The 54,209-nt window shown below is 68.3% G+C and carries 44 protein-coding genes; 22 read left to right on the plus strand and 22 right to left on the minus strand.

Going from position 1 to position 54,209, the window contains the following annotated elements; translation table 11 throughout:
- The coding region (locus tag E3O54_RS14945; RefSeq protein ID WP_304990780.1) for an SbcC/MukB-like Walker B domain-containing protein at positions 1 to 1,672 on the plus strand (1,672 nt) is incomplete at its 5' end.
- Positions 1,673 to 1,708: 36 nt separating this feature from the next.
- Here the strand turns inward: E3O54_RS14945 and E3O54_RS14950 are convergent.
- Positions 1,709 to 2,485 (minus strand): HNH endonuclease family protein, encoded by a 777-nt coding sequence (locus E3O54_RS14950; RefSeq protein WP_104099136.1) that lies wholly within the window; start codon positions 2,483 to 2,485, stop codon positions 1,709 to 1,711.
- 49 nt (positions 2,486 to 2,534) lie between these two features.
- On the opposite strand from E3O54_RS14950, the gene E3O54_RS14955 reads away from it, so the two are divergent.
- Entirely contained in the window at positions 2,535 to 2,897 is a 363-nt protein-coding gene (locus tag E3O54_RS14955; protein ID WP_104099135.1) for a DUF2834 domain-containing protein, read from the plus strand.
- A gap of 131 nt (positions 2,898 to 3,028) precedes the next feature.
- On the opposite strand, the gene E3O54_RS17230 is transcribed toward E3O54_RS14955, so the two are convergent.
- Positions 3,029 to 3,484, minus strand: coding sequence for a cupin domain-containing protein (locus E3O54_RS17230; RefSeq protein WP_104099666.1), 456 nt, complete (start codon positions 3,482 to 3,484; stop codon positions 3,029 to 3,031).
- Between the two features lie 232 nt (positions 3,485 to 3,716).
- Between E3O54_RS17230 and E3O54_RS14965 the strand changes: the two genes are divergently transcribed.
- On the plus strand, positions 3,717 to 4,829 hold the full coding sequence (locus E3O54_RS14965) for a TerC family protein (protein ID WP_134401938.1): 1,113 nt from the start codon (positions 3,717 to 3,719) through the stop codon (positions 4,827 to 4,829).
- On the plus strand, positions 4,826 to 5,182 hold the full coding sequence (locus E3O54_RS14970; protein WP_370248020.1) for a MarR family transcriptional regulator: 357 nt from the start codon (positions 4,826 to 4,828) through the stop codon (positions 5,180 to 5,182). Before E3O54_RS14965 ends, E3O54_RS14970 begins: the two co-directional genes overlap by 4 nt.
- A gap of 13 nt (positions 5,183 to 5,195) precedes the next feature.
- Here the strand turns inward: E3O54_RS14970 and E3O54_RS14975 are convergent, their stop codons facing one another.
- Complete coding sequence (locus E3O54_RS14975; protein WP_134401939.1) at positions 5,196 to 5,888, minus strand: Pr6Pr family membrane protein; 693 nt, start codon at positions 5,886 to 5,888, stop codon at positions 5,196 to 5,198.
- Between the two features lie 168 nt (positions 5,889 to 6,056).
- Between E3O54_RS14975 and E3O54_RS14980 the strand changes: the two genes are divergently transcribed.
- On the plus strand, positions 6,057 to 7,085 hold the full coding sequence (locus E3O54_RS14980; RefSeq protein ID WP_104099663.1) for a TerC/Alx family metal homeostasis membrane protein: 1,029 nt from the start codon (positions 6,057 to 6,059) through the stop codon (positions 7,083 to 7,085).
- Between the two features lie 60 nt (positions 7,086 to 7,145).
- On the opposite strand, the gene E3O54_RS14985 is transcribed toward E3O54_RS14980, so the two are convergent.
- Genes E3O54_RS14985 through E3O54_RS14995 form a run of 3 tightly spaced genes read right to left on the minus strand, consistent with a single transcriptional unit; the run spans position 7,146 to position 9,441 of the window.
- A complete protein-coding gene (locus E3O54_RS14985) occupies positions 7,146 to 7,961 on the minus strand; it encodes an amino acid ABC transporter ATP-binding protein (protein WP_134401940.1) in 816 nt (271 codons plus the stop codon).
- The gene (locus tag E3O54_RS14990; RefSeq protein WP_104099661.1) at positions 7,948 to 8,616 is read right to left on the minus strand and encodes an amino acid ABC transporter permease; all 669 of its coding nucleotides are present in this window, start codon (positions 8,614 to 8,616) and stop codon (positions 7,948 to 7,950) included. Before E3O54_RS14990 ends, E3O54_RS14985 begins: the two co-directional genes overlap by 14 nt.
- Before the next feature lie 12 nt (positions 8,617 to 8,628).
- A complete protein-coding gene (locus E3O54_RS14995) occupies positions 8,629 to 9,441 on the minus strand; it encodes an amino acid ABC transporter substrate-binding protein (RefSeq protein ID WP_134401941.1) in 813 nt (270 codons plus the stop codon).
- 258 nt (positions 9,442 to 9,699) lie between these two features.
- Here E3O54_RS14995 and E3O54_RS15000 point away from each other — a divergent pair, with 258 nt between their 5' ends.
- The gene (locus tag E3O54_RS15000; protein WP_134342012.1) at positions 9,700 to 10,710 is read left to right on the plus strand and encodes an ADP-ribosylglycohydrolase family protein; all 1,011 of its coding nucleotides are present in this window, start codon (positions 9,700 to 9,702) and stop codon (positions 10,708 to 10,710) included.
- A gap of 32 nt (positions 10,711 to 10,742) precedes the next feature.
- Here E3O54_RS15000 and E3O54_RS15005 read toward each other — a convergent pair whose 3' ends face one another.
- Positions 10,743 to 12,908, minus strand: a complete 2,166-nt coding sequence (locus E3O54_RS15005; protein WP_134401942.1) for a RecQ family ATP-dependent DNA helicase — start codon at positions 12,906 to 12,908, stop codon at positions 10,743 to 10,745.
- Between the two features lie 135 nt (positions 12,909 to 13,043).
- Positions 13,044 to 13,523, minus strand: coding sequence for a PPOX class F420-dependent oxidoreductase (locus E3O54_RS15010; protein ID WP_134401943.1), 480 nt, complete (start codon positions 13,521 to 13,523; stop codon positions 13,044 to 13,046).
- An 81-nt stretch (positions 13,524 to 13,604) separates the two neighbouring features.
- On the opposite strand from E3O54_RS15010, the gene E3O54_RS15015 reads away from it, so the two are divergent.
- On the plus strand, positions 13,605 to 14,327 hold the full coding sequence (locus E3O54_RS15015) for a hypothetical protein (RefSeq protein WP_134401944.1): 723 nt from the start codon (positions 13,605 to 13,607) through the stop codon (positions 14,325 to 14,327).
- A 60-nt stretch (positions 14,328 to 14,387) separates the two neighbouring features.
- Here E3O54_RS15015 and E3O54_RS15020 read toward each other — a convergent pair whose 3' ends face one another.
- The 4 genes from E3O54_RS15020 to E3O54_RS15035 are packed head-to-tail and all read right to left on the minus strand — an operon-like array spanning position 14,388 to position 19,547.
- Complete coding sequence (locus E3O54_RS15020; protein WP_134401945.1) at positions 14,388 to 15,179, minus strand: DUF6671 family protein; 792 nt, start codon at positions 15,177 to 15,179, stop codon at positions 14,388 to 14,390.
- Positions 15,180 to 15,226: 47 nt separating this feature from the next.
- Positions 15,227 to 15,544 carry a DUF190 domain-containing protein gene (locus E3O54_RS15025; RefSeq protein WP_104099654.1) on the minus strand — a complete coding sequence of 106 codons (318 nt, stop codon included), beginning with the start codon at positions 15,542 to 15,544 and terminating at the stop codon, positions 15,227 to 15,229.
- Positions 15,541 to 18,024, minus strand: coding sequence for a DUF2309 domain-containing protein (locus E3O54_RS15030; protein WP_134401946.1), 2,484 nt, complete (start codon positions 18,022 to 18,024; stop codon positions 15,541 to 15,543). Before E3O54_RS15030 ends, E3O54_RS15025 begins: the two co-directional genes overlap by 4 nt.
- Entirely contained in the window at positions 18,021 to 19,547 is a 1,527-nt protein-coding gene (locus tag E3O54_RS15035) for a proton-conducting transporter membrane subunit (protein WP_134401947.1), read from the minus strand. Before E3O54_RS15035 ends, E3O54_RS15030 begins: the two co-directional genes overlap by 4 nt.
- A 106-nt stretch (positions 19,548 to 19,653) precedes the next feature.
- Between E3O54_RS15035 and E3O54_RS15040 the strand changes: the two genes are divergently transcribed.
- Complete coding sequence (locus E3O54_RS15040) at positions 19,654 to 19,962, plus strand: winged helix-turn-helix domain-containing protein (protein ID WP_104099651.1); 309 nt, start codon at positions 19,654 to 19,656, stop codon at positions 19,960 to 19,962.
- A gap of 28 nt (positions 19,963 to 19,990) precedes the next feature.
- Here E3O54_RS15040 and E3O54_RS15045 read toward each other — a convergent pair whose 3' ends face one another.
- Positions 19,991 to 23,170 (minus strand): beta-phosphoglucomutase family hydrolase, encoded by a 3,180-nt coding sequence (locus tag E3O54_RS15045; protein WP_134401948.1) that lies wholly within the window; start codon positions 23,168 to 23,170, stop codon positions 19,991 to 19,993.
- Between the two features lie 86 nt (positions 23,171 to 23,256).
- On the opposite strand from E3O54_RS15045, the gene E3O54_RS15050 reads away from it, so the two are divergent.
- On the plus strand, positions 23,257 to 24,531 hold the full coding sequence (locus E3O54_RS15050) for a M18 family aminopeptidase (protein WP_134342019.1): 1,275 nt from the start codon (positions 23,257 to 23,259) through the stop codon (positions 24,529 to 24,531).
- Positions 24,532 to 24,586: 55 nt separating this feature from the next.
- On the opposite strand, the gene E3O54_RS15055 is transcribed toward E3O54_RS15050, so the two are convergent.
- From E3O54_RS15055 to E3O54_RS15065, 3 genes are all read right to left on the minus strand, one after another.
- Positions 24,587 to 24,790 carry a hypothetical protein gene (locus E3O54_RS15055; RefSeq protein ID WP_104099648.1) on the minus strand — a complete coding sequence of 68 codons (204 nt, stop codon included), beginning with the start codon at positions 24,788 to 24,790 and terminating at the stop codon, positions 24,587 to 24,589.
- A gap of 71 nt (positions 24,791 to 24,861) precedes the next feature.
- Positions 24,862 to 25,593, minus strand: coding sequence for an SGNH/GDSL hydrolase family protein (locus E3O54_RS15060; protein WP_134342020.1), 732 nt, complete (start codon positions 25,591 to 25,593; stop codon positions 24,862 to 24,864).
- 9 nt (positions 25,594 to 25,602) lie between these two features.
- The gene (locus E3O54_RS15065; protein WP_134401949.1) at positions 25,603 to 26,505 is read right to left on the minus strand and encodes an oxygenase MpaB family protein; all 903 of its coding nucleotides are present in this window, start codon (positions 26,503 to 26,505) and stop codon (positions 25,603 to 25,605) included.
- Positions 26,506 to 26,580: 75 nt separating this feature from the next.
- Between E3O54_RS15065 and E3O54_RS15070 the strand changes: the two genes are divergently transcribed.
- Complete coding sequence (locus E3O54_RS15070) at positions 26,581 to 28,044, plus strand: cryptochrome/photolyase family protein (protein WP_104099645.1); 1,464 nt, start codon at positions 26,581 to 26,583, stop codon at positions 28,042 to 28,044.
- Between the two features lie 413 nt (positions 28,045 to 28,457).
- On the opposite strand, the gene E3O54_RS15075 is transcribed toward E3O54_RS15070, so the two are convergent.
- Positions 28,458 to 28,748, minus strand: coding sequence for a hypothetical protein (locus E3O54_RS15075; protein WP_104099644.1), 291 nt, complete (start codon positions 28,746 to 28,748; stop codon positions 28,458 to 28,460).
- Between the two features lie 190 nt (positions 28,749 to 28,938).
- Between E3O54_RS15075 and E3O54_RS15080 the strand changes: the two genes are divergently transcribed.
- Together E3O54_RS15080 and E3O54_RS15085 are read left to right on the plus strand one after the other, a co-directional pair.
- On the plus strand, positions 28,939 to 29,916 hold the full coding sequence (locus tag E3O54_RS15080) for a Pvc16 family protein (protein ID WP_134401950.1): 978 nt from the start codon (positions 28,939 to 28,941) through the stop codon (positions 29,914 to 29,916).
- A gap of 219 nt (positions 29,917 to 30,135) precedes the next feature.
- Positions 30,136 to 30,426 (plus strand): hypothetical protein, encoded by a 291-nt coding sequence (locus tag E3O54_RS15085; protein ID WP_134401951.1) that lies wholly within the window; start codon positions 30,136 to 30,138, stop codon positions 30,424 to 30,426.
- On the opposite strand, the gene E3O54_RS15090 is transcribed toward E3O54_RS15085, so the two are convergent.
- Positions 30,398 to 31,261, minus strand: coding sequence for a DUF429 domain-containing protein (locus E3O54_RS15090; protein ID WP_134401952.1), 864 nt, complete (start codon positions 31,259 to 31,261; stop codon positions 30,398 to 30,400). The genes E3O54_RS15085 and E3O54_RS15090 overlap by 29 nt on opposite strands.
- A gap of 9 nt (positions 31,262 to 31,270) precedes the next feature.
- Here E3O54_RS15090 and E3O54_RS15095 point away from each other — a divergent pair, with 9 nt between their 5' ends.
- Positions 31,271 to 32,842 (plus strand): sugar porter family MFS transporter, encoded by a 1,572-nt coding sequence (locus E3O54_RS15095; protein WP_255570370.1) that lies wholly within the window; start codon positions 31,271 to 31,273, stop codon positions 32,840 to 32,842.
- On the opposite strand, the gene E3O54_RS17410 is transcribed toward E3O54_RS15095, so the two are convergent.
- Both E3O54_RS17410 and E3O54_RS15105 read right to left on the minus strand, forming a co-directional pair.
- A complete protein-coding gene (locus E3O54_RS17410) occupies positions 32,835 to 33,545 on the minus strand; it encodes an RNase H family protein (RefSeq protein ID WP_134401953.1) in 711 nt (236 codons plus the stop codon). The two genes, E3O54_RS15095 and E3O54_RS17410, sit on opposite strands and share 8 nt — an antisense overlap.
- Before the next feature lie 253 nt (positions 33,546 to 33,798).
- Positions 33,799 to 34,980, minus strand: coding sequence for a MarP family serine protease (locus E3O54_RS15105; RefSeq protein WP_134401954.1), 1,182 nt, complete (start codon positions 34,978 to 34,980; stop codon positions 33,799 to 33,801).
- A gap of 162 nt (positions 34,981 to 35,142) precedes the next feature.
- Here E3O54_RS15105 and E3O54_RS15110 point away from each other — a divergent pair, with 162 nt between their 5' ends.
- A complete protein-coding gene (locus E3O54_RS15110) occupies positions 35,143 to 36,339 on the plus strand; it encodes a DUF4192 domain-containing protein (RefSeq protein ID WP_134375053.1) in 1,197 nt (398 codons plus the stop codon).
- A gap of 67 nt (positions 36,340 to 36,406) precedes the next feature.
- Here the strand turns inward: E3O54_RS15110 and E3O54_RS15115 are convergent, their stop codons facing one another.
- Both E3O54_RS15115 and E3O54_RS15120 read right to left on the minus strand, forming a co-directional pair.
- Positions 36,407 to 37,912 carry an aspartate aminotransferase family protein gene (locus E3O54_RS15115; RefSeq protein WP_134401955.1) on the minus strand — a complete coding sequence of 502 codons (1,506 nt, stop codon included), beginning with the start codon at positions 37,910 to 37,912 and terminating at the stop codon, positions 36,407 to 36,409.
- A 4-nt stretch (positions 37,913 to 37,916) separates the two neighbouring features.
- Complete coding sequence (locus tag E3O54_RS15120) at positions 37,917 to 38,396, minus strand: Lrp/AsnC family transcriptional regulator (protein ID WP_104099637.1); 480 nt, start codon at positions 38,394 to 38,396, stop codon at positions 37,917 to 37,919.
- 596 nt (positions 38,397 to 38,992) lie between these two features.
- Here E3O54_RS15120 and E3O54_RS15125 point away from each other — a divergent pair.
- From E3O54_RS15125 to E3O54_RS16450, 8 genes are all read left to right on the plus strand, one after another.
- Positions 38,993 to 40,081, plus strand: coding sequence for an FHA domain-containing protein (locus tag E3O54_RS15125; protein ID WP_166790068.1), 1,089 nt, complete (start codon positions 38,993 to 38,995; stop codon positions 40,079 to 40,081).
- 28 nt (positions 40,082 to 40,109) lie between these two features.
- Positions 40,110 to 40,916 carry a PP2C family serine/threonine-protein phosphatase gene (locus E3O54_RS15130; protein ID WP_104099634.1) on the plus strand — a complete coding sequence of 269 codons (807 nt, stop codon included), beginning with the start codon at positions 40,110 to 40,112 and terminating at the stop codon, positions 40,914 to 40,916.
- A gap of 118 nt (positions 40,917 to 41,034) precedes the next feature.
- Positions 41,035 to 42,489: a serine/threonine-protein kinase gene (locus E3O54_RS15135; RefSeq protein WP_134343316.1), complete on the plus strand. Its 1,455-nt coding sequence runs from the start codon at positions 41,035 to 41,037 to the stop codon at positions 42,487 to 42,489.
- Complete coding sequence (locus E3O54_RS15140; RefSeq protein ID WP_104099632.1) at positions 42,486 to 48,431, plus strand: Ig-like domain-containing protein; 5,946 nt, start codon at positions 42,486 to 42,488, stop codon at positions 48,429 to 48,431. The genes E3O54_RS15135 and E3O54_RS15140 overlap by 4 nt, the downstream gene beginning before the upstream one ends.
- A gap of 21 nt (positions 48,432 to 48,452) precedes the next feature.
- Positions 48,453 to 49,424, plus strand: a complete 972-nt coding sequence (locus E3O54_RS15145; RefSeq protein ID WP_104099631.1) for a MoxR family ATPase — start codon at positions 48,453 to 48,455, stop codon at positions 49,422 to 49,424.
- A complete protein-coding gene (locus E3O54_RS15150) occupies positions 49,421 to 50,794 on the plus strand; it encodes a DUF58 domain-containing protein (protein ID WP_233191182.1) in 1,374 nt (457 codons plus the stop codon). The genes E3O54_RS15145 and E3O54_RS15150 overlap by 4 nt, the downstream gene beginning before the upstream one ends.
- Entirely contained in the window at positions 50,791 to 53,205 is a 2,415-nt protein-coding gene (locus E3O54_RS15155; RefSeq protein ID WP_233191180.1) for a transglutaminase-like domain-containing protein, read from the plus strand. The genes E3O54_RS15150 and E3O54_RS15155 overlap by 4 nt, the downstream gene beginning before the upstream one ends.
- Positions 53,202 to 53,855: an FHA domain-containing protein gene (locus E3O54_RS16450; protein WP_166805268.1), complete on the plus strand. Its 654-nt coding sequence runs from the start codon at positions 53,202 to 53,204 to the stop codon at positions 53,853 to 53,855. Before E3O54_RS15155 ends, E3O54_RS16450 begins: the two co-directional genes overlap by 4 nt.
- Positions 53,856 to 54,209: the final 354 nt, after the last annotated feature.

The following is a 54,209-nucleotide window of genomic DNA, read 5'->3' on the forward strand; positions in this document are numbered from 1 at the left end:
CGAGCCCGAGGCGCGCGCCCAGGCGGAGCGGCTGCGGGCGGCCGAGGGCGCGGCCGGCCAGGTGCGGCGTCTCGACGCGGAGCTGGAGGTGGCGCACCGGGCCGACGCGGTCGCCGCCGGCGAGAACGCGGCGGCGGCGGTGCGCTACCAGACCCTTGTGGACCGGCGGCTGGCCGGCCACGCCGTCGAGTTGGCCTCGCACCTCGTGCCGGGGGAGCCGTGCGAGGTGTGCGGCTCGACCGCGCATCCGGCTCCCGCCACCGGCGATGAAGAACCGGTCACCGAAGCCGACATCGTGGCGGCACGGGCATGCCTGAAGCAGGCGCAGACCCGACTCGATCAGACGCACGTCGCCGCAGGCACCGTGGCCACCGATCTGGCCGAGGCCCGGGCCCGGGCCGGGGAGCGCACCATCGACGAAATCGTCGCCGAAATGGCCGCGTCCGAGGTGGCCCTCGCCGCGGCCGTGAACGCGGGCGTGCGGGCGGCAGCGCTCGGCCTCGACAAGAGCCGGCTGCGGGCCGAACTCGACGAGGCCGGCCGTGCCCTGGCAGGCCTCTGCTCCGCCCGCGATGTGGCGGCCGTGCAGCTTGCCGAGCGCCGCAGCGCCCGACAGGCCATCGACGACCGAGTGTCCGCCCAGCGCGGCGACTTCGCCTCGGTGGGCCACCGGGTCGATCGGCTGCGGGCAGAGCTGGCCTCCGCGCGGGCCCTCGGCGAGGCCCTCGACCACAGCCGTGAGCGCCGGAGCCTGCGGAACGCCGCCGGCGCATCCGTTCAGGCTCAGCTGGACCGCGAAGGTTTCGTCGACGAGCAGGACGTGGCCGCCGCCCACCAGAACGACGCCGACGTGCGGCAGCTGGAAGAACTGATCCGCGGCCACGACGATTCGCGCGCGGCGGCGCGCTCGGTGCTGGCTGAACCGGCACTCACGGGTCTTCCCGCCGGCCTGACCGACGTCGGTCCGGCCCGGGAAACCCTGGTGACGGCGGCGGCGGAACGGGATGCGGCGCTGGCCGAACGCGGCTCCCTGGGGGAGCGGGTGGCCGTCATGACCGGCCTGGTCACGGATGCCCGCGTGCACTTCGACGCCGGCGTGGAGCTTCTGTCCACGCAGACGCAGGTTAGGGAGTTGGCGGCGGCCGTGCACGGCGACGAACCCAACACGAAACGGATGCGCCTGGAGACCTACGTTCTCGCCGCGCAGCTCGAGCAGATCATTGCAGCGGCCAACAACCGGCTACGCACCATGACCGGGGGCCGCTACACCCTCGAACACGACGACTCGGTGCAGTTCCGTGGTGGCCAGTCCGGGCTCGGGCTGATGATCCGGGACGCGCACACCGGGCGGGCCCGCCCCACCCAGTCGCTCTCCGGCGGCGAGACGTTCCTGGCGTCATTGGCCCTCGCCCTCGGGCTGGCGGAAATCGTGTCGAACCAGGCCGGCGGCATCGCCCTCGACACCCTGTTCGTCGACGAGGGCTTCGGGTCCCTCGACGGCGCCACCCTGGAAACCGCGATGAGCACCCTGGACGGTCTCCGCGCCGGCGGCCGCACCATCGGTCTGATCAGCCATGTCGACTCCATGAAGGAGCAGATCCCGGCCAAGCTGGTCATCACCGTCACCGACCAGGGCTTCAGCGAGATCGACGAGGTCCTCGTGTCGGTGTAGCCGGGCTGTGCCGGTTCGTGCTGTGCCGGCGCGGGACTAGTCCAGACCGGGCGTGGCCGAGTAGGCAGGCTGGCCGGGGCAGGTCGCGAGCACGCGCACCATGGCGTCGTGCTCGGCCGGGGCCACCCATAGGCCGTAGGTGGCCTTCACGGAGATCTGGCGGGCCACATATTCGCAGCGGAACGACTTCTCCGCGGGTAGCCAGGTGGCGGCGTCCCCGTCGCCCTTCTGCGAGTTGGAGACACCGTCGGAGGCCAGCAGGTTCAGCGGGTCGTTGGCCAGGGCGATCCGCTCTTCCCGGGTCAGTTGTGCGGCGCCGGTTTGCCAGGCGTTCGACAAAGCGACCAGATGGTCGATCTGCACGAGCATCGAGGTGGTCTCGCCGCGCTCGAACGACACCGATTCGCCCGTGTACGGCGCCAGCAGCTGGCCGCTCAAGACCCGGCAGGACGCGTCGGTCACGATCGCGGCCAGGTCGCGGGCCAGGATATCGTTGCGGGTGTCGCAGCCGTTGTCGTCCACGTCGCGCCAGGCGGAGCCGAACTCGCCGGTGCGGTCGTAGCCGGTCTTCGCGGCCTTGCCCTTGACCGGCAGGGTGGCGAGCAGGTCGGCCGCGTCGCCGGTCACCGGGGCCGCGGCCGTGGATCCGACCGGGAAGGGAACGGATGTCTCGCCCGGTGTGACGCCGGGCACGCCGACCACGATCGCCCAGACCAAAGCCAGGAGCGGCAGGACCACCATCAGGGCGGTGACGGGCCGTCGCCTGGAACGCCGGCTGCGGGTTGACGCAGGCTTGCGAGATGCGTGTGGCATGGTGCTCCCAGGGTCGGCTTTCGACCCTACCGGGCGGCAATAATGACGTATGACCAAAAACTGGACCCCGCTCGCCGCCGTCTACCTGGCGCTCAGCCTCGGCGGCCTCGTGGGCACCTGGACCTTCAACCTGCTGGCGATCGTGCAGCTACGCGACTTCGTCGGTGACTGGGTGAACAGCGGTCCGGCGGTGTCGTCACTGACCGTTGACCTGCTGGTGGTGGCGGTGGCCGGCAGCATCCTGATCATCGTCGAGGCCAGGCGGATCGGGATGAAGCGGGGTTGGCTCTACGTGGTGCTCTCGGGTCTGACAGCCTTCGCCTTCACCTTCCCGCTTTTCCTCGCAATGCGGGAACGCACGCTGCAGGCGCAGCGGGTGCGGCCGGCGTCTGCCGGAGCCCGGACCCGCTAGGCGCCAGCCAGGCGGACCAGCCAGGCGGTCTCGAACCAATTCGACGGAGATTTTGCTCAAAACCGGCCCCAAACATCCGTTTCAGCCCGAAATGCTCAAAATCTCCGTCGAATTCGTTAGGCCGCACTCAGCTAGTTGGTGTCGGCGGACCGCGCCCTCGTCGAGGGGCGCTTTGCCGCCGGCTTGCGTGGTGTCTTCGCGGCGGGCTTGGCGGCCGTCTTCGACGTCGGCTTTGCCGTAGCCTGCGTGGCGGACGGCTTCGCCTGGCGTGAATTCTGCTTCGGCTTCGGCTCCGTGAGCCGCAGCACCTTGCCGCCCGTGTTGAGCACATTGTGCCGCGCGCCGGCCGGCACGACCATGGCGGAGTTCTTCCTGATCTTCGTCTTGGTGCCGTCGATCCAGATCTCGCCCTTGCCCTTCTCCACCCGAAAGTACTGGTCTCGATCCGGGTGCACCTCTTCCCCGATGTCCTCGCCCGGCTCCAGCGCCATCACGACCAGCTGCAGCCCCCGGGCGGTGTACAGCACCTGGCGGAAATTCGAGTTGCGGATGGCCGCGTCCTCGATCTTGTCGACAAAACCCGTCATGGGATCCTCCGTTGTTCCAGTGCGCGGTAGTCGCGGCGGCGGAAGTGCTCAACCGCCGCAGTCAACCCCGCTGTTTGCGCCAAAGGGTGAAGTATGCTTCACTTATTTTCGGAGGGGAGTAATCCCCAGCGTGTGGTCGTCATTACGGTTCCGTCATCGGAGCCCGGCCACAGGGACCCGATCCGGGTTGGACCAGACCTCCAGTCGAAGCAGTGACTGGAAGGCATTCCCCATGGACGTTCCCCTCTACGCCTGGCTGGCGGTGTTCGGCATCATCGCCGTCATGCTCGCCGTCGACCTGTTCGCCCATCGCAAGGCCCATGTGATCGGAGTGCGCGAAGCCGCGATCTGGTCCGTGATCTGGGTGCTCATCGGCATCTCCTTCGGCGTCGTGATCTGGGTGACGGCCGGGGCCGAGTTCGGGCAGCAGTACTACGCGGGCTACCTGATCGAGAAGTCCCTCGCGGTCGACAACGTCTTCGTCTGGGCGATCATCTTCGCCGCTTTCGCGGTGCCGCGCCAGTACCAGCACCGGGTGCTGTTCCTCGGCGTTCTCGGTGCGCTCGTGCTGCGCGGCATCTTCATCGCCGCGGGCGCCGTGTTGATCGAGAACTTCTCCTGGATTCTCTACGTGTTCGCTGCGTTCCTGATCTTCACGGGCTACCGCATGATCCGCACCCGCAACGAGCACGCGCACCCCGAGAAATCCCAAGTGTTGCGCCTCTTCCGCCGCTTCATCCCGATGACCGAGACGTTCCACGGCCAGCGCTTACTCGTGCGCAAGAACGGCATTCTGCTCGCCACACCGCTGCTGGCGGTTCTCGTGCTCGTCGAGGTGACGGATGTCGTGTTCGCCGTGGACTCCATCCCGGCCATCTTCGCGGTCACCAGTGAACCGTTCATCGTCTTCACCGCCAACGCCTTTGCAATCCTCGGCCTCCGGGCGATGTACTTCCTGCTCGCCGACCTCATGCACCGATTCGTCTACCTGAAGATTGGTCTCTCGCTGGTGCTGATCTGGGTGGGCGTCAAGATGCTGCTGCTCGACGTCTTCTACATCCCGACGACCGTTTCCCTATCTGTGATCGCGCTGATCATCGCGGTGTCGGTCATGCTCAGCCTCCGGGCCACGCGGGGCCAGGGGCGGCGCGAGTTCGAGGCCGCTCCCGTCGGCTCGTTCCGCGAGGCCACCCCTGAGGAACTCGCCCAGATGGAGCCGGTCTGGCGCCGATCGGCCCGCACGCCCGAGCAGAAGGCACAGAATGCCGAGCAGAAGGCACAGAATGCCGAGCAGAAGGCCGAACAGAAGGCTGAGCAGAAGAAGGTGAACGAGACCCTCCGATGACCGAGATGCTGCCCGAACCGCCGCCCGTTCCGTCGCCTGGACCGACGGATGCCCCCGGCAAGCCGTGGACGTTCCTCACCCACCACGCGCACCTGCTCCTGGCTATCGCGGGGAACCCCGATGCGCGGGTGCAGGAGCTCGCCGACACGGTAGGGGTGTCAACCCGGGCGGCGCTGAGCATCATGGCGGACCTGGTCACGGCCGGCTACATCCGCCGCGAACGGGTGGGGCGGCGCAATCACTACAGCATCGAGCGGAACCGGCCGTTCCGGCATCCGTCGACCGCGGCGCACAGCGTCGACGAGATGATCGCCGCGTTCAGCACATTCGCGCCGCCAACGCGATCGATCTGACCGCGACAGCGGATCAGGCCACGGGTTCGGTCGTCAAAACCTGTGGCCGGAGGCGGCTCGCGGCGATTGCGGCCGCGGCGAGACCGGTGATGAAGGTCGCGATGCCGAGCACGTAGAAGATCACGGTCACGTAGCCGCCCGGCTGGGCCGGTTCGAGGAAGGGATAGGTGTAGAAGCCGGTCAGGGTGCCCCGCACCACGGCGTAAGCCACCCAAGCCAGCGGGTAGATCAGGGCAACACCGAGGCGCTTCCAGGCCAGGGCCGGGCGCCCCGGCGAGAGGATCCAGTCCAGCGCGATGAAGATCGGCGCCCAGACGTGCAACACCTCGTTGGGCCAGCCGACACCGATGAAGCCATCGGAGACCACGTTGCGCAGCAGCGCGTTGTAGACGACCCCGGTGACGACCGCGTAGGTGAGTACCGACATTCGCACCACGGTGAGGAGTTGGGAATCCGTGCTTCGGCGAAGGGCGAGGGAACCTCCCACGAGCAGCACGACCACGTTCATCAGGCTCGACTGGATGGTGAAGTAGCCGAAATACTCGGTCGCCACGAAGGCGTCGTTCCAGAGCTGGTCGGTGATCTGCGTAATGATGCTCGCGAGGAGTAGCAGTCCCATGCCGATCCGCAGCAGACCGGAAAGCTGCCGGAAGGTGGAGGGCGATGCTGAGTCGGAGCCCACCGGAGAGATCGCTGTTAAAGTCACTGGAAAAGAATAGTGCGGACGAGCTGGGGATTTAGCAAGGCAGGCCGCTTGCCCGGAAGGGGGTCAGCAGCAGAGGCAGGATACTGTTGACGTTCATGCTTATTTAGTTCCTCTTATGAGTAGGCTCACGCTGAAATTCTCGCTGAGGACACGACAGGAAGGTCACAGTTGCTGGAAGTAACTGCGCTCCGCTGGACGCTCACCATCGCCGTCATTCTGGGTCTGCTCGCGTTGGACCTGGGTTTGGCCATCGCCCGGCCGCACGTCGTCAAGTTTCGGGAGGCCGCACTCTCGTCGGTGCTGTACATCGCGGTCGCGATCCTGTTCGGTCTCGTTTTCGCGGCGCAGGTGGGCTGGGGGTTCGGCGCGGAATACTTCGCCGGGTACATCGTTGAGAAGAGCCTGTCCATCGACAACCTCTTCGTTTTCGTGATCATCATGTCGACCTTCGCGGTCCCGGAAAAATACCAGCAGAAAGTTCTCATCTTCGGGATCCTGCTGGCACTCATTCTGCGGGCGATCTTCATTGCACTGGGTTCCGCCCTGCTTTCGCTGTTCTCATTCATGTTCCTGATCTTCGGTCTGGTGCTGATCTTCACAGCCGTACAGCTCTTCCGGCACCGTAACGTCGACCCTGACGTGCAAGACAACGTACTGGTCCGGGTGGCCCGTCGGGGCCTGACCGTTACCGACGACTATGTCGACGGTCGAATGTTCACGCGGAGCGCCGGCCGCCGCGCGGTGACACCGCTGTTTATCGTGCTGATAGCGATCGGCAGCACCGATCTCCTGTTCGCACTCGATTCGATCCCGGCGATCTTCGGAATCACCGATGAGGCGTACATCGTCTTCACCGCCAACGCCTTCGCGCTGCTCGGGCTCCGGGCGCTCTTCTTCCTCGTCAAGGGGCTTCTCGACCGGCTGGTCTACCTGTCGACCGGCCTGTCCCTCATCCTGGCCTTCATCGGTGTGAAACTCGTTCTGCATTGGGCACACGGCCTTGATGGCCGAGTGCCGGAGATCAGCACGAATCTCAGCCTGATCGTCATCGGTGTGGTCTTGACCGTGACCACGGTCGCCAGCCTGATCAAGACACGCCAGGATCCCACGGTGCGAGCTCATGCCGGCTCACTCCGGGCAGCGGATCATTCCGAGACTGAACCAGCGGATCAGCCCGACTCCGGGCACAAGAGTTGACGGGCAGGTGAGGGGCTGAGCCGCTGCCCGGCGAGGTCGGCCCCACGCCTGGATGTGCACCTAGAAGGGGAACAGCAGCCGGTGCAGGAACTGCCGGGTGCGTTCCTCCTTCGGGTGGCGCAGCAGCTGATTCGGGTCGCCATGCTCGACGATCCGGCCACCGTCGACGAAGGCCACCTCGGTGGCTACCTCGCGCGCGAATTCGAGTTCGTGGGTCACGATCACCATGCTCCAGCCCTCCACCGCCAGTTCCTTGATCAGGCGCAGAACATCGCCCACGAGTTCCGGGTCGAGGGATGACGTGGGCTCGTCGAAGAGCAGCAGCTGCGGGCGCAGGGCGAGCGCGCGCACGATGCCCACACGCTGCTGCTGGCCGCCGGAGAGTTCGAACGGGTAGCTGTCCTTCTTGGCGCTGAGGCCCACGCGGTCGAGCAACGCGAGCGCCTCCGCTTCGACCTCCGCCTTCGGGCGGCGCTGCACCACCACGGGCCCCTCCAGCACGTTCTCCAGTACGGTCTTGTGCGGGAACAGGTTGTAGTGCTGGAAGACCATGGCCGACCGGTCGCGCAGAGCCGCACGCTGACTCTTCCCCGGAGTGGCTGCGAAGTCGACCGACAGTTCGTCGGCCACGTCGATCGTTCCGCCGTCGGCCAGTTCCAGGCCGTTCAGGCAGCGCAGGATGGTGGTCTTGCCGGAACCGGAGGGTCCGATCAGGGCGAGCACGTGGCCGCGACCCACCGTCAGCTCGATGGATTGCAACACCTGGTTGGCGCCGAAACTCTTCTGGAGCCCGCGCACGCGGAGCAGGGCGTCGGAGGTCGCCGCGGCATCCGGGGCCGTCGGTTCGGTCGGATCAATCGGATCAGTGGGGGACATAGCGGTCCAATCGCTTCTCGAGAACGCTCTGCACCGAGGACAGGCCCAGGCAGATCACCCAGTAGACCAGGGCGGCTTCGAGGTAGAGCAGCATGAATTCCTGGCTGAAGGCGGCCACCTGCTGTGCTTCGCGGAACAGCTCCGTGACCAGGATCAGCGAGGCGAGGGAGGTGTCCTTGACCAGGCTGATGAAGGTGTTCGACAGGGGCGGAACCGAGACACGGGCGGCCTGCGGCAGGATGATCCGGGTCAGCGCGCGACGGTGCGACATGCCGATCATGTAGGCCGCCTCCCATTGTCCCTTGGGCACCGAGAGGATGGCAGCCCGAATCACTTCGGCGGCGTAGCCGCCGACGTTGAGCGAGAACGCCATCACAGCGCTCGGCCACGGATCGATCAGGATGCCCAGCGACGGCAGGCCGTAGAAGATCACGAACAACTGGACCAACAGTGGGGTACCGCGCACGATCGAGATGTAGACCCGGGCGATGCCGGACACCCACCGGCGCCGGGAGAGGCGCATCAACGCCAGCCCGAGCGCGAGCGCCAGACCGATCGTGAACGAGGCGAGCGCCAGCGGGATGGTGCCGAGAATCGCCCCCTGCACGATGGGACCGAGCGAGGTCCAGAACAGGTCCCAGGCGGATTGGTTCATGGCTGGACGGGGTTACTGGGAAACGTCGGACCCGAAGTACTTCTCCGAGATCGACGTCAGGGTGCCGGCGGCGGCGAGCTTCTCGAGGGCCGCGTCGACGGCGTCCGTGAGCTCCGTGCTTCCCTTGACGAAAGCGAACGAGGTTGCGGACTTTTCGTCGGTGTTCGCGGCGACCTTGAGCCCGGTGGCGCCGGTCTGCTTCTGGTAGTCGAGGAAGGTAAGGTTGTCGTTCACGGTCGCGTCGACGCGGCCCTGTTCGACCAGGGCGACCGACTGGGCCCAGCCCTCGACGGCCTGCACACGTGCGCCGCTCTCGGTGGCGAGGGTGTTCCAGTTGCTGGTGAGCGACTGGGCGGTGGTCTTGCCGGCCAGGGTCTCGAAGGAGGTGATCGAGGTGTTGTCGCTCTTGACCACGATCACGCCGGTCGAGAACGTGTAGGGGGTCGAGAAGTTGTACTTGGCGACGCGTTCCGGGGTGGCCGTGACCTGGTTGGCGATGACGTCGAAGCGGCCGGCCTCGAGGCCGGCGAAGATGCCGTCCCACTGGGTTTCCTCAAACTTGGCCGTGACTCCGAGCTCGGCTGCGACGGCCTCGATGATCTCGACGTCGTAGCCGGCCAGTGCGCCGGAGCCACCCTCGTGGAAGGTGAACGGGCGGTACGTGCCCTCGGTGCCGATGGTGAGCACGCCCGCGTCTATGACGGAGGACAGCGAGGTGTCGGCGCCGGTGGTGGTTGCGTCGTCGGTGTCGGTGCTCGCGGAGCAGCCGGCCAGCGACACGGTGAGCGCTGTGAGTAATACCGCCGACAGGATCTTGAGCTTCATTTTTCTGGCCTAACCGAGGTTGCAGGTGCGTATTCATCGCCGAAAAGCGATGTCTGAAGACTAACAAGGAGTGCGCCCCGGTAAGTATTCCCGTGACGCGCCGCGTCACACACCGGTTAGGCCCCGGTCAATGGCCTTGCCGGGGATTTTGGGCCGGAATAGGCTGCGCTCGACCCGTGCACCCGATGTTCGTTCTCGGATGTGCAGGTACTCCGGTCCTTACCCGACCCGAATCGGCCCGACCCGAAGGAGCCTGCAATGAAGCTGACTGCCGACCAACACGACCGATCAGCAGCGGTGCTGCTGGGCATGGCCTGCGGGGACGCGCTCGGGGCCGGCTACGAGTTTGCCGGGCCGCTACCGGAAACCACCCCGGTCAGCATGCGCGGCGGCGGCGGCTTCCACTGGGTACCCGGCGAGTGGACCGACTACACGGCCATGGCGGTGCCGCTCGCGATCGCCGCGGCGGAGGGCGGGGATCTCAGAGACGACTCGGTCCTCGACATCGTCGTGGCCCAATGGGTGGCCTGGGCGAAATCGGCACCGTACGCGGGCGTGCAGTTGGGGGCGGTGCTCTCGGGCAGCGAGCCGAACGCCGACTCCGTGCGTCGCGGGGCGAGGGAGCAGCATGATCGCAACGGGCGCAGCGCCGGCAACGGATCGCTCCTGAGAACCGCGCCGGTGGCGCTGGCGTTCCTCGGCGATCCGGTCGCCTTGGCCGAGGCCGCGCGCCTGGTCAGCGAGCTGACGCACCGTGAAACCGAGGCAGGCGATGCCTGCGTGCTGTTCGGGCTCGCTTTGCGGCACGCCGTGCTCGAGGGCGAACTCGACATTCGGGTGGGCCTGTCCGCCCTGACGAGCGAGCGCCGCGCGGACTGGTCTACCCGGTTCGACGATGCCGAGCGTGAACGGCCCGCGGATTTCCCGGGTAACGGCTGGGTCGTGCAGACCCTGCAGGCTGCCTGGTCGGCGATCACGTACGCCCGGGGAACGGATGCCGGCCAGGTGCGTCGCGCCATCGAAGTCGCGGCGCGCGGCGGCGGCGACACCGACGCCGTAGCAGGTGTCGCTGGCGCGCTGACCGCCGCCCGCTGGGGGCTGGAAGCTGTGCCAACAACCTGGCGCCACCTGGTGCAGGGCTGGCCGGGGCTGCGCGGCGTTGACCTGGTGCGCCTGTCCATGCAGTCAGCCCACTGCGGAACGGTCGGGGGAGTCCGGGCCGACGAGGTCGGCTTGCAGCGCACGGTCAAGCTGCGCGCGCTGCGTTGACGTCAGGGCGAAAGCTTCAGTTCTCCGGCAGCTCAGGACTTCAACGCCAACGCGAACGGCAGCACGGCCGCCACCCCCTGGCGACGCAGTAGGCGGCCCGCAACCGTGAGCGTCCAGCGGCTGTCGGCGAGGTCATCGACGAGCAGGATCGGTCGGCCCTGCACCGTGTCGAGGGCCGCGGCCAGCTTCGGTCCCACCGCGAAACGGTCCCAGACGTTGGAGAGCCGGTAGGCGCTGTTGCCGCCCGCCGTGCCGGTGGGGCCGCCGTTCACGAGGTCGAGCGAGCCGAGCCAGGGCAGGCGGCCGGCCTCGGCGAACGCCCGAGCCACCGATCCGACCAGCAACGGATGCCGCCGCGAGGGCACGCTCACCACCGCGGCCGGCCGTTCGTCCCAGCCCCACTCCACCAGCACGCGGATGCAGGCCTGGATCAGGGCTGGGCTCGCCGGGGCATCCGTGGACGGCGCGTCGGAGGACTGGGTGGCGAACAGGTCGCGTAGCGGGCCGCCCCAGCCCAGATCGGTGAGGCGGGCGAGGGCGCGGCCGGGCAGCATCCGTTCGCCGGTCGGGATGTTGCCGCGCACGTTCACGCCCAGGCTCGCCACTGCAGTGGGCCACTGCGCGCGCGGCTCGAGAGCCACGCCGACCCGGTCGAGGGCTCGGGCGGCGGCCGAGGTCATCTCGGGCCGCACGTCGCCGGGGAACCAGGCCGTGGTGCAGTTGTCGCAGCGGCCGCAGGCCACCGCGGTGTCGTCGTCGAGCGCGCGCTGCAAGAATTCCATCCGGCAGCCGGTGGTGCGCTCGTAGTCGAGCATCGCCTGCTGCTCGCTCACCCGGGCGGCGGCGATGCGTTCGTAGCGTTCCCGGTCGTAGAACCAGGGCCGGCCGGTGGACACCCAGCCGCCGGTGACGCGGCGCACGGCGCCGTCGACGTCGAGCACCTTCAGCAGCAGCTCGAGCGGGCTGCGCTTGAGGTCGACGCGGGCCTCGAGCGCCGGTGTGGACAGCGGGGCAAATCCGTGCTCCGTGAGCGCCCCGATCACGGCTTCCGCCTTGTGCTGGCTGGGCATCGAGGAGGTGGCGAAGTACTGCCAGATGTCTTCGTCTTCGACTCCGGGCAGCAGCAGCACGTCGGCGTTCTCGGTGGCGCGGCCGGCGCGGCCGACCTGCTGGTAGTAGGCCACGGGGGAGGAGGGGGCACCCAGGTGCAACACGAAGCCGAGGTCGGGCTTGTCGAACCCCATGCCCAGGGCGCTGGTGGCGACGAGGGCCTTGACCTTGTTGCGCTTGAGCATGCCCTCGGACTCCTCCCGCTCCGCGGTGTCGGTCTGCCCGGTATAGGCGCGCACCGGGTGCCCGGCCTCCCGCAGCAGACGTGCGGTGTCTTCCGCCGCCGAGACGGTGAGGGTGTAGATGATGCCGCTACCGGGCAGCTCGTCGATGTGGCTGAGCAGCCAGGCCAGCCGGGTGCGCGAGTCGGGCAGGCGCAGTACGCCGAGGCGCAGGGATGCCCGGGCGAGCGGGCCGCGGATGGTGACCACCTCAGCGCTTGCCACGCCGGTTGCGCCGTTCGCGACCGTCGCGCCGGTCGAGACCAGCTGTGCCGCGACATCCGTCACCACGCGGCTGTTCGCCGTGGCCGTGGTCGCCAGCACCGGCACCCCGGCGGGCATCTGGGCGATCAGGTCGCGCAGGCGCCGATAGTCGGGCCGGAAATCGTGGCCCCAGTCGGAGATGCAGTGGGCCTCGTCGACGACGAGCAGGCCCACCCGGGCGAGGAGCGCGGGGAGCTGCTCGTCGCGGAACTTCGGGTTGTTGAGTCGCTCCGGCGACACCAGCAGCACATCGACCTCGTCGTCGATCAGCTGCTGCTGCACCTCTGCCCACTCGTGCGGGTTGGAAGAGTTGATCGACACGGCGCGCACCCCGGCCCGGGCTGCCGCGGCCACCTGGTCGCGCATCAGGGCGAGCAGCGGCGACACCAGGATGGTGGGGCCGGCTCCCTGGCGGCGCAGCAGCAGCGTGGCGACGAAGTAGACGGCCGACTTGCCCCACCCGGTGCGTTGCACGACCAGGGCCCGTCGGCGCTGGTCGACGAGGGTCTCGATCGCCTCGAACTGTCCCTCGTGGAAGTCGGCGTCGTCACGCCCGACCAGGTTGCGCAGAATCTCGAGGGCGGCGGCGCGGGTGTCGGTCATCCGTCCAGCTTCGCAGATGCTGGTGACAGTACGCCGGGCGCCAGGCCTCGCGGCGCAGGTTATGGAAGCGGGCACACGGACGAACGTGCGCCTGCTTCCCCAGGGTGCGCCGCGAAGCCGATCCTGCGAGCGCGGCTACAGTGCGTCGAGCCGGGCGGCGACGTCGGCCGGGAAGCCGCCCGTGCCGATCGGGCTCCACCGGCTGGGGGTGATGCGGATCAGGGACTTGTCCTGAAGCGCCATCGCCGCCCGGTACTCGGCCCAGTCGGAGTGCTCGCCGGAGATGCAGCGGAAGTACTCGACCAGCCCGTCGCCGGCCTCGGGCATGTGCAGCACCTCGGCGTCGCCGTCGACCTGGATCCAGCCGCCGTCCCAGTCTTCCGAGAGCACCAGTACGGAGGCAAACACATTTCGCTCCGCGTTGCGGGTTTTCGCCCGGGCAGGATAGGAGGAGATCACGATTCGGCCGGAGGGGTCGACCCCGCCGGTCACGGGCGAGATCTGCGGGCGGCCGTCGGTGCGGGTGGTGGCCAGTAGCATCCGGTGCCTCGGGCGCACGAAAGCGAGCATCTCGGCGAGGTCGACTGTGGTGGTGGTTGCAATGTCTCTGGCCATGATCCAAGGCTACGGCAGAGCGGATGCCCGACACGATCGGTCGCATCAGGCTCCGCGGCCACACCTCGCTATGCTCGCACCGTGAAGGTCGTCCAGGAACTCGAAACACGCATGCACCCCGACTCCGTCGCCGGGTTCCGCCTGGTGCTCGCGGAGGCACGGGTGACCGACTCCATTCTGCTGCCGGTGCGGGCGATGGAGCGCATGGTGGCGCCCGTGCAGTGGATGCTGCGCCGCGTCGGTGAGCACGGTATCCGTCTGACCCAGGCCGGCTACCTCCCGCCCGCGGTGGTCGTGGAAGCCTCGACCCAGCTCGACTGGGGCTGGCCCGTCACGGCCAGCCGGGAGAGCCACTTCCTGCCTCTGCTGGAGTTGCGCGCACACCTGCGCAGCGTGGGCCTGCTCCGAGTGAGCAAGGGGATGCTGCTGCAGACCAGTCGCGGCCGGGCGCTCGTCGAGGCGCCGCGCGATCTGTGGTGGCATCTGGCCAGAACCGCGCACCAGAGCCGCGACCCGGCCGAGTCCGACGCCACCAGGCTGCTGCTCCTACTCATCGCGCGGCGGGGTTTTGACGAGGCCGAGCTGTTCAAACAGCTGCTGGCCCTCAGTTTGGAGACCATCGGTTGGGTGCGGGCCGACGGTGCCCCGCTCTCCAGTGACGCGGCGTTCAACCTGGTGCTGCCGAAGTGGCGCTTGCTGCGCCGACTCGGTGTGTTCGATGCCGGCACCAGCAGTTACACGCGCTGGATCGTCACGCACGGTGGGGCCGCGTTCGCCCGGGCGGCCCTGCAGTCCGAGGTCTGAGGCGCGCCGCGGACCACCATGCATGAGGCCGACGGGGAGCACGAATAACGCCTGACCTCGCTACGGGTTGCAATAGTCGCACCATTGCGGGTCGGCGGTGGCCTGGCCACGCGGTATCCGGGTCCTGTGGGTACAGCGTCCGCAGCCGTGGAGGTCCGCGGCGATCAATGCGGTCGCTGATCTACAGTCGGAACAGGGAACGCCGCGTTCGATGTCTACCTGACCGAACCCAGGTGCTTGACACAGGGAGCAGGGTGTAGCGAGGCGACGAGCCATCTGATAACTCAGCCTGCGAATCGTCTCTGCCCGCGCTGGCGATTTGTGCGCTCGGTAGTCCGGCAGAATCGTGACGGTGGACTGGTCCGTCAGAAGCATGTCGACGGTTTCCTCGAGGTCGCTGAGTTGCGTGAAGTTCTTGTAGACAGTCAGGCGATTATCGTTTGTGCTCTGCACGATCACTCCCTGTTCGGGGAATCCCGCGGCTGACGCGAACGCGAGAGCGCTGTCGGCGTTGTCGACGCGTCTGCCTCCAGGCAGCGCGGAGATATTCACGGCGCCCTCGACGAGTTCCAACCCCAGGGTTTTGTCGATGAACAGGAGAATCTCCATGTTTTCAACGAGAGGACCGAATCCGGAGCTGAAGCTGCCTTCGGAGGCAAGTCCAAGAGTGGTGCCGGCGATCTGCATACCCAGTCGCGCTTTGGCGCGGGCTGCCGAGCGGGGGCTGAGGGTGCGTGGGATATCGCCGGCGAAGGTCCCGAACTGGTCAGTGTTCAGGCCCCCCGCAGCGCTGACTGTCGCGCCGAGAATGTCGTGGAATGCCTGTTGGGCGAGGTGCTCCTTGCCGTGCATGGTGGCGAAGGTGATCAGGCGCCTAGCATAGTAGGCGTGGGAGGAAGTCATTGGAAGTAGTCGGGCCTTGAGACGTAGGTCTCGGCGACGAACATGACGCCGCTGGAGGTGTTCAGCAGCTCGCGCACGGCGTTGATGAGTTCGTCGGCTTTGTCGGGGGGCAGCACGGTGATAAGCATGGTGAGCGTGTCGTACTCGTTGAAGAGCAGGGATCCAGAGTGTTGTCCGTGGTGTCCGATGCCGGAGACACCGGAGACGGAGGTGTACCCGGTGGCGCCGGCGGAGGAAACCAGCTCGCGGATGGCGGGGGCGTCGCGCGCAGGCACGACGATCTCCAGTCGGGTCATCTTGGTGAGATTGTTCATGTGTGTGGTCCTTCCATCGGGGTGGCAGTGGCGGCGGGAGTAGCGGTTGCGGTCGCTGTGAAGCCGTAGGCGGTATAGCGGTGCCAGAGGGCAGCGGGGTGATCTCGTGCGGTGAGGGTGATCCAGTCATTGTCGAAAAGATCTCGCAGGACTTGGTTGCGCGAGATGATCTCTCCGATGCGGGCCAGCGGTGCTTCGACAACGACGGTGAGGCGCATCGGCTCATGGAACAGCTCCGTGCCCAGACCCACGGATTGCCACGGCAGGCCGCGGCGGAGGTCGCCGCTGTGGCCCGAGATCACGCCGAGTGTGCCGATGGCGTTGTGGATGGTTTTCGTTCCTGCGCCGAGAGTGTCGGGGTTCAGGGCTGTGAAGTAGTACTGGTGGTTGATCCACTGCGCCACGACAAGGGGGGCGGTCATGATCGTCTCCAGGGCGGCCCCGGTGGGATCCAGTTCGGTGCGGTAGGAGTGCAGGAACACCCGCCGGCCCAAATCAACGTTCCTGGTTATATCGCGGGGTCCGATGATCATGGTGGCGTTTCCCGCCAACCCGAGCTCTGGATACACCTCAGCCCAGTCGTGGGCACGTCCGCGCAGTCGTGCGGGGGAATGCCGGGGTGATGCTCCCGGTAGGTGCCGGGCGCGTTCGGTCACCAATTTGTCCGCTGCGGTGCGCTGAAGCTGCTCGAAGCGGTCTGCCGAACTCGTGTGGCTGTCGGGGATCAGGTGGCGGTCGAGCACGGTGACCATGTCGCTGACGGTGTTGTGTTCGGCGGCCACGAAGAACGTGTCGAAGGGAATCGGCAGCCCGCGGTCGGCGAGCAGCAGTCGCACCTCGGGGTCGTTGAAGATGGCGGCGGCGGCGCGGGCGTTGGCGTGCCCCGGATTACCGCCGCACGCGCCGCAGTCCAGTGCGGACTGGTAGAGGTTGTTCTCCGATTCGGAGCCGTGACCTGCCAAAACGACCAGCGGGGCGAACTGGGACAGGCCCATCATCCGCAAGGCCGTTTCGGCCAGCGTGGCACGCTCGTCCAGCGTGAACGCGTCCGCGATCGTCACGTCACTGCGCAGGTCCCGGGGCGAGAGGGAGAGGGCGCGCACGATCCGTGCGTGGATGCGCGGGGTGAGGGTGCGCAGGATGCTGATGCCGCCGTAGAACCATCCTGCCGTTTCCGCGAACGCGAACGGTGTCGCCGCTGTCGAGTCCGCCGTATGCACGGCATGCCGCAGGGCGTCTCGGAATTTTCCAGCGGCAACGACTCTGTGTGCTTGTTCGTGGTCGACGGGGATCTCGGTGATGTGGTGGCGCGCGCTCAGCAGTGCCGGGAGCGAGTCGATTGCTCCGCGCGCCTGGTAGCGGGCGAACCGGATGGGGACGCCGAAGAAGCCGGCGAAACCGAACGTCTCGACGGAGGAGCTTTCTTCGAGGTGGCGGCGCAACCCCTCGGACCGGGGGTCGATGCACATCACCAACTGCACGTTGCGGCCGTCCCGGGTCTGGACGGTGGAGCGGAGTGCCCCGATCAGGGCGGTGCGGTAGTTCAGTTCGTAGGCTTTCTGCCAGGTGTACCGCTGGTCGGTTATCGGATGGGTTGACAGAACCCGAGCGACCGCGGCGACGTCCTCGCGGCTCGGCCGTGCGGCGGTGAGCGCCTGCGCAACCCGTTCGGCCCGCAACCAGAACGGTGCCGAGGTCAGCGTGGTGTGGTCGCGCTGTGCCGTCTGTGTTGTCTGGTCGGTTGCTGGGGTAATTCCGAGCGCAACCTGGACCGTGAATCGGACGGCCAGGTACGAGGTCAGGTCGATGTCGCCGACCTTCTCGGCCCGCCATTTGATGTGCCCGACCCACCCGGGCAGGTGCCCGAGTGCGGTCCGAAGGGCACGTGGGACGTCGGCCGCCGTGATGCCGAGGCGTTGCAGGGCGTGCGCCAGCGCCGCGTCCGGTTCGGGCGAAAGTGTGGTGAGGGTGCGCCGAACCGTGCGGGGGAGGGACGGATCGAGGCAGGCCAGGGTTCGCCAGGCCCGGTAGAACCCGTCGGCATGGTGCGGCATGGGCCACGCCGGGTCCGGGCACAGATAGCCGGCAACCCAGACGGCCAGGTATTCATCGAGCCACGTCAGCTCCGCCACCGCAACCGGTTCGGGCTCAGGTGTGGCTGCGACCAGGCGCATATCGAGTTCGGCAACCCGGACCGCGGACACGGCTGCGGTGCCGATCCGCAAGCGTCGGTCGGCCAGCTGGGGGATACGTTCGAGGAGTGCTGCGTCGATGTCATCACGGGTGATTCGACCGCGCTGATAGTCAGCCAGGTAGGCGCTCCCGGGGCGGGTGGTTGCCGCCTCCGCGGTTGTTTCGGTCTCGAATGGGTAAGATTCGCGGCCGGCCAGCGGGTTCACGGCGATGAAGGAGTCCAACGGCCAGGCCGGAACGATGTCGTGGGCGGCGGCAGCGACCTGCGCGCGTAGGATCAGACTCACAGGGGTGCTCCAGTTCTGATGGGGTTACGGGGCAGGGAGGCGGCAAGTGCGGACGTGTAGACACGATCGCGCAGCCAGACCGCACCGGTGCTGCTTCGAGCCAGCAGCTCGACGGCGATCAGGCCGACCGCGGGCAGAACGAGCAGCCAGCCAGGGGCCCCCTGGACCGGCACCCCGGGTTGCAGTGCTCCCGTGAACAGGTGCAGGAAGGCTACGTAGCCGATTCCGACGGCCGCCGTCACCGTGGTGCCGACCACCATCGTGCGGATCGAGAAGTGGGTTGCCAGTGCCACGGCCAGGGTGACGCCGGCGGTCAGGGCGACGAACGCCAACAGGCCGATGCTGGAGGGCGACACGGCGGGGGAGAGCACCAGTTTGGCTGCCACGAGTACGGCAACCGTTACGGTCACGGAGATGGCCACCGCGAGGCCCGCCACCAGGCGCGACGGGGCTGTGCGGGTGGGAAGGTCGCGGTCGGTGGCGTGCTGTCGCACTGCGGTTCCCGCGCCGAGGAAGAGTGTCGATTTGTACAGGGAGTGGGCAACCAGGTGGAAGATTGCAGCCGCGAACAGGCCCAACCCGCAGGCCATGATCATGAACCCCATCTGCGCCATCGTGGAGAATACCAGTCGGCCCTTCACGTCCGGGCGTGCCAGGCGCACCGCCGACGCGAACACCAGGGTGGCCGCGCCCACCACGCAGACGACGATCATCACGGACCGGTGAGGGGCGATCGCCGGCGCGAATCGCAGAAGCAGGATGGCGCCCGCGTTGACCACCCCGGCATGCAACAGCGCAGAGACCGGTGTCGGGGCGCCGAGAGTGAACGGCAACCAGCCCTGGAATGGGATCTGGCTGGATCGGGCCAGGGCGGCGAGGACCAACATTACCGCGAGGGTGAGCTGGGCCGGCGCGCTCAGGCCGGACGCACCGGCGCCGAGCTGATCGAAGGACACGTCCCCGCCGGCACCAACGAGCAGCACTGCCACCGCGAGGAGGAACGCGGTGTCGGCGGCACCAAAGCGAACCGCGGTGCGCCACACACCCTCCCTCGCCTGTGCCAGCGGCCAGTAGGTGGCCAGAAGCAGCACAAGTGCGGCGCCGGCGCCGACCCAGGCGCACGCGAACAGGGCCACGGACCCTGCACACACCATCAGCACGGTGAACCCGGTGAGCAGGTTCGCGGTCACCACGAACCAGACCTGACGAGGATCCCCGCGCAGGTAGCGCACGGCGAACCCCTGAATGAGGGAGGACAGCCCCAGAACGAGCATCGACATGATCAGTGCCAGGGCATCGAGTTGCAGGCTTGTCTCCCCGAAGCCCACCTGGATTGAACCCGTCCACAGGGTCGACACGGCAATGGCGACGGCTGCCGTAAAGACGAACCCCAGACCGACGACCGCCGCGGCAATGCGAGCGACCAGATCACCGCTCCGGCCGAGACGCCCGGCGATCGCTGAGGCGAGCACGGCAACCCACGGCCCCGCCAGGACCATTGCCACCGTCGCATTCTCGTTCAAAGCTGCTCCTTCTCTCACGATTCATAAAACACGAAAAACATAGCACGCATCGAGTGTCGGGATTCACGTGTGAGGAAACAATGGTCAGTTGGGTGAGAATAGGAGAATGGCGCAGTGGACGTTTTTAACCAATCACGCGCACGTGCTGTTGTGCGTGGCGGAGAACCCGAATGTGCGATTGCGCGACGTCGCGGCCCAGGTGGGCATCACGGAGCGGGCGGCTCAACGCATCGTCACCGAACTCGAAGACGCCGGTTATCTCGAGCGCGAACGGGAGGGACGGCGCAACATCTATCGCCTCAACACGGGAATGCCGCTTCGCCACCCTCTGGATCGTGGTCACCGCATCGGGGAATTGCTGGCCGCCTTCGCCAACCCCGAGGCTGCCCCGAGCGGCCTTGGCCCACAGGGATAGTGGTTTCAGGAGTCCGGGACAACCGACGCTAACCGAGCGGGAAATCGCGGGTCTCGCCGGGCGCAAGCACGGCCTCTTTGCCCTCGACCCGTACCCGGATCGGAGCGGCGCCGCCTGCCCGCAGCTGCAGGCGCACGTTGCCGGGAGTCAGCTTCAGCCGGATCGGCTGTTCGCGGTAGTTGATGGAGAAGGTGACCTCCGCGAGCTCCTTCGGCAGCACGGGATGCAGCCAGAGCATGTTCTCCCGGATCTCCAGCCCGGTGTAGCAGCGCACGACCATGTCGATCGATCCGGCCATCGCGCCGAGGTGGATGCCCTCGTGGGTGGAGCCGCCGAGGATGTCGCCAAGGTCGCTGTCGAGGGCCCGGGTCAGATAGTCCCACGACCGTTCCCGGTCGCGCCGGGCGTCCAGCCAGGAGTGCACCACGTTGCTGAGCGTGGAGCCGTGCGTGGAGCGTGCCGAGTAGAACTCGACCGTTCGCACAATCGCCTCCGGCGGCAGTTCGTAGCCCATGGTCTCAAGCAGTTCGCGCAGCTCCTCGGCGGAGAGCAGGTAGAGCAGCATGAGCACATCGGCCTGCTTGGAGAGCCGGTAGTTGTTCGTGCTGTCGCCCTCGGCGTTGAGGATCAAGTCGAGGCGGGCGATCGAGGGATACCGGGCCCGGTAGGCGTCCCAGTCGAACTCGGGCAGGCCCTCGTAGCCCTCGAACTGGCTGATCACGCCGTCGGCGTGGAACGGCACCCGCAGCCGCAGGCTGATCCGGGCCCAGTGGTCGACCTCGTCCGGCCGCAGTCGCAGCCGGTTCCAGAGGGGCCCGCAGTACCGGTTCTGCAACAGAGCCACGGTGTCGACCGCGCGGTGCAGTACCCACGCGGTCATCACGTTCGTGTACGCGTTGTTGCGGAGGCCGTGGCCCGACGCCCCGGGGTAACCGTCGTGGAACTCGTCCGGCCCCATCACCCCGTCAATGTCGTAGCGGTCGTCCACCTCGTCGTAGCGGGCCAGGCTGGCGAAGAAACGAGCCACTTCGAGCAGCATTTCGGCACCCTGCTGAATCAGGAATTCGGTGTTGCCGGTGGACTGGTAATACTCCCAGATGCTGTAGGCCACGGCGAGGCCCACATGCCGCTGGTTCTGGGAATTGTCGGGCATCCACTGCTGGTTCAGCGGGTTGAAGAGGTTCGTCGGGGTCTCCTCGCGCCCGTCGATGCCGCTCTGCCAGGGGAACATCGCGCCCTCGCGGCCGATGCCCCGTGCGGCCGCGCGGGCCTCGCCCAGGCGCCGGTACCGGTAGCCGAGCAGGGCGCGGCTCAGGTCGGGGCGGCGCAGGGTGAGAATCGGGTAGACGAACAGCTCGTCCCAGAAGACGTGCCCGCGGTACCCCTCGCCGTGTAGCCCTCGGGCCGGCATGCTCGCGTCGAGGTCGGCGTCGACGGCCGCCACCGTCTGCAGCACGTGGAAGGTGTTCAGGTTGAGCGCGAGCGACTGGTGATCGCTCGCGCGCATGCCCACCGCGAACTCGTCCCAGAGCACCTGCCAGGCCCGTTCGTGCGCCTCCAACAGGTCCGCCGGGTGCGGCAGGCGCCGCAACCAGATGGCCACCGCCCGGGCCGGCGAGGCGATGGCCCGGTCGCGGGAGGTGGTGACGACGACCGTCTTCTCCACCCTGACCGGATGCCCCGGCTCCAGATCCAGGGTGAACTCGTGCGCCACCCAGCCGGCGTCGTCGGTGAGCAGGTGCCGCGGGGGCTCGACCGGCTGCTCGTCCCTCCGCACCCGGGTGCGGGCCGCCAGGGCGATGTGGATGCCGGACTGCGTGGTCTCCATCTCGAGCAGCACGGTCTCGGCGTCGATTTGCGTGCCGGTGTGGGGAATCAGGTGAGCGTTGGTGAGAAGCCGGTCGGCGGCAACATTGCGGTTGAAGACCCGGCCCTCGAGGGCCGAGCGCACGGTCACCGGGCCGGTCCAGTCCTCCGCCTCGAACGTGGTGTCGAGCACGGCCACATGCGGGGCGGCCTGGGACACGAACCGCCGGGAGGTCACCCGGGTGGTGCGCCCCGCCTCGTCGCGCAAACGGATGACCCGGGTCAGCACGCCGCGCCGCAGGTCCAGCTCCTGCAGATAGGTGACCAGCTCGGTGTGGCCGACGTCGAACCAGTCCCCGTCGGCCACCCTGAATCCCAGCGGCAGCCAGTTGGGGGCGTTGACCAGGTGCTCGTCTTCGACGGTGCGCTCGCCGAGGGTCGTCTGCACCCGGTTGTAGACGCCGGCGAGGTAGGTTCCGGGGTAGTGCACGCCGTCGTCGGTGGACTCGGCCGCCGCGCCGCGAGTGCCCCAGTAGCCGTTTCCAAGTGTGCAGAGCGCCTCCCGCAGCCCCTCGGTCGTGGGGTCATAGCCGATGTAGCGCAGCAACCACGGGTCGCTGCCGGTCTCGCCTCCGGCCCAGCCGCGGTTCTTCCCGGTCAGAGCGGGGTCCAGGCCGGCCAGGTCCAGGTCGGCGAGGTCGGTGAGCACGAGATCGGCGCCGGCCGAGCGCAGCCGGCTGTCGCCCGTACGCTCCATGCCGATGACCAGGGCGAATCCGCCGCGCGCCGCGGCCTGCACCCCGGCCTCGGAGTCTTCGACGACCACTGTGCGGTCCGGCGTCACGTGCAGTCGCCGGGCCGCCTCGAGGAACAGGGCCGGGTCGGGTTTGCCGGCCAGGCGCATCCGCACGGCGTCGGTGCCGTCGACCGTGACGTCGAATAGGCCCGTAAGGCGCGCCGCGGTCAGCACGGCGGCGCTGTTGCGGCTCGCTGTCACGAGGGCCACCGGCAGCCCCTGCTCTTTCAACCGGCGCAGCAGCTCCAGCGTGCCGGGGAACGCCTGCACGCCGCCGACGGCGAGCTCGCGGGTGAACAGCTCCTGCTTGCGGCCGGCGAGAGCGTCGATGGTCGCCCGGCCATGCGTCGGTTCGATCCCGCGCGAGGCCAGGAACGCACGGATGCCGTCCTCCCGCGCCCGCCCGTCGACGTACCGCCGGTAGTCGCTCTCGATTTCGAACGAAGGCACCGGCGACTTCGTCAGCCCCGGCAGTGCCTCGTCGAACAGGGCCTTCCACGCCCGGGCGTGCACGGCGGCCGTGTCGGTGACCACGCCGTCGAGGTCGAAGATCACGGCGTCGAAGGCGGCGCGGGCCGGGTGCGGCGGCTGGCTCGGCTGGTTCATGGGCGCTCCTCTGGGCCGTGAATGCCTGGCCGTGACTGCTCGGCCCTGAATGTGGACATAGTACGCAGGGTGGTTGGATATGACCCATGACATCCACACCGGACTACATCGACGATTTCGCCGAGTTCATCACCGCCTCCCCGTCGTCGTACCACGCTGCCGCGGAGGTTGCCCGCCGCCTGGACACCGCCGGCTTCGACCGGGTGAGCGAAACCGAGGAGTGGTCCGGTGCGCCCGGACGGCGCTACCTCGTGCGCGACGGCGCGGTCGTCGCCTGGGTGCAGCCGGACGGGGCCGGCCCGACGACACCGTTTCGCATTCTGGGGGCGCACACCGATTCGCCCGGTTTCAAGCTGAAGCCGAAGCCGACCATCGGCGCCCACGGCTGGCTGCAGGCCGGGATCGAGGTCTACGGCGGTCCTCTGCTCAACTCCTGGCTCGACCGCGAACTCGAACTCGCCGGCCGCCTCACCACCATCGACGGCACCGAACACCTCGTGCGCACGGGCCCGTTCTGCCGCATCCCGCAGCTGGCCATCCACCTGGACCGGGACGCCAACGCCGGCCTCACTCTCGATCGTCAGCGGCACCTGACCCCGGTGTTCGGGGTGGGGGAAACGAGTCAGGCCGACCTGGTCGGGCATCTGGCGGGCCTGGCCGGGCTGGCGGGAGAAGAGGTCGCCGGCTACGACATCCTCACGGCCGACACGGCCAATCCGGCCCGGTTCGGCCTCGGCCGCGAACTCTTCGCCGCGGGGCGCATGGACAATCTCTCCTCGGTGCACGCCGGCCTGGTCGCCCTGATCGGAGCCCCGGCACCGGCCGGTCAGATCCTGGTGCTCGCGGCCTTCGATCACGAGGAACTCGGTTCCGAGACCCGAACGGGTGCGAGCGGGCCGCTGCTGGGCGATATCCTGACCCGGATCGGGGCAGGACTCGGGGCATCCGTCAGTGATCGCCTGCGCGCCTACGCCGGCTCGTGGTGCGTGTCGGCCGACGCGGGTCACTCGGTGCACCCGAACTACCCGGAGAAGCACGACCCGGCGAACATGGTCGTCGCCGGGGGCGGCCCGCTGCTGAAAATCAACGCCACTCAGCGCTACGCGACGGATGCGGCGGGTGCGGCCCTCTGGGCCCGAACCTGCGCGCAGGCCGGCGTGGAATACCAGGAATTCGTGTCGAACAACACGGTGCCGTGCGGCTCCACAATCGGCCCGCTGACCGCCACGCGGCTCGGCATCCGCACGGTCGACGTGGGTATCCCGCTGCTCTCGATGCATTCCGCCCGCGAATTGTGCCACGTGAGCGACCCGGTCGCTCTCCGGAAGGCGATCGGCGCGTTCTTCGCCTCGGAGGTCTAACGGCAGGCCGCACGTGGCTGGCCGTCGTCGAACTCGTTCGGGGTGCCGCGGGGCGTCACAGCGCGTAAGCCGACTGGCGGACTCCATGCACGGGATGCCCGGAGCGGGACTCCACGAGGTCCTTGTCATCGGCGAGTTCGCAGTCGCCCTCGTGCACGATCACCGGCCAGACGATGCGCCGGTCGGTTCCGACTTGGGCTGTGCCGCCGATCCCGCACTCCCGGCAGTGGACGGTGAGTACCCAGTCGTTTTGTCTCATGCTTGGAGGTTTCCTCACAGAGAGGAAATCATCAAGGGGGTGTACTTTCACCCCGCGATATGCAAAACAGTTCAGCGTATGCTGATGCGGCCCAGAAGGTGCTCGGCAATCGCTCGGTAGCCTGCGTCATTGGGGTGGAAACGATCGCTCGTGCCGCCGAAGACATCCCGTCCGGCGGGGCCGCGATTGGCCTCGATCAGATAGAGGTCGTAGAGGCTGACGAAGGCGCCGCCTTCTCGGGCGCACTCGTGGTCGATGATGTCGTTGTACGCGTCGGTCTCATCCGCGCTGCCCCAGGTGCCAACGCAGACGAGGGGGACGCCCGGAGATTCGGTGTGCACGCGGTCCAGGAGTGACCGGTAGCTGAGCGCGAACTCGTCGGGCGCGGTCTGGTCGAGCACGTCGTTGGTGCCCAGCTCGACCACGGCCAGGTCGAGGTTCTCCGGCACATCGACCAGCCTGGATACCGTGCGGGTGGTGGCACCGGCCCGATTCTTGTGGAATTCCTGAACCGGGCCGCCCTCTGCGAGCGCATCGACCATCAGCGGACGGAAGCCCAGGTCTTGCAGTTCCGCGTTGAGGCCGTAGCTGATCGAATCGCCCACGAACAGCACGCGCAGGGGGCGGTCAGTGGGGCGGGTCACCTGCACGTCCCCGTCGGTCTCCGAGAGGTCGGGGTTGACGGCTGCGAAGATTCCCAGTGAGGTCAGAACGAGGGCAGCCAGCCCGATCACCAGCAGTCGGAAGGGGAAGCGGCGAGTGCGAGTCGCGCCCGTACGCGAGAGGTCAGGGCGCGGAGGCATCCGTGCAGTCTAGGCGGGGTTCTCGGCGGAGAGACGCGCGATACGGGCCCGGGCGGCATCCTCTGAGGTCGACGACCGGCCAAGGAGCAGGCGCACCAGGCGGAGAACGGCTCCGGTGCCCCAGACCACCGGGAGCAGGGAGCGCCGCAGGCCGAGCAGCTCGCGGTATTCGCGGGGGATCGAGGCGACGGCGCCGGCGAACATGACCCGGTAGAAGGGCATCATGGCGGGCCGGAGCGGAGGATTGCGAATGAAGCGCACCGCCTCGGCCACGCGTTCGTCGCTCTTGAGGATGCCGGCATCCTTGAACGCATCCAGCTGTGCCTGCAGTTCGGACGCGGAGCGCGGCGGATTGTGCACGCCGACGAGTTCTCCGGCCTTGGCCCATTCGCGCACGTAGCTATCGGCCCCGCCGGGGATAGGGTCGCCCCAGAGTGTGTGCGAGGCCAGGAAGGCGTCGGTGAAAACGATGTGCACCCAGGCGAGCAGTTCGGGGTCCCCGGCGGCATAGGGGCGCTCGATACCGTGGGCGTCGCGGTAGGTGCCGGTGACCCGGTCGTGGAAGCGCCCCACGCGGGACGACTCGTGCTCGGCCAGGGTCGTGTCGGCGAAGGTCACGGTGACGAGCCACTGAATGGTGCCGGAGAGCCGTCCGAGCGGGTCTTCCCGATAGCGCGACCAATCGTGCACGCCGGCCATCGCGCCGGGATGAAGGGTCTGCATGAGCAGGGCACGGATGCCGGCGACCATCGTCGCCATCCCACCATGCACGGCCCAGGAGGCGGAGCCCGGACCGAAGAAGCCGATATCGTCGCCCTGTTCGATTTTTTCGACCCACTGCGGGCGACCAGACCCGTTCCCCGAAAAGGTCACCAGAAGATGCGACCGCCAACTGTCCACGAACCTGCCCATGGTCCGAGGCTAACCCGTCGCGGCTGGGCATCGGCCTCGAACCTTGCGTGCGGCAAAGCATCTAAACTCGAAGCCATGGCAGTGCCTCGCTTTCTGTTCGCCGACCAGCTCGGCCCGCATTTCGACGACGGCGGACCGATCCTGATGGTGGAGTCCGTCGGCGTTCTCGGTCGGCGCCCCTACCATCGCGCCAAGGCGCACCTCATTCTCAGCGCCCTCAGGCACCGGGCCAGGGAGCTCGGTGATCGGGTCGAGTACCTGCGCGCCGAGCACTACCGGGATGTGCTGGCCGGCCGGGACCTCGAGGTGGTCAACCCCACCTCGTGGGGTTCCCGCGCGCTGGTTCACGAGCTCGGCGCGCGGGTGCTACCCAGCCGCGGCTTCGTGACCAGTGAGGCCGACTTCGCCGTCTGGGCCGCGGGGAGACCGCCGTCCCGGCTGATCATGGATCAGTTCTATCGCCGTGCACGCACGGAAACCGGGCTGCTCATGCGCGGGCCCGATCCCGAGGGCGGCCGGTTCAACTTCGACCACGACAACCGTCAGCCGCCGCCGAAGGGAGCGGTGGGCCTGGGGCTGCCGGACCCCTTCCATCCGGTGGAGGACGACATCGACGAGCAGGTGCGCGCCGACCTCGACCGGTGGCAGGCCGAGGGGCGCATTCGACTGATCGGCGAAGACGGACCCCGCCGGTTCGCCGCCACCCGGGCGGAAGCGCTTGTGGCGCTCGCCGATTTCGTCGAGACGCGTTTGAGCGACTTCGGCCCCTTCGAGGATGCCTCGCTGCTCGGGGATGAGACGATGGCCCACGCCAGGCTGAGCGTTCCCCTTAATTTGGGGCTGCTGCATCCGCGGGAGGTGATCGACGCCGTAGTCGCCGCGTACGAGACCGGGGGAGCCCCACTGCAGAGCGTGGAGGCCGTGGTGCGCCAAATCATGGGCTGGCGGGACTGGGTCTGGCACCTGTACTGGCACCTGGGTGAGGACTACGTGCGGCGCAGCAACCACCTCGAGGCGCGGGTGGCCCTGCCGCGGGAGTTCCTTGAGCTCGATGGCAGTTCCGTGCGGGCGAAGTGCCTCAGCCATGTGCTCGACGAGGTGCGCCGCACGGGCTATGCGCACCACATTCAGCGGCTGATGGTGCTCGGCAACTGGGCGCTGCAGCGCGGTTACCAACCGGCCGAGCTCACCGAGTGGTTCACGAACTCCTTCGTCGACGGCGCCCCATGGGTGATGCCCGCCAATGTGGTCGGGATGTCCCAGCACGCCGACGGCGGGATCGTCGCCACGAAGCCGTATGCCTCCGGGGGCGCCTACATCTCGAAGATGAGCGACTTCTGTGGCGCGTGCACGTTCAACCCGAAGAAACGCCTGGGCGAGGACGCATGCCCGTTCACCGCCGGGTACTGGGCCTTCCTCGACCGGGTGGAGCCACGCATCCGGGGCAATCACCGTATGGCGCAACCGCTCGCCGGACTGCGCCGCCTGGTCGACCGGGAAGAGGTCGTCGAGCAGGAGCGTGCACGCACCGAGTGGTGAGCGTCGCCCGCGGGGCGCCTCGTGAGTCCGTCGCGGCCCGTAGGTCAACCACGACACCGTTAGAGTCAAACTTCTCAGCAGGTGACCTGTAACCCGAGCAGCCCTCGACTTCCCCTGAGCGAGCTGCCGCGCAAGTGTGTGGTGCTGTAGGTCAGTCAGAGCTTGAGTCCAGGCACAGGGCGGCGCGGGTCGTGGAAGCCGGCGCAGGATCCAACCTGCGCCGACCTTATAAGGTGCGCCGCGAGGCGTGCAGGGGTCTGGCCGCGGATGGCAGGCGGGAGGGAGACCTCGGGAGCGCGTCATCGGGACGCGGTCGTCGCATCGAGGTTTGCTGGGGCTTGATCCGCGTCGGGAAGGGGGGAGGAGTCCAGCGGCGGGTGGGGGTCTATCTGGGCGGGTTGCCGCGCACGCGGCTACCTGACCTCGGTCGGCCAATCGGTCACGCTGGCGAGGGCAGCCTGCAATGACAGTGCCGAAGCCCGAGCCTGCTCGGCCCCGTGGGGGTTGAAGACATCGATCGCGAGCGGCGGGCCCTCGCCGAACTTGGGGATCTCCACTTCGACGCGACCGCCGCCGACGAGGGGCACGAACGGATGCGCCGTCCCGGCATTTCGCACGGTCGACCCGGCCGCCTCCGCGATCAGCCGCAGTGCGTCGGGCTTGGTGACGTGGGTCTGGGCCACGATCGTTGCCGAGTAGTCCATGGAACTCCTTCACTGAGGCGGACATCGCGAGGAACACATCTATCGAAGCAGGCTACGGCATCCGCGGGATGGGCACCGGGCCGGTTCCGCCGTGGTGCAGCCGAACTCCTCGACCTGGTTGGTGAGCCGGAGTACCGTGGCACTGTCTGCTCACTTTCGCATCCAGAAGCTCTCAGAAGCCGGGGTCCCTATGTCGTCGCTCACCAACTACGGCCAGGCCATCGCCTCGACGACCGTCGCGCTCCAACGACTGCTGTCTTCTCCGCCGATCGGGCTGCAGGTCACGGCCTACGTGCTCGGCGCACCCCGCACCGGTGTCATCGGCCCCTCCATCAACCTGTTCCTCTACTACGACAGCCTGATCAGTTATCGGGAGGAGACCCAGAGGGGACCCAGCCGAGTGATTTCGGAGCTGCACTACCTGGTGAGTGCTTTTCCCGGCGACGACGTCGACACGGATGCCGGCAGCCACCGTGCCTTCGGTGCAGCGCGGGCCGCCATCGAACGCCATCCCGTGCTGAACGTCCCGATCGGCTCGGCAGACAACCTGCAGGTCTGGCTCTCACCCTCGCCGCTGACCAACGAGGTGCTGACCTCCCTCTGGCTGGCATCCAATGCACCGCTGCGACTGTCCTTCGGCGTGATGGCCTCGTTCACCCTGGACGCAGCCGAGCGCACGGCAGTGGTCGGAACCGTCCGTGATGTCGTGAAGCTGGCCGGGGCAGGTGCGCTCGCCGTGTTCACGGGAGCGGATGCCGTGGCGAAGGCCGAGGCCGCGGCATCCGTCGCGAACGAACTGGGCAAGCCTCTCGTGACGGTGCCCCTGAACGAGGTCGTGGGAGCCAGCGCTGCCGCCACCGAGGACAACCTCGGCCGCATCTTCGAACAGGCCGAACACCGCGGCGCCGTGCTGATGATCGCCGAGTCCGACCCTCTGTTCGGGATGCGGCCGGAGGTGCTCGATGTCGACGACCCCTACTCCGGGTTGGAGATCGGATCCATCCTCGACCTGCTCGGCCAGTCACCGAGCGTCGTGATCATTGAGTTGACTCATCCGGCCGGGGACGAGCTGGCGGACCGGACCCGGGTCGAGGTGCGCTTTCCGGGGCCGGGGCCGGGGCAGGAGCCGGAGCCGGAGCCGGATTCCGCGTCGGCCACCGGGGACTGAGCACGTCCAGCCCGAGTTGCAGAGTTAGACCTCCCGACCGGGAGGTGAGTGTCAGGAACGCCTGCAGTGCTAGAAGAGGGCCGCGCCAGATCATGGTGGGCCTCGATTCCGTCGAATCGTCGGGTCGTCGGGTCGTCGGGTCGTCGGTTCTGTCGGGACGTCGGGAAACACCTGAGACCGGTAGACACCTGTTCGTTCGCACCCGCCTACGCTGACTGGATGCCGTCTTTCCGTATCACCCTGATCATCGGTGCTCTCCATTCGGGCATCGCCCCGGACTCCGTCCTGCCGCATCTGACGGCCGCCGCCGCGGAGCTGACGACCGTGGAGGCATCCGATCTTGCCGTGGTGGCCGGTTCTCCGCGCGCGATCGTGCGCTTCACGGCGGATGACGCCGCGATGGCCCTCCGGGTCGGCGACCGAGTGCTCGTCGCGGCCCGCACCCACGTGGAGCCGGTGTCGTGGCAGGTGACCGAGCGGGTCAGGACGCGCTGGTACCCGGTGCGGTGACGAGCCGCGCCCCTTCGTCGCCGCGGCGCTGCTCCGGCCGGGCCGGCGCGATGATGGTCGGTCGGTGACCGAGCTCCGACACGTTGTCCCGGGCGCCGAGAACCTGGCAGCGCTCCGTGCCCCGGTGCCACCAGAGCGAGGCCGTCCAGGCGCAGAGCAGGGCGTCGATCAGGTCCTCCCGGTGTTTGTAGGCTCGGTCGACCAACGGTGAATGCTCCGTCACCAGGGCGTCCGAGACGGGATGGGAGCCCAGGTCGAGCGGCGGCGACGCTCGGGTGAGCCCCCAGATCCGCTGGATGAGGTCATCGCAGACCATGGCCCGCGCAGTCCGGCGTTCGTCCGGCGGAAGAGAGGTGCCCATGCGCTTGTAGCGGGGTCGCTTGTCGAGGTAGCCGAACTCCGCCGCACCCACGAGCGTCGTGTAGGGGTAGCACTCGAAGAAGCTGGGGGTGGTCTTATCCATCGGCGCGAGGCCGTCGGTGTAGGTCCAGCCGGAGGCTTCCAATCGGCGGCGGATCGTCACCCCGCCGGCCCAGGGGCGGCCGAGGTTCGACGCGTTCGCGGAGACATGCCAGCGGCCGTAGCGACTGCCGGTTTCCCGCTCGCACAGGCGCATACCAGTGGGGTTGTTCACCACCAGGGGCGCGTCAACCGCCAGCACGGCGCCGGGTTCCCACAGGGAGTCGATCCAGCGCATCACAGCATCCGTGCCGCGGGCCCAGCCGGCGTCGAGCACCCGGCCGCTCTCGTCGATGCAAGCCAGGCCGGATTCATTGGCCGGTTTCGACGTGCTGCCTTCGGCCCAGGCCAGGTCAACTCCGAGGAATCGCGTCATGAGTTATGGATAGCACAGGGAGATGGCGGGCGCAGGTTCCGCCGAGGTTCGGCACCCCTTCGTTGGGGCGTAGTCTTTTCGGATTGTTCAACAAAAAGGACAGAGGCCCTGACGATGACCCAGACTGAGAAACCATCCACGAACGGAAAGGTCATTGCGCTGGCAGTGGCGGGAGCCTTCGGCGGGTTTCTTTTCGGGTTCGACGCGTCCGTGATCAACGGCGCGGTGAATGCCATTCAAGACGAGTACGCGCTCACGGCGACCCTCACCGGCTTCGCGGTCGCGAGCGCGCTACTGGGCGCCGCAGCCGGGGCCTACCTGGGCGGCCGGGTCGGCGATCGATACGGTCGAATTCCGGTGATGCTTCTGGGCTCGATCATGTTCTTCGTCAGTTCGGTCGGTTCCGCCTTCGCCTTCAGCATCTACGACCTCGTGCTCTGGCGCATCGTCGGCGGTCTCGGCATCGGGCTCGCATCCGTGGTGGCGCCGGCGTACATCGCCGAGATCTCACCGCGAGCGATTCGGGGACGCCTCGGATCGCTCCAGCAACTCGCCATCACGATCGGTATTTTCTCTGCTCTGCTATCCGACGCCCTGTTCGCCAACACCGCGGGAGGCGCGGGTGAGCCCTCCCTGTTCGGGATCGACGCCTGGCGCTGGATGTTCCTGGCCTGCGCGCTGCCCGCCGCCGTGTACTTCGTGATCGCGAAGATCCTCCCGGAGTCCCCTCGGTTCCTGGTGCTGAAAGACCGTGAGACGGAGGCCCGCGCGGTCTTCCAGAAGGTGTGGCCCAACGGCGATGTGGACCGCGAGATCCGCGACATCCGTGCCTCGATCAAGGCCGACACGCTGGGTCAGCGTACCGGGTCACTGCGTGGCAAGGCCTTCGGCCTGCGCCCGATCGTCTGGATCGGCATCCTCTTGTCGATGTTCCAGCAGTTCGTCGGCATCAACGTGATCTTCTTCTACTCGACCACCCTGTGGAAGGCGGTCGGCTTCGAGGAGTCGAGCTCGCTCACCATCTCGGTGTTCACCGGCCTGACCAACATCGCGGTCACCTTCATCGCCATCGCCCTGATCGACCGGATCGGACGTCGGCCGATCCTGATGACCGGTTCCATCGGCATGACGCTGTCGCTGGCCACGATGGCGATCGCCTTCAGCCAGGCGGTCACTGTGGGCGGCGAGATCAGCCTGCCCGGTGCGTGGGGTGGGATCGCCCTGGTTGCGGCCAATGTGTTCGTGGTCTTCTTCGGTGCGTCCTGGGGCCCGGTGGTCTGGGTGCTGCTCGGCGAGATGTTCCCGAACACCATCCGGGTGAAGGCGCTCGGTATCGCCGCAGCGGCCCAGTGGATCGCGAACTTCCTGATCGCCGTCACGTTCCCGACACTGGCGGCAGTCTCGCTGCCGTTGACCTACGGCCTGTATGCGCTGTTCGCGGCGCTGTCATTCGTGTTCGTGCTGACCAAGATCCCGGAGACCAATGGCATGTCCCTCGACGAGGCGAACACCCTTCTGCCGCCGAAGAACGCGGCGAAGACCGCGTCGAAGAACGCGGTGAAGCAGACCGAGGTCAGATAAGCCCGTGAAGAAGTTCTCCGACGCTGACGCCGAGCCTGGCGGCACGATCGGTCAGACGGGCGTGCTCGTCGGCGGAGAGTTGCAGAGACACGGTGTGGGAGGCATCCGGATCGTCGAACGCGAACAGCTCCGGATGCGACGGGCCGGCCGGGAGCTTCGGGGTGGCGGCAGGCGAAGCGACGGCCCGTACCTTCGTGGCCGAGGTCAGCGCGGGGCGCCGAACCGGTGCGGCATCGCCCCCCCGCACCCAGCCGGGGCCGGCGTTGATCGGCGCGTTCCGCTGGTACGCCTCTGACACGGCTCGGGCCCGGCTGTCCGCGGCCTCGTTGAGCGGGTGGTTAGCGTGGCCCTTGACCCATTCGAACCGGTAGCGGCGTCCGGCCAGAGCTTCGTCGAGCTCCTGGAGCAGATCCAGGTTCATCACGGGCTTGCCATCCGCCTTGCGCCAGCCCTTGGCCTTCCAACCGCGCATCCACTTGGTGATGGAGTTGATCACATACTGGCTGTCGCACAGCACGAGAAGGTCGTCGTCGAGGTGCGCGGTGGCCCGGAACAGTTCGAGCACGGCCTTCAGTTCGCCCTGATTGTTGGTGGCGTGCTTCCAGCCGCCGGCGGCCCAACAGGAATCGTTGACGAACCAGGCCCATCCGGCGGGGCCGGGATTGCCCAGAGCCGAACCGTCGGCGGCGGCGATGATCGTCATACAGTGAGCCTTTCCTGTGGTCCCGCTGGTTCAGGACCTGTCTAGTCTGCCATCGCGGACCAGATGGGCGAGTCCTCATGGCCGCGGCCACTGAGAGTTCGCGGACGGGGGTTTTCGACTGGCTCTTCCGCCCACCCCGTCGAATTGGTTCGGTACCGGGTGCGGCGTCCGGCCCTGGAGGACCAGGGTCCACCGGGCACAGTCAGTTTTGACCGCAGGCAGCGACACAGTCAGTCGACGAGGACTCACTCAGTTAGCCACTGATGCAGGTGCCGGACGAGATCGGGGAGCCGAGCGTGGCGGCCTGCTCTACGACCGGGTCGACTTCCTCCATGGCGAGGGCGTAACCGAGGTTCTCGGTGGTGGTCGACTTCGCGAAGATGACGCCCGTTACGATACCGGCCTCGCTGAGCAAGGGGCCGCCCGATTCGCCGTGGTCGACGTCGGCAGCCAGCGTGTAGATCTGCCGGGAGGACGGGTCCTGCCCGTAGATGTCGGCTACCAGGGCCGGGGCCACGGCGACGACCTCGGCCGGCGCCGATTCGAATGGCCCGCCGAAGGGATAGCCGCTGCTCACCGCAAGGCTGCCCGGGGGAAGATTGTCGCCAATTGAGAGCGGGGGAGCATCGAGCCCCGACACTGCGATCACGGCGAGGTCCACGATCGGGTCGAAGTAGACGATCTGACCCGAACGGGACCTGCCGTCGGGCGTGACGACGACGGGCTCCTCCACCCCGGCGACGACGTGAGCGTTGGTGAGTACCCGTTCCGGAGCGACCACGAAACCGCTGCCGGACTGGTTCTGCCCGCACGCATAGGCGGTGCCGCTGATCTTCATCACCGACGCGCTCGCCGCGCGCAGGGCGTCGCTGTCGGTGCCCACGCTCGGCACGACCGGGGCCTCGCCGTTGAAGGCCTCCACGACACGCGGGATGCCCTCGGTCACCACGATGGAGCGCAGTTGGGCCAGGAAGCTCTTCACCTGGTCCGGGGTCAGGGAGTCGATCGAGCGGATCACGCTCGACGAGCTCACCGCCGACGACACCACGGGGACCCCGAGGGCACCGACGCTGAAGGCGATCATCGAGACCACGAGGGCCGACACCGCGACGGCTGCGCCGGCGCCGAGCACGCGGTCGACGACCCGGAGCTTGTTGCGAGTGCCCTGGGGAGTCAGGATCCTGCCGATGGAGCGTCCGAGCGAGAGGCCGCCGATCAGCAGAACAGCTGCGGCCGCGAGGGTCGCGGCCGTGCGCCACTCCGCGGCGGGAACCCAGGTGCCCACGAGCGGCACCAGAAAGTAGGCGGCGACGGCACCCGCCGCGAGTCCGGCGATTCCGGCGATGCTGCCGATGAGGCCGTTGCGGTATCCGGAAATCAGGTAGCCGAACAGCACGACCAGCAGCAACACATCCAGAAAAATTGAGAATGCCATCCGTGAACCTCGTCCTGTTGTCGGTGTCGTGCGCTTGCCCACCGGCCGCATCCGTCTGAACCAGAGTACGTGGCCAGTCCTCCCCAGAATGTGAATCCGCCGAGTCGTGCACCGACCCGGCTTGGATCGGGAGGTGGAGGCGGCTCCGGAGAGGGCGGACCCATGAATAGGACAATCGTCAAGACCAGGGAAGCACATGACTTCCTCGCGCTCGTGCCGCAGCTCGCCGGGTTCTTGCCCGAGAAGAGCCTGGTGCTCGTCGCCTTCCGTGGCAACCGTACCTGCGGGGCGATGCGGTTCAACCTGCCCGACCCTGCGGCACCGGAGAAGGTGCTCAAGCGCATCGCCACCACGCTCGTGGGAACGCTCTGCAAGATCCCGGACGTCGACGCGCTGGTGCCCGTCGTCTACAGCGACGAGAACATCGTGGCTGTGGCCGGCCTGCCGCAGGAACGCTTCGTCGAGGTGCTGTGCGCTCGCGCCCGGCTCTCCGGTTTCCTGCTTCGGGACGCCCTGTGCGTGGCCGCCGACGGGTGGGGCTCGTACTTCGACCCGGACTGCCCGGCCGGCGGGCATCCGCTCCGCGCGATCGCCGCCTCCGAGGTGCACCGGGCCATCCCCGACGAGGTTCGCCGCGACCTCGCGACGCTGCAGAGTCGCGCGGACTTGCCGGTGGTCGACCCGTCGATGAGAGAGCGGCTCGGCCGCCGGCTGGCGCGCTATCAACGCCTCGGCGGCCAGGCAGGCACAATGCCCGAACTGCTTGAGCTGGCCGGTGACATCCTCGACCCGGTGGTGGCCGCGGAGGCGGCGCTCGGTTTTGACCCGCAGAACCTGGGGCTTGACGACGCGGCCGCGTTGCTGTTCCTGATGCAGGGGCCGGCCTGCCGGGACCAGATGATGCTGCAATTCGCCTTCGGAGAGACGGTCGGCCGCAACACGCACTGCCTCAACCTGCGGTATGCCATCCTGCAGCGAGCCACGGGGCGGAGCCTGGACGACATCATCGCTGAGGAGCAGTCCGACGGACTCGACAGTCCGCACTCCCGGGTCACGAGCGACCTTATGCTCGGGCTCGGCCGGGAGCGCCCCGACCCCGAACGCATCGAGCCGGCGATCCGACTGCTGAAGGTGCTGGTCGCTCTGGCGCCGCGCACGGCCAGACCGGCGCCGCTGTGCATGCTGGCCTGGCTGTCGTGGGCGATGGGGCGCGGGTCGGTCGCCGGAATCTTCGTCGACCAGGCACTCGCCATTGACCGGCAGTACGGCATGGCTGAGTTGCTCCACACCGTTTTCGGTTCGGGGCACCTACCAGACTGGGCGTTTGCGGTCCCTCCGGACGAACCCGAAAATGCCTGAGCGGAATGCCGCTATCGGACTTCCGGCGGCAGGTAACCGGCTTCAGGCATCCGGTTGGCCATAGCGGCTACAGGTACTTGGGCGCCTCCGACAGCACGCCGTACAGGATGTCGCCGATCTCGCTGAATTCGGCCGGGCCGATGGTCAGCGGGGGAGCGAGCTGCACGACGGGGTCTCCGCGGTCGTCGGCACGGCAGTACAGCCCGGCCTCGAACAACGCCTTGGAAAGGTAGCCGCGCAGCAGGCGCTCAGACTCGGCGTCGTTGAAGGTCTCCTTGGTGACCTTGTCCTTCACCAGCTCGATTCCGAAGAAGTAGCCCTCGCCGCGCACGTCGCCCACGATCGGCAGGGCGAGCAGCTTCTCGAGCTCGGCCCGGAAAAGTGGCGAGTTCTCACGCACGTTCTCGTTGAGCTTTTCCTCCTCGAAGATGTCGAGGTTGGCCATGGCCACGGCCGCGGAAACCGGGTGGCCACCGAAAGTGTAACCGTGATAAAAGGTCGTGTCACCGTGCTTGAAGGGCTCGTAGATGCGGTCGCTGATAATGGTGGCGCCGATCGGGGAGTAGCCGCTGGTCATGCCCTTCGCGCAGGTGATCATGTCCGGCTCGATCCCGAAGGTCGTGGATGCGAACATGTTGCCGATGCGTCCGAAAGCGGTGATGACCTCGTCGGCCACCAGCAGCACGTCGTACTGGTCGCAGATCTCGCGCACCCGCTTGAAGTAGCCGGGGGGCGGCGGGAAGCAGCCACCAGAGTTCTGCACGGGTTCCAGGAACACCGCGGCCACGGTCTCCGGGCCCTCGAACTGAATCATCTCTTCGATGCGGTTGGCGGCCCACAGGCCAAACTTCTCCACGTCGTCACCGAGCCCGGAACCCAGCTCGTCGGCGCGGTAGAAGTTGGTGTTCGGGACGCGGAATCCGCCGGGGGTGACCGGTTCGAACATTTCCTTCATGGCCGGGATGCCCGTAATGGCCAAGGCGCCCTGCGGGGTGCCGTGGTAGGCCACGTTGCGGGAGATGACCTTGTGCTTGGTGGGGCGACCCTGCAGCTTCCAGTAGTACTTGGCCAGCTTGAAGGCGGTCTCCACGGCCTCGCCGCCTCCGGTCGAGTAGAAGACCCGGTTGAGGTCGCCGGGCGCGTTTGCGGCCAGACGATCGGCTAGTTCGATGGCGCTCGGGTGGGCGTAGGACCAGATTGGGAAGAACGCGAGTTCCTCGGCCTGCTTCGCCGCCACCTGGGCGAGCCGCTTGCGGCCGTGGCCGGCATTGACGGTGAACAGCCCGCTCAGGCCGTCGATGTACTTCTTGCCGTTCGAGTCCCAGATGTGGTGGCCGACACCCTTGGTGATGATCGGCACGCCGTGGCCGCTTTCGAGCACGGACTGGCGCGAGAAGTGCATCCAGAGGTGGTCTTTCGCCTTCTGCTGCAGGGTGGCGTTCTCTGCATCCGTGTAGACGCGGGGTGTGGCCGACGCCTCGGCTGTGGTGTCGCCGGTGCTGTCGGTGGCAACTTCGGCGGCGACTGCGGTGACGGGCGCGGCGGAGTCGGTGGTGGCTAATGTGATTGTCATTTTTTTACCGTGTTCCCCAGTTGTAGAACTGCTTGTGGAGTTTGAGATAAACGAAGGTCTCGGTGGAGCTGACGCCCTCGAGACCACGGATCTGTGAATTGAGGAGGTCGATCAGCTCGTCGTCGTCCTCGCAGACAACTTCGACCAGCAGGTCGAAGGATCCGGCCGTCAGGACGACGTAGTCTACGGCCGGAATGGCGGACAGCCGGTCCGCGAGCAGTCGAGTGTCCCCGGTCGCGCGGATGCCGATCATGGCCTGGCGGTAGAAGCCCAGCTGCATCGGGTCGGTGACGGCGACGACCTGCATGACGCCGGCATCCGTCAATTTCTGCACGCGCTGCCGCACTGCGGCCTCGCTCAGGCCCACCGCCTTGCCGATTTCGGCATACGAGCGTCGGCCGTCGTTCTGGAGCTGCTCGATGATCTTCTTCGAGACCTCATCCAGTGCTGCCGGCCTGCCCGCATTGCGCCCGTTTACGCTCATCCAGCGAGTATGCCAGCGGGAGTGACCTCAGGCAAGCGATTCCGAAGCAATTCACGTCAAACACAACGGAATCCTTGGGAGTTTGCCTGGTTCAGGCTCGGTTCCCGCCGCTGGGATGGTCGCTAATGGGGAGGTTCCGCCGGCTCATCGAACCACTCGGGAGTCCCGTGAGCGCTCGCGACCTTCGCAATTTCGTCAACGGCGGCCACCGTGGATAACCAATTCGACGGAGATTTTGGTTATAACCAGCTGCTTTGGCGGGTTCAGGGCCGATCCAGCCAGAATCTCCGTCGAATTCGTTCGGGACGGAGTTGATCCTCGGCTCGGTTCGGATCGACGTGGTGGCCGGAACGGACGTTCATCCCGCGCCGCGGCCCACTGCTCGATTGTGTCGGCGGCGGGAGCAATGGCCTCGTCGCGGAGATGCCGCACGGCGGACTCACGCACTCCGGCTACGGTAAAGACCTGTCGATGTACGAGTTCGCGGACTACGCGCAAATCACGCACGCCATGTCATACATCGGCCACCGACCTGATCGGCCACTGAATCGGCGTCCGAATATTGATCGTCAACGTAACGGAAAGGCACCATTCCCGTGGGGCGCGTCGGATACGAAACCGGTCTCGGCACCGAAGCCGCCTGGATCTTCGTCGTGGGGCGCGGCTTCATCGCCGCCCTGCCCGCCGGCACCCCGTCGGGCATCACCCTGACCCTGGCCGCGCTGGTGACGGCACCCCACGTCGAAGCCGAAGAGCTCGTCGCCCTGTTGCCACTCGGTGGCGAGCACGCCGTCGAGCATTTTGCGGTGATCATTCAGCGCGCTCCCACGGACGAAGACGGCATCCCCGTCTCCGTGGTCCTTCGCGGCGAAGTCGCGGTCGACGTGTACTCGGTCGGTGGGTCGCGCCGGTTCTCGGACGCCAGCATTCGCCCCTGGCTGCTGGCCGACTTCCGGGCCGTGACCGGTCTCACGGTGGGTTCCACCGGGCGACCCGTGGCCTCCTCGCGCGCCCTCGACTCCGGCCGACCATTCGGGCTCGGATCCGTGTTCGCGAACACCCTGTTCTGGTCGTTGGCAGAGCACAGCCAATCCGAGGCAGCGCAGGCCGACGCTGCGCAGGCCGACGCAGCGCAGGCCGACGCTGCGCTGACTGACGATTCACCTGCCGACGATGCCACGATCGTGCGCTCCGGCTCTGCGGGCCGCGCGGCGGACGCCGACACCGTTCTCGCCCGCCCGGCCGGGGCCGACACCCTGATCTCCGACGTCCGGGCGCCCGGGCAGCCCGGGCCTGCGGCCGGCGCACGGGCCCGGGCCGCCGAGGCTCGCTTTGCGTTCCGGCTGCCGAACGGGGAGGAGATCCCGCTGGACCTTCCCTGCCGGCTCGGTCGCCGACCGCGAGCGCCGCGCATCAGTGCCACCGCGCCGGTGCGGCTGATCGAGGTTGCCTCGCCCACCTCCGCCGTCTCCGGAACCCACGTGGAAATACGACAGGAGGGCGGCTCTGTCGTTGTCACCGACCTCGGTTCCACGAACGGCACCGTGGTGGCTCCGCCACGCGGGCGCAGGCAACGGCTCCATTCCGGCCAATCGCTCGCAGTGCTGCCCGGTACGACGGTGCACTTAGGGGACGGTAATATCATCGAGATCCTCCCCGCAGCCGGCAACACGCCCGGTCAGTAATCGCACGGCAATTTCGGAAGGCACAACCGTGACCCAGATTGGTCAAGGCTCAACCGGTTCCATCGTCGTACTTCCATCGGTGCAGAAAACCGTGACGCTGGCCTGGGCGGCGATCACCGACACCGGGCACCGCCGCCAGATCAACGAAGACAGCCTCGTCGCCGAAATTCCCGTCTTCGCGGTCGCCGACGGCATGGGCGGTCACTCCGCCGGCGACGTCGCCAGCGCCGCCGTCGTGACCCGGCTGGCCGAGCTCGCCGGAACGGACCACGTCGAAGCGGAGGCGATCAACGACGCGCTCAGCCGTTCCGTCGTCGACATGGCCTCGGGCGAGGGTGTGACCGACCTTGGCACCGGAACGACCGTGACGGGCGCCGCGCTGGCCGTCGTCTCCGGCGAGCCGCAGTGGATCGTGTTCAACATCGGCGACTCCCGGGTGTACCAGCTCACCTCCGGCGTGCTGGAGCAGGTTACCACCGACCACTCCGTGGTCCAGGAACTCGTGGACGCGGGCCGGATCACCAGGGACGAAGCGGATGTGCACCCGCACGGCAACATCGTCACCCGCGCCGTGGGCTTCCACGAACCGCCCGTGCCCGACTATCGCATCCGCCCCCTGCAGGCCGGGATGCGGCTCCTGATCTGCTCCGACGGCCTGACCAAGGAGCTGACGGCGTACGGCATCCGTCATTTCTTGATCTCCAACCCGCGGGCGGATGACGCGGCCAGGGCTCTCTTGGAAGCCGCGCTCGACAACGGTGGCCGCGACAACGTCACGGTGATCGTGCTCGACGTGATCACCGTCGGCGATGTCGTACCCCCAGAGTTGGGGTAGCTTTCTACCGCCCGTCCGGCAGCGAGACACCTAAAATTAGGGAGCGCTTGTCGAGTCACCCGGTCGATATGCGCCTACTCACGCACGACCCGCACTGATGATGACACCGGGAGGCGACATGGCACGGCGCTTACCCTCCACGCCGCCGAACCTGCCGGGATTCTCCTATCTCCGTCCGCTCGGATCCGGCGGTTTCGCCGACGTGTTCCTCTACGAGCAGAACATGCCCAGGCGCCAGGTCGCGGTCAAGGTACTCCTGTCCGAGATCGTCAACGATCACGTGCGCCAGCTATTCCAGGCCGAGGCCAACCTGATGGCCCAGCTGAGCTCGCATCCGTCGATTCTCACGGTTTTCCAGGCGAGTGTCTCCGCGGACGGACGACCGTATCTCGTCATGGAGTACTGCTCCTCGACCCTCAGCCAGCGCTACCGCTTTGAACCGCTCTCGGTGCCGGATACCCTGCGGATCGGTGTGAAGATAGCGAGCGCTGTCGAGACCGCGCACCGGTCCGGGGTGCTCCACCGGGACCTGAAGCCGTCCAACATCCTGGTCACCGCGTATGGGCACCCGGTGCTGTCGGACTTCGGGATCGCTGCCACCCTCGGCGAGGCCGAGAGGAGCGACGCCATCGGGCTCTCCATTCCGTGGTCGGCCCCTGAGGTGCTGCTCGGCGAGATCTCCGGGTCGGTCGCCTCGGAGGTGTGGTCGCTCGGCGCCACCCTCTACTCGCTCCTGGCCGGTATGTCCCCGTTCGAAGTGGCCGGTACCGAGAACGGTTCGGCCCAGATGATGGCCCGCATCAACAAGGCCCGCGTGCCGCCGCTCGACCGCGCCGACGTGCCGGCCCGGCTCGGCGCCATCCTGAATCGCTCGATGTCGCGGCGGCCGGAACTGCGGCAGCCGAGCGTGCTGGAACTCATCCGAGAGCTTCAATCGGTGGAGGCCGAACTCGGTCTCGCGCAGACGCCCCTCGAGGTGGAGCAGGACGGCTGGGCCGTCGCTGCCCCCGCCGACCAGGAGGACCGGACCCGGATCACGGGCATCAACTCAGTCGACGCCTACGCCGGCCGCCGCCGCCGGAAGGCGTCGCCAACCGGCCTCGGCGCGCGCTCGGCGACCTCGGCACTGCTGAGTACCGGGCAGCTGACCACCGGCCCGCAGGGGGACACTGTGACCACCCGGCCCAAGAAGCGGAGGCGCACGCTTACGGTATGGGGACTCGTGTCTGCGGCGGTGATCATCGTGGGACTCGCGACCACGGCGGCGACCGTGCTGGTGACCCAGGCCGGCACCGACATCCCTCTGGTCAGTGATGTGGATGGCGCGCTCCGCTCTGGAACCATCGTGTTCAGCTGGGCCGACCCCGGGGTCCGGGACGGCGACACCTTCGTGGTGACCCTGCGCAGCGGTCAGAGCAGCATCCAGCGGGGAACGGAATTCCGGGTCGACCCGCAGGGACAATCTCGGGTCTGTGTGACCGTCACGGTCAACCGGGACGGCAAGCTCGGCGCTCCGAGCGGGGAAAAATGCGTCGACACCGGCCTTCCGGGCGCGTCCGGCGGCGCCGGGTGATCCGTCGCTGGCTCGCCCGCCACCGCTCGCTCTTCGCCACCGCGCTCAGCGGCACCGTGGTCGTGGCCGTCATTGCCACCGTGGCCATCGCCTCCGGTGGATACACCGCGCAGCGCCTCGACCTCGGAGACGCGGCCGTCTGGGTGAGTAACGAGGCGCGCCAGGTCGTCGGGCGAGCGAATACGGCCGTCTTCGAACTGAACACGGTGGTCAGCGCCGGAAGCACCAGCCTCGACGTGGTGCAACGGGGCGCCACCGTGCTGGTGCTGGACCGTGGCAACAGCGCCCTCGACATCCTCGACCCCGCGACCGCGGAGGTGGCCGACAGCGTGGCCCTGCCGCCGGACGCTGCTTCGGTCTTCTTGGCCGGCGACCGGGCGGTGGTCACCGCGAACGGCGACGTCTGGAGCGTGGCCGCGAGCCAGCTGTCCGAGTTCGACAGCACCACCGAGCCGACGCTGGCCTTCGGTGCCGGCTCCGTGGTCAGCCTCGACGAGGCCGGCGTGCTGTTCGCCTTCACGCCGGCGACGGGGGAACTCTCCCAGGTCGACCTGCTCACCGCGGACACCATTACCAGTACGGTCACGCTCACGGCCGGCGAAAAGGATGACCGCTACCAGCTGACCAGCGTCGACGGCCGGTGGGCGCTGCTCAACGCCTCGAGCCGGCGACTGTTCCAGGCGGAGGGGGTTGAAGACCTGTCCGGGAGCATCCGTTCCGGGGATGAGCCCGTCCTGTCGGAGCCGAGCGTGACGGGCGACCGCGTTCTCATCGCCCACCGTGAGGGGCTCATTGCGGTGCCCCGTGCCGGCGGACGCCTGACTCCGCTCGTCACCGGCCGGAGCGGGGACGCCGCCGCGCCTGTACAGGACGCCTACTGCGCCCATGCCGCCTGGTCGGACGGCACCGTCTGGCGCGACTGCGCGGCGGCCGGCGCGGAGGGCGGCACCGGAAGCGACGGCGCCACCGCCACCCTGTCCGGCGTCGCCGGGGACGCCCGGCTGGCCTTCCGCCGGAACGGAACCGGACTCGTGCTGAACGACGCCCGCAACGGCACGACCTGGGCAGTGCAGCAGGGCAACGAACTGATCGACAACTGGGCCGAACTGATCGACACCGACCCCGATCAGCAGCAGGTCGAGCAGGCGGCTGACGACACCCCGCCGGAGTTCGAGAAGTCCCAGGTGCCACCCGTCGCTGTCGATGACGCTTTCGGCGGCCGGCCGGGACGCACCGTCACCCTGCCCGTACTGCTCAACGACTTCGACCCCAACGGCGACGTGCTGGTGATCTCGGCGCTCACCCCCGTGCCCGAGTCGGCCGGGCGGCTCGAGCTCGTGGCGGACACTCAGCAGGTGCAGCTGACCCTCACGCCGGAGGCATCCGGATCACTGAGCTTCGACTACATCATCGACGACGGGCGCGGCGGGAGCGCCTCGGCGACGGTCACGGTCGCGGTGCGCTCCCCCGAGGAGAACGCCGCACCCGTGCAGGCCCGCACGACGAACACCACGGTGCGCGCCAATGGACGGGTGACCACGGCGGTGCTGGGCGACTGGGTCGACCCGGACGGCGACCCGTTCTATCTGGCGGCGGCGACCGCGCCCGCACCGGACCAGGTCAGCTTCACGCCGGCCGGGTCCGTCGTCTACACGGATGCCGGCGCGGGCGGGGGCGCGAAAACGGTGGGCCTCACCGTCTCCGACGGCCGTGCCGGCGGGGCCGGCGCGCTCTCGGTGATGGTGCGGCCGAGCGGCTCGGTGCCCATCGTCGCCGAGGCGTTCGTGGTGCTTGCGACCGCCGGCAGCGAGGCGACCGTGTCGCCGCTGGAGCATGTGCGCGGTGGATCGGCGCCGCTGCGCCTGAGCAGCGTGCCGGCCAAACCCGAGGTGAACATCACTGCGGACTTCGACGCCGGCACCTTCCGGTTGCAGAGCAGCGTGGTGGGGGTGCACGAGATCGAGTACGCGGTGACGGATGGCGAACTCACCGCCACCGGGCGCATCCGCGTTAACGTGACGGCCGCGCCCGACGCCAGCAGCGCCCCCGTCACCGTGCCGCACACCGCATTCATCCGCGGCCAGCAGGCCACCCTCGTGGACGTGCTCGCCACGGACTCCGATCCGGCCGGTGGGGTACTCCTGGTGACGGGCATCACGGATGTCCCCGCCGACAGCGGGCTTCGAATCGAGATCCTCGACCAGCGCATCCTGCGCGTGACCCTGACCAAACCCCTCGAGGGCGGTACGGCCGTGTTCGGCTACCGGGTCAGCAACGGCCTCGCCGACGCCGCGGGCACGGTGACCGTGATCGAGATCCCGCCGCCGGCCCAAAAGCAGGCCCCGATCGCCGTGCCGGACTCGATCTCCGTGCGCGTCGGCGACGCCATCGACATCCCCGTGCTCGCGAATGACGAGCATCCCGAGGGCGACACCCTCACCCTGGCGCCGGAGCTCGCGACCGAACTGCCCGCTGGCGGCGGTCTGCTCTTCGTCTCGGGCCGGGTGCTGCGGTTCCTGGCGCCGGACACGGCCGGCAACGTCACCGCCGTCTACCGAGTGAACGCCCCAGACGGCCAGTTCGCGAACGCCGAGGTCAGCATCGCGGTGCGGGAAGCCGATCCCACCTCGAACAGCGCCCCCGTGCCGAAAACCGTGACGGCCCGTGTGCTCGCCGGGGACACGGTGAGCATCCCGATCCCGCTGTCCGGCATCGACACCGACGGCGACTCCGTGCAACTGGTCGGCCAGGAGACCAGTCCGGAGAAGGGGTCGGTCACGGTCACAGGCGTGGACTCGCTCGACTACACGGCCGGGGAGTACTCGGCCGGCACGGACACGTTCAGTTACTCGGTGGTCGACGCGCTCGGGGCCCGGGCCGTCGGCACCGTGCGGGTGGGGATCAGCCCGCGCCTCGACGGCGCCCGCAACCCGGTCGCCACTCCGGATGAAGTCGTGGTGCGCCCCGGCAGCACGATTGCCGTGCGGGTGCTCGAAAACGACTCCGACCCCGACGGCGGCACCCTGAGCATCACCGGCGTGGAGGCGAGCGGCCAGGCGAGCGGCCAGGCGAGCGGCGAGGCCGACTCGGGCACCGCCGTCGTCGACGGCGACACCGTGGCCGTGACCTCACCCGTGACACCGGGCCGCTACGGCTTCATCTATGAAATCCAGAACGTGCGGGGCGGAACGAGTTCCACCTTCCTCACGGTCGTGGTCCGCGAGGACGCCCCGCGCTCGCGTCCGGATGCACGCGACACTCACGTGCCGCTGTCCGACGTGCTCGAGGCCCGGACCGTCGACGTCGACGTGCTGGCCAACGTCTTCTTCGCGGAAGGGCCGGCCACCGCATTGGCTCTGACGGTGCCCGAGCGTTTCTCGGGAATCGCCGAGGTGACGCCGGCCCGGCGCATCCGGGTCACGGTGGGCTCGACCAGCCAGATCATCCCGTTCGCGGTGACGCACCCGGAGGACGCGAGCATCGTGTCCTACGCGTTCATCTGGGTTCCCGGGACCGACGACGCCCTACCCCAGGTGCGCCGCGGTGCCCCGCCGCTGACCGTGCAGAGCGAGGCGCTGCTCTCCATCGACATCAACGACTATGTCGTCGCGGTCGGCGGAAAAAAGGTGCGCCTCACCGACCGCAGCCTCGTGCGGGCGACGCATTCGGACGGGGCCGACCTGGCCCGGAACGACACCAGCCTCGCGTTCGCGAGCACCGACAAATACTTCGGGCCGGCGTCCATTTCGTTTGAGGTCACCGACGGTTCGGGGCCTGAAGACCCGGATGGGCGCACGGCGACCATCGTGCTGCCCATCGAGGTCACGCCCCGCGAGAATCAGCCGCCCGGTTTCAATGGAGCGGTGCTCGAGTTCGAGCCCGACCAGGAGAAGGTCATCGACCTGACCCGACTCACCAGTTACCCGTATCCGAACGACCAACCTGAGCTGGCGTACACCGTGCTCGACCCGCTTCCGACCGGTTTCAGCTACGCGCTCGACGGGCAGACGCTCACCCTGCGCGCCACGGAATCTACCCCGAAGGGCGCGCGGAGCACGATCACGATCGGCGTGCGCGACGGCGTTCAGGAGGGCCGAGCCGGCCGGGTCGACCTGCGCGTGGTCGCGTCAATGCGACCCGTCGCCATCCCCGTGACGGATGCCGCGGTCGCTCCCCGCGGTCGCACGACCGTCGTCGACGTGCTCGCGAACGACGGCGCCACCAATCCTTTCCCGTCCGTGCCGCTGCGCGTGCTCGCGGTGCGCGGCCTGGACGGCGGCGCCGTTCCGGCCGGGGTGAGCATCACGCCCAGCACGGACCGAAGCCGGCTGTCGGTCCGGGTGGCCTCGGACGCCGCGCCGACCGACCTGACCCTGCAGTACCAGGTGGCCGACGCGACGAACGACCCTGCCCGCTACGCCTGGGGCACCGTGCGCATCTCGGTGCAGGACAAACCTGACCCGGTGTCCAGCCTGCGCGTCACCGGCTTCTTCGATCGGGGCCTGTCCTTCTCGTTCAACGCCGGGGCCTTCAACAACTCGGCGATCACCGGGTATCAGATTTCCCTCCTCGACGCCGCGTCGGGGGCCGTGCTGTCCAACTCGCTCTGCTCAGCGACCTCCTGCCAGGTCGCGACGCCCGGCAACGGCCAGGGCAATGCTCTGCGAGTGTCGGTCGCCGCGCAGAACGGGATCGGGCTGTCCGAGGCGACCGTGCTGTCCGATCGGGTCTGGTCCGACTCGGTGCCGACCGCGCCGACCGGCCTGGTTGCGGAGCCGCTCGACGGCGGGCTGCGCCTGCGCTGGAACACCGTTGCCCCGGTGGGCGGCGGGACGGCGATTCGCGGCTATGTGGTGACCCGGAACGGCGCCGTCCAGGAGGAGGTCAGCGCTTCCGGATCGAGTTGCGCGGCGGGAACCTGCTCCGTCGACGTGATGGGCCTCGTCAACGGCGTGAACACTCCCTTTACGGTCAGCGCCCGCAACGACGCCTACCCGGCCCTGGCCGGTTGGAACAGCGCGGTGGGGAGTGCGACGCCGTTCGGCCCGGCCCGCGCCGGCGCGATCACGGCCAGCGCGGCCGACGCCGCCGGAGCGGTGACCGTGACGTGGGACGGGTTCGACGGCCGCGGCGCCCTCATCGGCGGCTACTTCGTGCAGCGGCTGCGCGAAGATCAGGTTCCGACGGGTGCGCAGGCGTGCACGGTGTCCGCGTCGGGGGAGCTTCAGCCACCGACAGAGGGCGGCATCGTCGCCCAGCAGAAGGCGCTCGGCGGTGACGCGACCAGCACCGTGTTCGACAGCCTCCTCGCGGACAACGGCCGCTACTACTTCGCCGTCTGGGGGTACAACAAGGGCGGCTGCGCCCCGACGGCGGTGGCGAGTGTTCTCGTGCGCCCGGCGCCCGGACCTGTCACCGATGTGCAGAGCACCATGGCGGCGCGGGGCGATGCTTGGGATCTGCGCGTCGACGGGATCAACCCGAGTGCGGGCATCCGGGACTACCGGCTGCGCGCGGTCGACGGCTCCGGCGGGGTCGTTCCGAGATCCGAGGTCGTCTTCGGCGGGGCCGGCTGGCCGCGCGAACTTCTGAGTCTCCCGTTCGGTGAGATCGTGCGTTATCAGGTTTCGGCCTGTACCGACTGGGGGTCGTGCGGGCCGTGGTCGGGCACGCTGAGCGCGCCCGAGGCCTCCGTCAGCTTCACCGTGACCGGGCTTGCCTACGACCCGGCCACCGGAGTCATCAGCTGGACCAATGGGCCTCAGAACAACGGCCTTCCCGCCGCCTACGGCTGCTCGGTGCCCGGCGACGCCACGGTGACCCCGCGGGATGCCGACTCCCCGAACACCTGCAGGTTCGGCACCGGCGCGCCGCCCCCGCCGGCCGGTGCCGTGCTTCTGGCGGTGACCGTGAATAATCAGACCTATACCTATGCGCCGTGAACCAACGAAAGTGATCACCCCATGACGATGACCGCGGAGCAGGCGGCCCAGTTCGCCGACGTTTTCGACCGACTGGTGACCGGGGTCGAGCAGGTGCTGCTGGGCAAGCACCACGTCATCCGGATGTCGTTCACCGCGCTTCTCAGCGGCGGACACCTGCTGCTCGAGGATGTGCCCGGCACCGGCAAGACCTCGCTCGCGCGCGCCATCGCACAGAGCGTGCGCGGTACCAGCAACCGGGTGCAGTTCACCCCCGACCTGCTGCCGGGCGACATCACCGGGGTGAGCATCTACGACCAGCGCAGCGGGGCGTTCGAATTCCACCGCGGGCCGGTCTTCGCCAACATCGTTCTGGCCGACGAGATCAACCGGGCCAGCCCGAAGACCCAGGCCGCGCTGCTCGAGGTGATGGAGGAGGGTCAGATCACCGCCGACGGCGTCACCCACCCGGTGGCGGCCCCGTTTATGGTGATCGCCACCCAGAACCCGATCGAGCAGGCCGGCACATACCGGCTACCCGAGGCGCAGTTGGACCGATTCATCATGAAGGCCTCCATCGGCTACCCGGACCACGCCTCGACCATTCGCATCCTCGAAGGTGCCGGGCAGCGCGCGCACGAGGTGACCGTGCCTCCGGTGGTGTCCGCGGCGACCGTCGTCGAACTCGCCGCCCTGGCCCGCACCGTCTACGTCGACGCCACCATCAACGATTACGTGGCGCGACTGATCGACGGCACCCGCACGAGCTCCGAGGTACGTCTGGGCGTCAGCGTGCGCGGGGCGCTCGCGCTGATCCGCACCGCGAAGACCCTCGCCGCCGCGAACGGCCGCCATTACGTGGTGCCCGATGACATCAAGGAGCTGGCTCACGCCGTGCTCGGGCACCGGCTCGTGCTCGACCCCGAAGCCGAATTCGACGGCGTCACCGCCTCCAGTGTGATCGCCCGGGTGCTGATCGAGACTCCGCCGCCCAGCGACAGGCAGGCTGCGTGACGCAGATCGTGCCGGGTCCGGGCGCAGGCACAGCTACCGCGCCTGCGCTGCTCGCGCCCGCGCCGCCCGCTACTCTGCCGGTCGCAGTCTCCGGTGACGGCCGGCTGGCCGACTTCGTCGCGGCGGGAGTCCGGTTCGGGTGGGAATGCGGTGCTCGTGTCGCTGGCGCCCTGCGTGCGGTCTTGTCCGTGGTCACCCCGCTCGGCTGGGCCGTCCTGGCGGTCGTGGGGGTCTCGTTCCTGTTCGGCTATGCGCTGGGCTGGACCGAGCTGATCGTGATCGGCTGGGCCGGGCTCGTGCTCCTGGTGGCGGCATCCTGTTTCCTGATCGGTCGGAACGCGTTCGAGATCAACCTGCACCTGCCCGTGGATCGGGTGGTCGTGGGGGAGCGGGTGCCCGGCCAGGTGAGCGTGCGGAACCCGACCCGCCGGAGACTGCCGGGCGTGGGCGTCGAGGTGCGGGTCGGCTCCGGGCTGGCCGAATTCTCGATGCCGAGCCTCGCCCGCGGTGAGGACTTTTCGGACGTCTTCATCGTGCCGACCCGCAGACGCGGCGTGATGCCGATCGGTCCGGTGCGGACGGCGCGCGCCGACCCGATCGGGCTACTGCGCCGGGAGATCGTCTGGGCCGAACAGGTCTCGCTGTTCGTGCACCCGCGCACGGTCTCGATCCCGAGCATGAGCACGGGCTTCATCCGCGACCTTGAGGGCAATCCCACCCGTGACCTGACCAACAGCGACGTCTCGTTCCACGCGCTGCGCGAATACGTGCCCGGGGATGAGCGGCGCACCATCCACTGGAAGAGCACCGCGAAGACCGGCCGCTACATGGTGCGCCAGTTCGAGGAATCCCGCCGCAGCCACCTCATGGTCGCTCTCAGCCTGGCGCAGTCCGATTATGCCGGCGAGGACGAATTCGAGATGGCCGTCAGCGTCGCCGGCAGCCTGGGGGTGCGGGCCATCCGCGACGCGCGCACGGTCTCCGTTGTCGCCAGTGCGGTGCCGCCGGACTCCAGCCGACGACGGATGCCGGGACTCCGTCCGCTGAGCACCCTCACCCGCACCCGGCTGCTCGACGATCTCAGCGGCGTGGAACGCTCCTTGGCCGCCCTGCCGGTCAGCGAGCTGGCCAGGGCCGCAGCGGACACCGTGGCCGGCATCTCGGTGGCCTTCCTGGTGTGCGGGTCGGCCACCACCCTCACGCAGGTGCGCACGGCCGCCAGCCGTTTTCCGGCCGGCGTCGACGTGGTCGCCGTGATCTGCGCCCCGGAGACCGTCCCCAGCCTCCGCCGCGTGGCCGAGTTGAGCGTGCTCACCATCGGCTACCTCGACGACCTGCAGCACAGTCTCGCCCGAACGAAGGCGGCATGAGCGCGCGGTGGGTGAGGAGGGGCGGCGCGCGCCGAGGCGGGATGGCGGTCCGCGGCATCCGTCTGGACTGGCGCTTCATCGTCGGCAACACCGTCGGGCTGCTCCTGGCGACCCTGATCGCGAGCGCCTCGCTCTGGCCGGTCTATCAGAGCCGCGAGTTCATCGTGCTGGTCGGCGTCACCTTCGGGCTGGGTACCGTCGTCGCCATACTGGGGGCGCTGTTCCGCTGGGGCACCTGGCTGGTGGCGCTTTCCACCGTGGGGGTCTACCTACTCGCCGGGGTGCCACTGGCCGTTCCTGGTCGGGCGGTGCGCGGCATCCTGCCCACCCCGGACGGCCTGCTCGACCTGCTCGCCGCGACCGCGCTGAGCTGGAAACAGCTCGTCACCATCGTGCTTCCGGTCGGTTCCTATCAGGCGCTGCTCGTGCCCGCCTTCATTCTGGTGCTGCTCAGCACCGTGATCGGGCTGTCGGTCGCCCTCCGCGCCCCGGTCGGCGAGCTCGGCACACTGGCCCCCGCCATCCTGTTCGTCAGCGGCATCGTGCTGGGCCCGACGGTCGCGACCATGCCGATCGGAACCGGTCTCGGCCTCTTTGTCGTGCTCTTGTTCTGGCTGCTCTGGTTTCGCTGGATGCGCCGCCGTTCCGGCGTGCGGCTCGCCCTGCAGCAATCCCGCCGCAGCACGGCGTCGTCGTCCGACCGGCGGCTCGCGGCGGCCCGCGGGCTGGTCAGCGCAGCCGTGATCGTGGCGGTGGCGATCGCCGCGGGAACCGGGGCCGCGGTCGTGCTGCCGGCCGACGTGCCGCGCGACGTGCTGCGCGCTCGGGTGCAGCAGCCGTTCGACCCTCGGGCCTACCCGAGCCCGCTGAGCGAATTCCGCGGTTACCTGCAGGCCGGGCGGGCGGATGCGGTGCTCCTGGAGGTGACCGGCCTCCCGAGCGGCGGCCGCCTCCGCTTGGCCACCCTGGACAGCTACGACGGGATCGTCTACTCGGTCGGCAGCGACCAGGTCAGCAGCGCGTCCGGCTCCTTCACCCGGCTGCCGGACCGTCTCGACCAGTCCCTGGTCGACGGCGACCCGGCCACCCTCACGGTGACCGTCGAGGGCTACACCGGCGTCTGGGTGCCCGGCGCCGGACAGCTCGAACGCATCACGTTCAACGGCCCCACCCGGATCCTGCGCTCCGACTCCTTCTATTACAACGACAACAGCGGCACGGCCGCGGTGCTCACCGGGCTGGTCCGGGGCGATGGTTACCAGAGCGTGGGCGTCATCCCGCGGTCACCGGACAGCCTGGCCGACCTGCGACCCGGCAGCGCCGTGCTGCCTGTGCCCGCTGTTCTGCCGGACGAGGTCGAACAGACGCTCGCCCGCTACGTGCAAGCCGGCGACCCGCCCGGTGTGCAGCTGCAGGCCATGCTCGACGGCCTGAAAACGGATGGTTACATCAGCCACGGCATCCTTCCGGACGAACCGGCGAGCCGGTCCGGGCACGGCGCCGACCGCATCAGCGAGCTGTTCACCGACCAGCCCATGCTCGGCGACGCCGAGCAGTACGCCGTGGCCGCGGCCCTGATGGCGCGCCGGCTCGGCTTCCCGGCCCGGGTCGTCATCGGCTTCGTGCCGCAGGCGGCCGCCGGCGCCGAGGCCGCCTCCGGGGCCGAGGCGGTCCCCGTCGTCGGTTCCGACATCTCGGCGTGGATTGAGGTTTCCTCTACCGAGGGCTGGGCCACGATCGATCCGAACCCGGCCGTGCGGGACATCCCGGCTCGGGCCCCCGATGACCCGTCGGTTGTTTCCCGGCCGCAGTCGGTTGTGCCCCCGGCCCTCCCCGACCCGGTGGAACTGCGCGAGCCAGCCCCGCCGGAAAGCACCAGCGACGACCCGCCGGAACCGCTCAACCCGCTGCTGGTCTTCCTGCTCGCCGCGGCGACCATCGCCGCCTGGACGCTCCTCGGTCTCGGCGTACTGATCTCGCCCCTCCTGCTGATCGCCCTGGCCAAAGCGCGCAGGCGGCAACTGCGCCGCACCCGGTCCACACCGCTCGACCGGATTCGGGGCGGCTGGCGAGAATTCGCCGACGCCGCCGTGGACCATGGCATCGATGTTCCGGTGGGGGCCACCCGCACGGAAGTGGCCGCGCTGGTGCCGGGAGCGGAACCTCTGACACTGGCCGTCGCCGTTGACCGTGCCGTGTTCTCCCCGGAACGGCCGGGCAATGCCGCCGCCGAGGACGTGTGGACCGCGGTCACCGACCTGCGTCGCTCGCTCAACGCGGGGAGCAGGCGCACCGACCGGCTTCGGGCCCTCGTGTCGTTGCGTTCGCTGGGTCGGTACGCTGGAGGGGCATCCGTTCGCCGATCTGCCCCGAGCGGGAGCGGCCCTGCACCGGGAGGAGCCCGCCCATGAACTGTCTGATCTGCGGTGCGCAGCTTCCCGTCGGCGCCATGTTCTGCGGCGAATGCGGCAGCTCGAGCACGGCCACCCCGCTAACCCGGAAGCGACCGGACCCGCGGCCCAGCGACACAACGGTCATCCTGCCGCTCCGTCGGCGCTCCGTGATCTCGGTGCCGGTTGTGTCGGTGCCGGTCGTGGTGCCGGTTGTGTCGGTGCCGGTCGTGGTGCCGGTTGTGTCGGTGCCGGTCGTGGTGCCGGTTGTGTCGGCTCCGGTCGATGCTCCCGGCCCAGTGCCGCTCCAGGCTCCGGAACCCGCCCCGGCCCCCGCCCCTACCGCGTCCCTGTTCGTGCTCCAGTTCAGCACGGGGGAGACGATCTCGGCCCTCGGCACCGGCCTGATCGGTCGCCGGCCGCTGCCCCAGCCGACCGAACGCGTCGACATCCTGGTGCAGATCAACGACCTCGGCCGTTCGGTGTCGAAGAGCCACCTCGAGTTCGGCCAGTACGATGGCGAGTTCTGGGTCAGTGACCGGTACTCGGGCAATGGCACCATCATCCGTCGCCCGGATGCGGTGGCGGTGCGCTGCGAACCCGGCCGGCGCTATCTGGTGCCGCGTGGTTCCCGGGTCGAGATCGCGGACCAGTTCTTCATCCTCAATTAGTCCCTCACCAACTGACCCCTCCCCGGCCAGATGAGTGTGCCCAATGACCGTGGGCGCTGAAGGTCCGCGGATTGGAGTGTTCCGAGGCGATTATGCTCGGTGCCGGTGCCGGTGCCGCGCCGCTGCCGCCGCCGCCGAGCCGACGCCGAGCCGACGCCGAGCCGACGCCGAGCCGACGCCGAGCCGCCGCCGAGCCGCCGCCGATGTGGACGCCGAGCCGACGCCGATGCGGACGCGATCGACCCGAACGAATTCGACGGAGATTTTGGCTCCCCTGCTGTATCCGTGGGTGTTTCGGAGCGCCTTAACGGCCGCACGCCGCTTCCTGTCTAGGTTTCTGACTGTCAAAGGAAA

Origin of the sequence: Cryobacterium sp. TMT2-4, assembly GCF_004402575.1 — a bacterium.
GTDB lineage: Bacteria > Actinomycetota > Actinomycetes > Actinomycetales > Microbacteriaceae > Cryobacterium > Cryobacterium sandaracinum.

Excerpts from the sequence above, each read along its gene's own strand:
- E3O54_RS14950 (WP_104099136.1), bottom strand. The coding sequence starts at position 2,485 with ATGCCACACGCATCTCGCAAGCCTGCGTCAACCCGCAGCCGGCGTTCC.
- E3O54_RS14955 (WP_104099135.1), top strand. The coding sequence starts at position 2,535 with ATGACCAAAAACTGGACCCCGCTCGCCGCCGTCTACCTGGCGCTCAGC.
- E3O54_RS17230 (WP_104099666.1), bottom strand. The coding sequence starts at position 3,484 with ATGACGGGTTTTGTCGACAAGATCGAGGACGCGGCCATCCGCAACTCG.
- E3O54_RS14965 (WP_134401938.1), top strand. The coding sequence starts at position 3,717 with ATGGACGTTCCCCTCTACGCCTGGCTGGCGGTGTTCGGCATCATCGCC.
- E3O54_RS14970 (WP_370248020.1), top strand. The coding sequence starts at position 4,826 with ATGACCGAGATGCTGCCCGAACCGCCGCCCGTTCCGTCGCCTGGACCG.
- E3O54_RS14985 (WP_134401940.1), bottom strand. The coding sequence starts at position 7,961 with ATGTCCCCCACTGATCCGATTGATCCGACCGAACCGACGGCCCCGGAT.
- E3O54_RS14990 (WP_104099661.1), bottom strand. The coding sequence starts at position 8,616 with ATGAACCAATCCGCCTGGGACCTGTTCTGGACCTCGCTCGGTCCCATC.
- E3O54_RS14995 (WP_134401941.1), bottom strand. The coding sequence starts at position 9,441 with ATGAAGCTCAAGATCCTGTCGGCGGTATTACTCACAGCGCTCACCGTG.
- E3O54_RS15000 (WP_134342012.1), top strand. The coding sequence starts at position 9,700 with ATGAAGCTGACTGCCGACCAACACGACCGATCAGCAGCGGTGCTGCTG.
- E3O54_RS15005 (WP_134401942.1), bottom strand. The coding sequence starts at position 12,908 with ATGACCGACACCCGCGCCGCCGCCCTCGAGATTCTGCGCAACCTGGTC.
- E3O54_RS15010 (WP_134401943.1), bottom strand. The coding sequence starts at position 13,523 with ATGGCCAGAGACATTGCAACCACCACCACAGTCGACCTCGCCGAGATG.
- E3O54_RS15020 (WP_134401945.1), bottom strand. The coding sequence starts at position 15,179 with ATGCACGGCAAGGAGCACCTCGCCCAACAGGCATTCCACGACATTCTC.
- E3O54_RS15025 (WP_104099654.1), bottom strand. The coding sequence starts at position 15,544 with ATGAACAATCTCACCAAGATGACCCGACTGGAGATCGTCGTGCCTGCG.
- E3O54_RS15040 (WP_104099651.1), top strand. The coding sequence starts at position 19,654 with ATGGCGCAGTGGACGTTTTTAACCAATCACGCGCACGTGCTGTTGTGC.
- E3O54_RS15045 (WP_134401948.1), bottom strand. The coding sequence starts at position 23,170 with ATGAACCAGCCGAGCCAGCCGCCGCACCCGGCCCGCGCCGCCTTCGAC.
- E3O54_RS15050 (WP_134342019.1), top strand. The coding sequence starts at position 23,257 with ATGACATCCACACCGGACTACATCGACGATTTCGCCGAGTTCATCACC.
- E3O54_RS15055 (WP_104099648.1), bottom strand. The coding sequence starts at position 24,790 with ATGAGACAAAACGACTGGGTACTCACCGTCCACTGCCGGGAGTGCGGG.
- E3O54_RS15060 (WP_134342020.1), bottom strand. The coding sequence starts at position 25,593 with ATGCCTCCGCGCCCTGACCTCTCGCGTACGGGCGCGACTCGCACTCGC.
- E3O54_RS15065 (WP_134401949.1), bottom strand. The coding sequence starts at position 26,505 with ATGGGCAGGTTCGTGGACAGTTGGCGGTCGCATCTTCTGGTGACCTTT.
- E3O54_RS15070 (WP_104099645.1), top strand. The coding sequence starts at position 26,581 with ATGGCAGTGCCTCGCTTTCTGTTCGCCGACCAGCTCGGCCCGCATTTC.
- E3O54_RS15075 (WP_104099644.1), bottom strand. The coding sequence starts at position 28,748 with ATGGACTACTCGGCAACGATCGTGGCCCAGACCCACGTCACCAAGCCC.
- E3O54_RS15080 (WP_134401950.1), top strand. The coding sequence starts at position 28,939 with ATGTCGTCGCTCACCAACTACGGCCAGGCCATCGCCTCGACGACCGTC.
- E3O54_RS15085 (WP_134401951.1), top strand. The coding sequence starts at position 30,136 with ATGCCGTCTTTCCGTATCACCCTGATCATCGGTGCTCTCCATTCGGGC.
- E3O54_RS15090 (WP_134401952.1), bottom strand. The coding sequence starts at position 31,261 with ATGACGCGATTCCTCGGAGTTGACCTGGCCTGGGCCGAAGGCAGCACG.
- E3O54_RS17410 (WP_134401953.1), bottom strand. The coding sequence starts at position 33,545 with ATGACGATCATCGCCGCCGCCGACGGTTCGGCTCTGGGCAATCCCGGC.
- E3O54_RS15105 (WP_134401954.1), bottom strand. The coding sequence starts at position 34,980 with ATGGCATTCTCAATTTTTCTGGATGTGTTGCTGCTGGTCGTGCTGTTC.
- E3O54_RS15110 (WP_134375053.1), top strand. The coding sequence starts at position 35,143 with ATGAATAGGACAATCGTCAAGACCAGGGAAGCACATGACTTCCTCGCG.
- E3O54_RS15115 (WP_134401955.1), bottom strand. The coding sequence starts at position 37,912 with ATGACAATCACATTAGCCACCACCGACTCCGCCGCGCCCGTCACCGCA.
- E3O54_RS15120 (WP_104099637.1), bottom strand. The coding sequence starts at position 38,396 with ATGAGCGTAAACGGGCGCAATGCGGGCAGGCCGGCAGCACTGGATGAG.
- E3O54_RS15135 (WP_134343316.1), top strand. The coding sequence starts at position 41,035 with ATGGCACGGCGCTTACCCTCCACGCCGCCGAACCTGCCGGGATTCTCC.
- E3O54_RS15145 (WP_104099631.1), top strand. The coding sequence starts at position 48,453 with ATGACGATGACCGCGGAGCAGGCGGCCCAGTTCGCCGACGTTTTCGAC.
- E3O54_RS15155 (WP_233191180.1), top strand. The coding sequence starts at position 50,791 with ATGAGCGCGCGGTGGGTGAGGAGGGGCGGCGCGCGCCGAGGCGGGATG.
- E3O54_RS16450 (WP_166805268.1), top strand. The coding sequence starts at position 53,202 with ATGAACTGTCTGATCTGCGGTGCGCAGCTTCCCGTCGGCGCCATGTTC.